Origin of the sequence: Pseudomonas sp. NPDC098740, assembly GCF_044760065.1 — a bacterium.
Taxonomy (GTDB): Bacteria; Pseudomonadota; Gammaproteobacteria; order Pseudomonadales; family Pseudomonadaceae; genus Aquipseudomonas; species Aquipseudomonas rossensis.
This window is the reverse complement of sequence record NZ_JBIWAM010000009.1, coordinates 45,688-102,663: the sequence shown is the minus strand read 5'-3', so window position 1 is coordinate 102,663 and position 56,976 is coordinate 45,688. Positions and strand designations below refer to the sequence as shown.

48 protein-coding genes and 3 pseudogenes are annotated in these 56,976 nt (G+C 59.7%); 29 read left to right on the top strand and 22 right to left on the bottom strand.

Annotation, left to right across the window (positions count from 1 at the left end; all coding sequences use genetic code 11):
- Positions 1–73: 73 nt before the first annotated feature.
- Both ACIQU2_RS13760 and ACIQU2_RS13755 read right to left on the bottom strand, forming a co-directional pair.
- On the bottom strand, positions 74–508 hold the full coding sequence (locus ACIQU2_RS13760; protein WP_095128917.1) for a DoxX family protein: 435 nt from the start codon (positions 506–508) through the stop codon (positions 74–76).
- A 103-nt stretch (positions 509–611) separates the two neighbouring features.
- Positions 612–2,033 (bottom strand): transglycosylase SLT domain-containing protein, encoded by a 1,422-nt coding sequence (locus ACIQU2_RS13755; protein ID WP_403141477.1) that lies wholly within the window; start codon positions 2,031–2,033, stop codon positions 612–614.
- A gap of 236 nt (positions 2,034–2,269) precedes the next feature.
- Between ACIQU2_RS13755 and ACIQU2_RS13750 the strand changes: the two genes are divergently transcribed.
- On the top strand, positions 2,270–3,076 hold the full coding sequence (locus ACIQU2_RS13750; RefSeq protein ID WP_347803610.1) for a TatD family hydrolase: 807 nt from the start codon (positions 2,270–2,272) through the stop codon (positions 3,074–3,076).
- A 42-nt stretch (positions 3,077–3,118) separates the two neighbouring features.
- On the opposite strand, the gene ACIQU2_RS13745 is transcribed toward ACIQU2_RS13750, so the two are convergent.
- A complete protein-coding gene (locus ACIQU2_RS13745) occupies positions 3,119–4,348 on the bottom strand; it encodes an acyl-CoA dehydrogenase (protein ID WP_033057213.1) in 1,230 nt (409 codons plus the stop codon).
- 165 nt (positions 4,349–4,513) lie between these two features.
- Between ACIQU2_RS13745 and ACIQU2_RS13740 the strand changes: the two genes are divergently transcribed.
- From ACIQU2_RS13740 to ACIQU2_RS13730, 3 genes are all read left to right on the top strand, one after another.
- A complete protein-coding gene (locus ACIQU2_RS13740) occupies positions 4,514–5,443 on the top strand; it encodes a LysR family transcriptional regulator (RefSeq protein ID WP_046047541.1) in 930 nt (309 codons plus the stop codon).
- Positions 5,444–5,537: 94 nt separating this feature from the next.
- Positions 5,538–5,939, top strand: a complete 402-nt coding sequence (locus ACIQU2_RS13735) for a MerR family DNA-binding transcriptional regulator (protein WP_046047542.1) — start codon at positions 5,538–5,540, stop codon at positions 5,937–5,939.
- A gap of 147 nt (positions 5,940–6,086) precedes the next feature.
- The gene (locus tag ACIQU2_RS13730) at positions 6,087–6,986 is read left to right on the top strand and encodes a hydroxymethylglutaryl-CoA lyase (protein WP_347803608.1); all 900 of its coding nucleotides are present in this window, start codon (positions 6,087–6,089) and stop codon (positions 6,984–6,986) included.
- Positions 6,987–7,604: 618 nt separating this feature from the next.
- On the opposite strand, the gene ACIQU2_RS13725 is transcribed toward ACIQU2_RS13730, so the two are convergent.
- A complete protein-coding gene (locus ACIQU2_RS13725; protein WP_403141461.1) occupies positions 7,605–9,302 on the bottom strand; it encodes an AMP-binding protein in 1,698 nt (565 codons plus the stop codon).
- A gap of 204 nt (positions 9,303–9,506) precedes the next feature.
- Between ACIQU2_RS13725 and ACIQU2_RS13720 the strand changes: the two genes are divergently transcribed.
- Genes ACIQU2_RS13720 through ACIQU2_RS13705 form a run of 4 tightly spaced genes read left to right on the top strand, consistent with a single transcriptional unit; the run spans position 9,507 to position 15,074 of the window.
- A complete protein-coding gene (locus ACIQU2_RS13720) occupies positions 9,507–10,670 on the top strand; it encodes an isovaleryl-CoA dehydrogenase (RefSeq protein WP_403141459.1) in 1,164 nt (387 codons plus the stop codon).
- 12 nt (positions 10,671–10,682) lie between these two features.
- Positions 10,683–12,290 carry a carboxyl transferase domain-containing protein gene (locus tag ACIQU2_RS13715; RefSeq protein WP_347803606.1) on the top strand — a complete coding sequence of 536 codons (1,608 nt, stop codon included), beginning with the start codon at positions 10,683–10,685 and terminating at the stop codon, positions 12,288–12,290.
- Between the two features lie 13 nt (positions 12,291–12,303).
- Positions 12,304–13,119, top strand: coding sequence for a gamma-carboxygeranoyl-CoA hydratase (locus ACIQU2_RS13710; RefSeq protein WP_403141456.1), 816 nt, complete (start codon positions 12,304–12,306; stop codon positions 13,117–13,119).
- The gene (locus ACIQU2_RS13705) at positions 13,119–15,074 is read left to right on the top strand and encodes an acetyl/propionyl/methylcrotonyl-CoA carboxylase subunit alpha (RefSeq protein ID WP_403141453.1); all 1,956 of its coding nucleotides are present in this window, start codon (positions 13,119–13,121) and stop codon (positions 15,072–15,074) included. The genes ACIQU2_RS13710 and ACIQU2_RS13705 overlap by 1 nt, the downstream gene beginning before the upstream one ends.
- Positions 15,075–15,113: 39 nt before the next feature.
- Here ACIQU2_RS13705 and ACIQU2_RS13700 read toward each other — a convergent pair whose 3' ends face one another.
- Complete coding sequence (locus ACIQU2_RS13700) at positions 15,114–15,764, bottom strand: LexA family transcriptional regulator (RefSeq protein WP_149629367.1); 651 nt, start codon at positions 15,762–15,764, stop codon at positions 15,114–15,116.
- A gap of 129 nt (positions 15,765–15,893) precedes the next feature.
- On the opposite strand from ACIQU2_RS13700, the gene ACIQU2_RS13695 reads away from it, so the two are divergent.
- Both ACIQU2_RS13695 and ACIQU2_RS13690 read left to right on the top strand, forming a co-directional pair.
- Positions 15,894–16,235, top strand: a complete 342-nt coding sequence (locus ACIQU2_RS13695; protein ID WP_347803603.1) for a DUF6124 family protein — start codon at positions 15,894–15,896, stop codon at positions 16,233–16,235.
- 483 nt (positions 16,236–16,718) lie between these two features.
- A complete protein-coding gene (locus ACIQU2_RS13690) occupies positions 16,719–17,870 on the top strand; it encodes a M14-type cytosolic carboxypeptidase (RefSeq protein WP_403141447.1) in 1,152 nt (383 codons plus the stop codon).
- A 41-nt stretch (positions 17,871–17,911) separates the two neighbouring features.
- Here the strand turns inward: ACIQU2_RS13690 and ACIQU2_RS13685 are convergent, their stop codons facing one another.
- Positions 17,912–18,358 (bottom strand): winged helix-turn-helix transcriptional regulator, encoded by a 447-nt coding sequence (locus tag ACIQU2_RS13685; protein WP_403141444.1) that lies wholly within the window; start codon positions 18,356–18,358, stop codon positions 17,912–17,914.
- A 96-nt stretch (positions 18,359–18,454) separates the two neighbouring features.
- Between ACIQU2_RS13685 and ACIQU2_RS13680 the strand changes: the two genes are divergently transcribed.
- The gene (locus ACIQU2_RS13680) at positions 18,455–19,657 is read left to right on the top strand and encodes an MFS transporter (RefSeq protein WP_403141442.1); all 1,203 of its coding nucleotides are present in this window, start codon (positions 18,455–18,457) and stop codon (positions 19,655–19,657) included.
- 1 nt (position 19,658) lies between these two features.
- On the opposite strand, the gene ACIQU2_RS13675 is transcribed toward ACIQU2_RS13680, so the two are convergent.
- Both ACIQU2_RS13675 and ACIQU2_RS13670 read right to left on the bottom strand, forming a co-directional pair.
- Entirely contained in the window at positions 19,659–20,204 is a 546-nt protein-coding gene (locus ACIQU2_RS13675; protein WP_403141439.1) for a cytochrome b, read from the bottom strand.
- Positions 20,201–21,289 carry a catalase family peroxidase gene (locus ACIQU2_RS13670; RefSeq protein ID WP_347803598.1) on the bottom strand — a complete coding sequence of 363 codons (1,089 nt, stop codon included), beginning with the start codon at positions 21,287–21,289 and terminating at the stop codon, positions 20,201–20,203. The genes ACIQU2_RS13675 and ACIQU2_RS13670 overlap by 4 nt, the downstream gene beginning before the upstream one ends.
- A 158-nt stretch (positions 21,290–21,447) precedes the next feature.
- On the opposite strand from ACIQU2_RS13670, the gene ACIQU2_RS13665 reads away from it, so the two are divergent.
- Both ACIQU2_RS13665 and ACIQU2_RS13660 read left to right on the top strand, forming a co-directional pair.
- Positions 21,448–21,954: a sigma-70 family RNA polymerase sigma factor gene (locus tag ACIQU2_RS13665; RefSeq protein ID WP_347803597.1), complete on the top strand. Its 507-nt coding sequence runs from the start codon at positions 21,448–21,450 to the stop codon at positions 21,952–21,954.
- Positions 21,951–22,703: an anti-sigma factor family protein gene (locus tag ACIQU2_RS13660; RefSeq protein ID WP_403141431.1), complete on the top strand. Its 753-nt coding sequence runs from the start codon at positions 21,951–21,953 to the stop codon at positions 22,701–22,703. The genes ACIQU2_RS13665 and ACIQU2_RS13660 overlap by 4 nt, the downstream gene beginning before the upstream one ends.
- Before the next feature lie 79 nt (positions 22,704–22,782).
- Here the strand turns inward: ACIQU2_RS13660 and ACIQU2_RS13655 are convergent, their stop codons facing one another.
- Positions 22,783–23,619 (bottom strand): IclR family transcriptional regulator, encoded by an 837-nt coding sequence (locus ACIQU2_RS13655; RefSeq protein ID WP_008148459.1) that lies wholly within the window; start codon positions 23,617–23,619, stop codon positions 22,783–22,785.
- A 244-nt stretch (positions 23,620–23,863) separates the two neighbouring features.
- Here ACIQU2_RS13655 and ACIQU2_RS13650 point away from each other — a divergent pair, with 244 nt between their 5' ends.
- The 9 genes and pseudogenes from ACIQU2_RS13650 to ACIQU2_RS13610 all read left to right on the top strand — a co-directional run bounded on the left by ACIQU2_RS13650 (position 23,864) and on the right by ACIQU2_RS13610 (position 32,350).
- A complete protein-coding gene (locus ACIQU2_RS13650) occupies positions 23,864–24,889 on the top strand; it encodes an ABC transporter ATP-binding protein (protein ID WP_403141423.1) in 1,026 nt (341 codons plus the stop codon).
- Positions 24,886–25,755, top strand: a complete 870-nt coding sequence (locus ACIQU2_RS13645; protein WP_403141421.1) for an ABC transporter permease — start codon at positions 24,886–24,888, stop codon at positions 25,753–25,755. The genes ACIQU2_RS13650 and ACIQU2_RS13645 overlap by 4 nt, the downstream gene beginning before the upstream one ends.
- A gap of 6 nt (positions 25,756–25,761) precedes the next feature.
- Positions 25,762–26,556, top strand: coding sequence for an ABC transporter permease (locus tag ACIQU2_RS13640; RefSeq protein ID WP_033057243.1), 795 nt, complete (start codon positions 25,762–25,764; stop codon positions 26,554–26,556).
- Between the two features lie 7 nt (positions 26,557–26,563).
- The gene (locus ACIQU2_RS13635; protein ID WP_403141416.1) at positions 26,564–26,854 is read left to right on the top strand and encodes a (2Fe-2S)-binding protein; all 291 of its coding nucleotides are present in this window, start codon (positions 26,564–26,566) and stop codon (positions 26,852–26,854) included.
- 121 nt (positions 26,855–26,975) lie between these two features.
- Entirely contained in the window at positions 26,976–28,331 is a 1,356-nt protein-coding gene (locus ACIQU2_RS13630; protein WP_403141414.1) for an FAD-dependent oxidoreductase, read from the top strand.
- Positions 28,328–29,443, top strand: coding sequence for an NAD(P)/FAD-dependent oxidoreductase (locus ACIQU2_RS13625; protein ID WP_403141411.1), 1,116 nt, complete (start codon positions 28,328–28,330; stop codon positions 29,441–29,443). Before ACIQU2_RS13630 ends, ACIQU2_RS13625 begins: the two co-directional genes overlap by 4 nt.
- Before the next feature lie 18 nt (positions 29,444–29,461).
- A complete protein-coding gene (locus tag ACIQU2_RS13620) occupies positions 29,462–30,508 on the top strand; it encodes an ABC transporter substrate-binding protein (protein ID WP_403141409.1) in 1,047 nt (348 codons plus the stop codon).
- Between the two features lie 222 nt (positions 30,509–30,730).
- Positions 30,731–30,811: pseudogene (zapE, locus tag ACIQU2_RS13615) on the top strand (AFG1/ZapE family ATPase); the annotation flags it as partial.
- Between the two features lie 150 nt (positions 30,812–30,961).
- The gene (locus ACIQU2_RS13610; RefSeq protein WP_403141726.1) at positions 30,962–32,350 is read left to right on the top strand and encodes a protein kinase; all 1,389 of its coding nucleotides are present in this window, start codon (positions 30,962–30,964) and stop codon (positions 32,348–32,350) included.
- On the opposite strand, the gene ACIQU2_RS13605 is transcribed toward ACIQU2_RS13610, so the two are convergent.
- Positions 32,347–33,054 carry a YebC/PmpR family DNA-binding transcriptional regulator gene (locus tag ACIQU2_RS13605; protein WP_347804387.1) on the bottom strand — a complete coding sequence of 236 codons (708 nt, stop codon included), beginning with the start codon at positions 33,052–33,054 and terminating at the stop codon, positions 32,347–32,349. The two genes, ACIQU2_RS13610 and ACIQU2_RS13605, sit on opposite strands and share 4 nt — an antisense overlap.
- 232 nt (positions 33,055–33,286) lie before the next feature.
- Between ACIQU2_RS13605 and ACIQU2_RS13600 the strand changes: the two genes are divergently transcribed.
- Positions 33,287–34,711, top strand: a complete 1,425-nt coding sequence (locus ACIQU2_RS13600; protein ID WP_403141406.1) for a type VI secretion system Vgr family protein — start codon at positions 33,287–33,289, stop codon at positions 34,709–34,711.
- A 3-nt stretch (positions 34,712–34,714) separates the two neighbouring features.
- On the opposite strand, the gene ACIQU2_RS13595 is transcribed toward ACIQU2_RS13600, so the two are convergent.
- Complete coding sequence (locus ACIQU2_RS13595) at positions 34,715–36,106, bottom strand: FAD-dependent oxidoreductase (RefSeq protein WP_403141402.1); 1,392 nt, start codon at positions 36,104–36,106, stop codon at positions 34,715–34,717.
- A 10-nt stretch (positions 36,107–36,116) separates the two neighbouring features.
- Entirely contained in the window at positions 36,117–37,442 is a 1,326-nt protein-coding gene (locus ACIQU2_RS13590) for an MFS transporter (RefSeq protein WP_347804384.1), read from the bottom strand.
- A gap of 268 nt (positions 37,443–37,710) precedes the next feature.
- Between ACIQU2_RS13590 and ACIQU2_RS13585 the strand changes: the two genes are divergently transcribed.
- Positions 37,711–38,583: a LysR family transcriptional regulator gene (locus tag ACIQU2_RS13585; protein WP_149629348.1), complete on the top strand. Its 873-nt coding sequence runs from the start codon at positions 37,711–37,713 to the stop codon at positions 38,581–38,583.
- Between the two features lie 102 nt (positions 38,584–38,685).
- Here ACIQU2_RS13585 and ACIQU2_RS13580 read toward each other — a convergent pair whose 3' ends face one another.
- Positions 38,686–39,549 carry a LysR substrate-binding domain-containing protein gene (locus tag ACIQU2_RS13580; protein WP_347804383.1) on the bottom strand — a complete coding sequence of 288 codons (864 nt, stop codon included), beginning with the start codon at positions 39,547–39,549 and terminating at the stop codon, positions 38,686–38,688.
- A 109-nt stretch (positions 39,550–39,658) separates the two neighbouring features.
- Here ACIQU2_RS13580 and ACIQU2_RS13575 point away from each other — a divergent pair, with 109 nt between their 5' ends.
- The 3 genes from ACIQU2_RS13575 to ACIQU2_RS13565 all read left to right on the top strand — a co-directional run bounded on the left by ACIQU2_RS13575 (position 39,659) and on the right by ACIQU2_RS13565 (position 42,524).
- Complete coding sequence (locus tag ACIQU2_RS13575; protein ID WP_403141395.1) at positions 39,659–40,768, top strand: 2-aminoethylphosphonate--pyruvate transaminase; 1,110 nt, start codon at positions 39,659–39,661, stop codon at positions 40,766–40,768.
- A 194-nt stretch (positions 40,769–40,962) separates the two neighbouring features.
- Positions 40,963–41,790 carry a phosphonoacetaldehyde hydrolase gene (gene phnX / locus ACIQU2_RS13570; protein WP_403141393.1) on the top strand — a complete coding sequence of 276 codons (828 nt, stop codon included), beginning with the start codon at positions 40,963–40,965 and terminating at the stop codon, positions 41,788–41,790.
- A gap of 185 nt (positions 41,791–41,975) precedes the next feature.
- A complete protein-coding gene (locus tag ACIQU2_RS13565; RefSeq protein WP_403141390.1) occupies positions 41,976–42,524 on the top strand; it encodes a cytochrome b in 549 nt (182 codons plus the stop codon).
- A 50-nt stretch (positions 42,525–42,574) separates the two neighbouring features.
- Here ACIQU2_RS13565 and ACIQU2_RS13560 read toward each other — a convergent pair whose 3' ends face one another.
- Positions 42,575–43,492, bottom strand: coding sequence for a 1-aminocyclopropane-1-carboxylate deaminase/D-cysteine desulfhydrase (locus ACIQU2_RS13560; RefSeq protein ID WP_403141386.1), 918 nt, complete (start codon positions 43,490–43,492; stop codon positions 42,575–42,577).
- Between the two features lie 196 nt (positions 43,493–43,688).
- Positions 43,689–45,728, bottom strand: coding sequence for an FAD-dependent oxidoreductase (locus tag ACIQU2_RS13555; protein ID WP_403141384.1), 2,040 nt, complete (start codon positions 45,726–45,728; stop codon positions 43,689–43,691).
- Between the two features lie 209 nt (positions 45,729–45,937).
- On the opposite strand from ACIQU2_RS13555, the gene ACIQU2_RS13550 reads away from it, so the two are divergent.
- Together ACIQU2_RS13550 and ACIQU2_RS13545 are read left to right on the top strand one after the other, a co-directional pair.
- Positions 45,938–47,068, top strand: a complete 1,131-nt coding sequence (locus tag ACIQU2_RS13550) for a nitrilase-related carbon-nitrogen hydrolase (protein ID WP_403141380.1) — start codon at positions 45,938–45,940, stop codon at positions 47,066–47,068.
- Between the two features lie 3 nt (positions 47,069–47,071).
- Positions 47,072–48,112, top strand: coding sequence for an AraC family transcriptional regulator (locus ACIQU2_RS13545; protein WP_347804376.1), 1,041 nt, complete (start codon positions 47,072–47,074; stop codon positions 48,110–48,112).
- Positions 48,113–48,464: 352 nt separating this feature from the next.
- On the opposite strand, the gene ACIQU2_RS13540 is transcribed toward ACIQU2_RS13545, so the two are convergent.
- The 7 genes and pseudogenes from ACIQU2_RS13540 to ACIQU2_RS13510 all read right to left on the bottom strand — a co-directional run.
- The gene (locus tag ACIQU2_RS13540; protein ID WP_403141377.1) at positions 48,465–49,292 is read right to left on the bottom strand and encodes a DUF2242 domain-containing protein; all 828 of its coding nucleotides are present in this window, start codon (positions 49,290–49,292) and stop codon (positions 48,465–48,467) included.
- Between the two features lie 229 nt (positions 49,293–49,521).
- The gene (locus ACIQU2_RS13535) at positions 49,522–51,393 is read right to left on the bottom strand and encodes a SurA N-terminal domain-containing protein (protein ID WP_403141374.1); all 1,872 of its coding nucleotides are present in this window, start codon (positions 51,391–51,393) and stop codon (positions 49,522–49,524) included.
- A 233-nt stretch (positions 51,394–51,626) separates the two neighbouring features.
- A pseudogene (locus tag ACIQU2_RS13530) lies at positions 51,627–51,903 on the bottom strand (HU family DNA-binding protein).
- A gap of 147 nt (positions 51,904–52,050) precedes the next feature.
- Positions 52,051–54,447, bottom strand: a complete 2,397-nt coding sequence (lon, locus tag ACIQU2_RS13525) for an endopeptidase La (RefSeq protein ID WP_347804371.1) — start codon at positions 54,445–54,447, stop codon at positions 52,051–52,053.
- A gap of 161 nt (positions 54,448–54,608) precedes the next feature.
- On the bottom strand, positions 54,609–55,841 hold the full coding sequence (gene clpX, locus ACIQU2_RS13520; protein ID WP_403141371.1) for an ATP-dependent Clp protease ATP-binding subunit ClpX: 1,233 nt from the start codon (positions 55,839–55,841) through the stop codon (positions 54,609–54,611).
- A gap of 112 nt (positions 55,842–55,953) precedes the next feature.
- Positions 55,954–56,589 carry an ATP-dependent Clp endopeptidase proteolytic subunit ClpP gene (clpP, locus tag ACIQU2_RS13515; RefSeq protein ID WP_046047575.1) on the bottom strand — a complete coding sequence of 212 codons (636 nt, stop codon included), beginning with the start codon at positions 56,587–56,589 and terminating at the stop codon, positions 55,954–55,956.
- Between the two features lie 93 nt (positions 56,590–56,682).
- A pseudogene (locus tag ACIQU2_RS13510) lies at positions 56,683–56,976 on the bottom strand (trigger factor); the annotation flags it as partial.

Sequence of the window (56,976 nt, the reverse complement as noted above, 5' to 3'; positions counted from 1 at the left end):
ACCGGACAGTGTCAAGAATGACGAGCAACAAAAAGGCCCGTGCAATGCGGGCCTTTTCATTGAGCCAGAGCGGTCAGCCAGCGATAGCGCGGTCAGCCGAGAGCTTGCCGGCGCCTTCGATCAGCACCGCGATGCTGCCGCCGAGCAGGGCCAGGGCGAATTCATAACCGTTGTTGGCCATGAACAGACCGTTAGGAAGATGCACCGAAAAGATTGCCACCAGCGAAAGGAAGGTCAGGCCGAGGGCTGCCGGGCGAACCAGCAAGCCAATGATCAATGCCAGACCGGCGAAGAACTCAGTACCACCGGCCAGCGTCGCCATCAGATAGCCCGGTGCCAGGCCGATGCTTTCCATGTACTGCGCAGTGCCCGCCAGACCGTAACCACCGAACGCCCCGAAAAGTTTTTGCGAGCCGTGGGCAGCGAAGATGATGCCGACGAAAATCCGCAAGACAGTCAGGCCGTAGCCGGCGCGGGTAAACAGTACCTTGTTGATCAGTGTGCTCATGCTGTGTCATCCGTTGTCAGTGTGTGTTGGTTGGCCGCTATATTAATCAGTAAATCTCATGTTAAAAGCGCAATAAATTCGCCATAACAATCAGTTTATTCGATTATTTACGTGAGGCAACTTTTTGCCCCTGGGGCTCCAACGACTCCCGCTCCCGATCGAACGCCAGGTAATACTTGTTCACGCTATTAACATAGCTGACGGCGCCCATTCCCACCTGCTCCATGGCGATGCGTTCGACCTGGAAAAACCACTGATTGGGATTCAAACCGCGCCGACGAGCCTCGGCACGCATGCCCTGAACCCGCTCCGGCCCCATGTTGTAGGCCGCCAGCACGAACGCCATGCGCTCGCGCTCGTTGAGTTTGGGGCTGGCAAAGAACTTGCGGCGGATCATCGCCAGGTACTTGGCCCCAGCCTGCACATTGGCGTCGAGATTCTGAATGTTGTTGACCCCCACTCGCTGGGCGGCGGACGGGGTGATCTGCATCAGGCCGGTAGGGCCGCTGCCACTGCGGGCATTGGGTTGCAGGGCCGATTCCTTGAACGCCAGGGCCGCCAGATTCAACCAGTCCATGCCTTGGGCTTCAGCGTGCTTCTGCAGCACAGGCCGAAGTTTCTCGAGGCGCTGCCGATCAGCCTTGGCCAATGGATAGTGCACTTGATACAGGCGTCGATAGATCCGCAGGAACGCGGCATCCTGATCCGATGGTTTTTTGTAACCGGTCAGGAAGCGATCAATGCTCGCGCGCAACATTGAGGCGTCGCGGCGCACGAACCAGAATTCTTCGCCCGGTTCACTGATGAGCACCTGCCGATCGAAACGCAATTTGGGCAGAATCTTTCCCCAGCGCTCGGCAATGGGTTGTTCGACGATCGTCAGGTGAAAGATTCCGCCCTGGACCATCTCCAGCACATCCTCGACCGCCAGACTGGGATCGACCCACTCGATTGTCACCGGTGGCAGTTTAAGCAGCGCGAGCTTTTGATTGATCTGACTGACCGCGTCCCCGGCGGCACTGCCGGTGGGCAACGCCAAGGTTTTGCCAGAGAGTTGTTCGAGACGGGTGTAACGTCGCTCGCCTTTGATCCCGACCAATATCAACGGGATGTTGCTGGCAATCGGTTCACTGGTGCTGACCGCGTGGCCCGGTTGCAGGTCCAGCAATTCCCCCGGTGCAACCAGATCACCCTCGCCGCGCTGCAAAGCGCCGATCAGTTGATCCTTGCCCTTGGGAATGATCTTGAGGGTAATTTCCTGACCTTCACGGGCGTGACCGTTGAGGTACTGCTCGAAGGCACGCAAGCGGTGGTATTCAACCCCGATGGCCTGGCCCTGGACTTCGCCGGAGCTGTTGCGGCTTTGGTTGACCAGCACCCGCAGCACACGACTACTGCGGATTTCCGCCAAGTCGCGCACTTTGGTCGAAGGCACGGCTTGCAGCGGCCCGGCCAGACGCGCAACCGCCGGCATCGGCAGCAGCAACGAACAACACAGCAGTAGCAAAACCGAGGGACGTGTCATCCACTCTCCAGAAAGAATACTGGGCCGATCTCAAGAATTTTCATGAAATCGAACGACAGAAACAGAGCGCCTTGAGCGCTGGCAAAGTGCGAAAGACTGGCACAGTGATGGCACCTTTAGCCACCCTGACCTGTCTCGCGGCATCAAGAGACAGCTATAACTCATTGTAGTTCTTGGCTTTTCTTATAAATCTACAGCTCTGATATGCTTTCCGGCCTTTGGTCCGAGGTAGCACCATGCAACTCATCGATATCGGCGTCAACCTGACCAACCCCAGTTTTGCCGACAAACACCAGGCTGTACTCGACCGCGCCTACGCTGCCGGGGTCTGCCAATTGGTGCTCACCGGCACCAGTGTCGAGGGCAGCGAGCAGGCGCTGGAACTGTGCCGGCAACTGGACGAAACGGCTCAACGGCTGTTCGCCACCGCCGGCATTCATCCCCACTGCGCCAGCGACTGGAACGCCGACAGCGCCCAGCGTCTGCGCAGTTTGCTCAAGGAGCCAAACGTCGTGGCGGTGGGTGAATGCGGGCTGGATTTCAATCGTGATTTCTCGCCGCGCCCGCAGCAGGAAAAAGTCCTCGAAGAGCATCTGGCGATGGCGGTCGAGTTGCAATTACCGGTGTTCCTCCACGAGCGCGATGCCAGCCAGCGCTTGCTGGAGATCCTTCGCGATTACCGTGATCAATTGCCGGCCGCCGTGGTGCATTGCTTCACGGGCGAAAAGAAGGCGCTGTTCAGCTACCTCGATCTGGATTTGCACATCGGCATCACCGGCTGGATCTGCGATGAGCGCCGGGGCACGCACCTGCATCCGCTGGTGAAAGAGATCAAGCGGGGACGGTTAATGCTGGAGAGCGATGCGCCGTATCTGTTGCCGCGCAGTCTGCGACCCAAGCCGAAGAATGGTCGCAACGAACCGGCGTATCTGACCGAAGTGTTGCGGGAAGTGGCGTTGCATCGCGGGGAGAGCGAGGAAGATCTGGCCGCTCACAGCACGGCGTGTGCGCGAGCATTCTACGGGTTGCCAATGGTCGACTGACGAACCGAACCTGTGGGAGCGAGCTTGCTCGCTCCCACATTATCAGTGACTGCTGCGCATCATCTCTTTAGGCACGTACTTGCCGATCTCGAACTTGCCGATCGCCGCGCGGTGCACTTCGTCCGGGCCGTCGGCCAGGCGCAGGGTGCGTTGCATCGCATACATGTAGGCCAGTGGGAAATCGTTGGACACCCCTGCCCCGCCATGGATCTGGATCGCCCGGTCGATCACCCGCAAGGCCACGTTCGGTGCGACAACCTTGATCTGAGCGATTTCGCTTTTCGCAATCTTGTTGCCGACGGTGTCCATCATGTACGCCGCTTTCAACGTCAGCAGGCGTGCCATGTCGATTTCCATGCGCGAGTCGGCGATCTTGTCGATGTTGCCGCCCAGACGCGCCAAAGGTTTACCGAACGCAGTACGGGTTACCGCCCGCTTGCACATCAGTTCCAATGCACGTTCGGCCATGCCGATTGAACGCATGCAGTGGTGAATCCGACCCGGGCCAAGGCGACCCTGAGCGATTTCAAAGCCGCGTCCTTCGCCCAACAGGACGTTTTCGTACGGCACACGGACGTTTTCGAACAGCACTTCGGCATGGCCATGAGGTGCATCGTCGTAGCCGAACACTGGCAGCGGACGAACGATCTTCACACCCGGGGCATCCACCGGCACCAGAATCATCGAGTGCTGCGCATGACGCGGCGCGTCAGGATCGCTCAGGCCCATGAAGATCAGAATCTTGCAGCGTGGATCGCAGGCGCCTGAAGTCCACCATTTTTTGCCGTTGATCACCCACTCGTCACCATCACGCACCGCGCGGGCGGCCATGTTGGTGGCGTCGGACGAGGCCACGTCCGGTTCAGTCATGGCGAACGCCGAGCGGATCTCGCCGCGCAGCAACGGTTCGAGCCAGCGTTGCTTCTGCTCTTCGTTGGCGTAACGCACCAGCACTTCCATGTTCCCGGTGTCTGGCGCGGAGCAGTTGAACGGCTCGGGGCCCAGCAGCGAACGGCCCATGATTTCTGCCAACGGCGCGTATTCGAGGTTGGTCAGGCCGGCGCCGAGTTCGGACTCAGGCAGAAACAAATTCCACAAACCTTCAGCCTTGGCCTTGAGTTTGAGCTCCTCCATGATTGCGGTCGGCTGCCAGCGATCGCCCTCGGCGACCTGGCGCTCGAACACCGCTTCGGCGGGATAAACGTAGGTGTCCATGAACGCGGTCACGCGCTCACGCAGTTCTTGCACCTTGGGCGAATAAGCGAAATCCATGGGCAGCTCTACCTTTTAACTGAGGGTTTTGATGAGTTGTTCAGGTCATGCAATCGATGCTAGAACAGCTACGAAAATTTACCTAGCCTATTCTCGGCGTGTATTAACATTCATCACCGATATATGATCGGCTGATCGAGAGCCCAACAATAAGAGTGCAGCGCAATGAATCTGAGCAAGGTCGACCTCAACCTTTTCATCGTCTTCGACGCGATCTACACCGAAGCCAACCTGACCCGCGCCGGGCAGATTGTCGGCATTACTCAACCGGCGGTCTCGAACGCTCTGGCCCGTCTGCGCGAGACCTTCAATGACCCGTTGTTCGTGCGTACCGCTCAGGGCATGGTCCCGACGCCCATGGCGCAGAACATTATCGGGCCGGTGCGTAACGCCCTCTCCTTGCTGCGGGTTTCGGTCCAGGAAAGCCGTATTTTCAACCCGTTGCAGGCGGTCAAGACCTACCGCATCAGCATGACCGACCTCACCGAAGCGGTGATCCTGCCGGCACTGTTTCAGCGCCTGCGGCGCCTGGCGCCGACGGTGATCATCGAAAGCTTTCTGTCCAAGCGCCGCGAAACCACCAAGGAGCTGGCGGCCGGGCGTCTCGATTTCGCTGTCGACGCGCCACTTAACACTGACCCGCAAGTGCGCCATGTCAAGTTGATGGAAGACCGTTACGTGTGCGCCATGCGCAAGGGCCATCCGCTGGCGGGCAAAGAGAAATTCACCCTTGATGATTATCTGTCGCTGACCCATATCCATATTTCCAGCCGTCGTAGTGGTCTGGGCCATGTCGACCTGGCCTTGGGCAAAATGGGCATCCAGCGCAAGATCGCCCTGCGATCCCAGCATTACTTGATGGCATCCCAGGTGTTGCAGCAGACCGACATGGTGATGACCGTGCCGGAACGCTTTGCCCGTCGCCATGACCTGTACTCGGTGAACCTGCCGGTCAACGATGTGCCGCCGGTGGAAACCCACCTCTACTGGCACGAAAGCACCGACCAGGACCCGGCCAACCGCTGGATGCGCGAGCAGATGATCGAGTTGTGCCAGCAGGTGACGGCACATGAGAAGAAGCTCGATAAGGTGTAGGAAACACCTGATAGACGAAGGATCAGGGCGCGATGCTTGACGTAAACGTCAACCTGCCATTAGCTTAGCGCCATGACCTTTTTCGAGCGCTTCCATGAGCAGCCAGACCTATAGCATTTCCGACCTCGCCCGCGAGCTCGACATCACCACCCGGGCCATTCGCTTTTATGAAGAGCAAGGCCTGCTCAGCCCCGAGCGACGCGGTCAGGAACGCATCTACTCGCCCCGTGACAAAGTCAGCCTGAAGCTGATCCTGCGGGGCAAGCGCATTGGTTTCTCCCTGGCCGAATGCCGCGAGCTGATCGAACTCTACGATCCCACCGGCGGCAATCAGAAACAGCTGCAAACCATGCTGACCAAAATCGCCGAACGCCGCGAACAGCTGGAGCAGCAAATGCTCGACATCGAACAGATGAAGCTGGAACTGGACACCGCGCAGGAGCGTTGCACCCAGGCGCTGGAACAGACCATCAAGAGCCAGCAGACCGTTCAGTAGGTCAACACAATCCCCTGTGGGAGCGAGCTTGCTCGCGATAGCGTCAGGTCAGTCGACATCCGTGTTGAATGTGCTACCACCATCGCGAGCAAGCTCGCTCCCACAGGGTTCTCCGAATATTCAGACAATCAGCCCAGGTCGAATCCCATGTCCCTACCCACTCACGTACGCCTGGTCGAAGTCGGTCCACGCGACGGTCTGCAAAACGAAGCCCAACCCATCAGCGTTGCGGACAAGGTGCAACTGGTCGACGCGCTGACCGCCGCCGGTCTCGGGTATATAGAAGTCGGCAGTTTTGTGTCGCCCAAATGGGTACCGCAAATGGCCGGTTCCGCCGACGTCTTCGCGCAAATCCAGCGCAAGCCTGGCGTGACTTATGGTGCACTCGCCCCCAACCTGCGCGGGTTTGAAGACGCCATTGCGGCCGGGGTCAAGGAAGTCGCGGTCTTCGCCGCCGCGTCGGAATCGTTTTCCCAGCGCAACATCAATTGCTCGATCAGCGAAAGCCTGGAGCGTTTCGTGCCGATCATGGACGCCGCCAGGCAACACGGGGTCAGCGTGCGCGGTTACGTGTCCTGCGTGCTGGGCTGCCCTTACGAAGGTAATGTTGCGCCGGAACAAGTCGCTCGGGTCGCTCGCGAGCTCTACGCGATGGGCTGCTATGAAGTTTCCCTCGGCGACACCATCGGCACCGGCACCGCTGGCGCGACCCGCCAGATGTTCGACGTGGTGTCGGCCGACGTACCCCGTGAAAAACTGGCCGGGCACTTCCACGACACTTATGGCCAGGCCATGGCCAACATCTACGCCAGTCTGCTGGAAGGCATCTCGGTGTTTGACAGCTCCATCGCCGGCCTCGGTGGCTGCCCGTACGCCAAGGGCGCCAGCGGTAACGTCGCCACCGAAGACGTGGTTTACCTGCTCAACGGCCTGGGTATCGAAACCGGTATCGACCTGGACGCCTTGATTCTGGCCGGTCAGCAGATTTGCGCGGTGCTGGGGCGAGCGACCGGTTCGCGCGTCGCCAAGGCTCGTAGCGCACAGTGAGTGCGCGGATGTGTCCGGGTGTTACCGCTGCGCCTGAAACGTGGGGCGCAAGCGAGTAACACGGAAACAGATTGTCGGGTTTTGACTGACGGAAAAATCCGATAAAAATACAAACCATTGATTTTAAAGGCTTTTAAAAAGTTGGCACGGCTTCTGCTATCTCTACTGCATAACAAGAACAAAAAAAGCGGCAAACCTAATAAAAATAAGACGTAACGACTCTGACATAACAAAAACAACACGGCAGAGACGCAGCTAACAGATTTTTTTGGAGAGGATGTGCTTTTCAGGGTGCTTTTCGGAGTAACCCGCAACCGGGCAGAGAACAATAAAACTACCTTCAGGTAGCTCCCGAACTGGTTGGATCGCTTAGCGAAAAAGTAGATCAGCGCTCAAAAAAATACGTTTGCTCTTGATCCCGGATGGGGATCGACAAAAACAGCGGTAAAGGGTCACGGTTTCCAAAAACAACAACAGACCGCCCCTCAATAATAAAAAAAGAGCACGCGCAACGACAAAATTAAAGGGGAGCTTCGGCTCCCCTTTGTGCTTTCTGGCGTTTGTAATTTGCAGCGCCATCCCATGTGGGAGCGAATTCGCTCCCACATGGGATTTTCGTCAGATGTTATTGGTCTTCAACTCCTCGATACTGATCTCGCGCATCCGAAACTTCTGAATCTTCCCCGTCACCGTCATCGGAAACTCATCGACGAACTTAAAGTAACGCGGTGTCTTGAAGTGCGCGATGCGTTCCTTGCACCAGGCTTGCAGCTCCTGCTCGGTAGCGCTGTGGCCCGGATGGAATTTGATCCAGGCGACAATCTCTTCGCCATAACGCGAACACGGAATCCCGATCACCTGCACATCCGCCACCGCCGGATGGGTAAAGAAGAACTCTTCCAACTCCCGTGGGTAAATATTCTCACCGCCGCGGATGATCATGTCTTTGTTACGCCCGGCAATGCATACGTAGCCTTCGTCGTTCATGCTCGCCAGATCACCGGTGTGCATCCAGCCCGCCTGGTCGATGGCTTCCGCGGTGCCTTGCGGGTTGTTCCAGTAACCAAGCATCACGCTGTAGCCGCGGGTGCACAGCTCACCGATAGTGCCGCGCGGCACCAGGTTGCCCGCCTCGTCGATGATCTTGCTTTCCAGTTGCGGCTGAGTGCGGCCGACGGTGGTGACGCGCAACTCCAGTTCGTCTGACGGACCGGTCTGCAACGACACCGGACTTGTTTCCGTCATGCCATAGGCAATCTGCACTTCGCTCATGTGCATGTCACTGATGACCCGACGCATCACTTCGATCGGACAGGTCGCCCCGGCCATGATCCCGGTGCGCAGGCTCGACAGATCGAATTCAGCGCGTTTGGGCTGATCGAGCATGGCGATGAACATGGTTGGCACGCCGTAGAGAGCGGTGGCCTTTTCTTCGGCGACGGTGGTCAGGGTCAGCAGTGGATCGAACGCATCGCTGGGGTAAATCATGGTGCTGCCGTGGGTCATGCAACCGAGGTTGCCCATGACCATGCCGAAGCAGTGGTACAGCGGCACCGGGATGACCAGACGATCACTCGCGGTCAGGCCGAGGCTTTCGCCGACCATGTAACCGTTGTTCAGAATGTTGTAGTGACTAAGGGTCGCACCCTTCGGAAAACCGGTGGTGCCGGAGGTGTACTGGATGTTCACCGCCTGGTCGAAATGCAGGCTGTCCTGACGTTCGCTCAACTGCTTTGCCGACACGCTCCCCGCGAGATCGGCCAATTGCGACCACGGCAGGAAACCCGATGGCGGCGAAGCATCAAGGCTGATGACACCGCGCAGCTCCGGCAGTCGTTCGCTCTGCATCTTTCCGATGGAGTGCTCAGCCAGCTCGGGAACGAGGCCTTGCAGCATCCCGTGATAGTCGGAGGTCTTGAAGGCGCCGGCGCAGACCAGCCATTGGCAACCGGATTGCTTCAACACGTATTCGAGTTCGGAGCTGCGGTAGGCCGGGTTGATGTTGACCAGAATCACGCCGATTTTCGCGCTGGCGAACTGGCTGATACACCATTGGGCGCAGTTCGGTGCCCAGATACCCAAACGATCACCGGTCTGCAAACCCAACGCCAACAGCGCTTTGGCATGTAGATCCACGGCTTCGGCCAGTTGCTGCCAGGTGTAGCGCAACTGTTGATGGCGCACGACCAGCGCCTCCCCGGTCGGATACTTCGCGACGGTGTTATCGAACGCCTGGCCGATGGTCATCGCCAGCAAGGCTTTGTCCTGTGAACCACGGGTATAACTGCGCTGCGAGCTTGCACTGGGTTGATCCATGACGACCCCTATTGTCTTTATTAGTGGGTTGTTGGAACGAGGCATATGGCTAGCCCCGATCATTCAGAACTGGCTCTACTCTCGCTCAAGTTGACGTTAACGTAAAGGGTGATTGACAGCCATTCGTCACAGGCTTACGTTAACGTAAAGGTGAGAACCAAATCACGGCCCTCCCTACCCTACAAAAAAGCCAAAAGGTGACCCATGAGCTACCCATCCCTGAACTTTGCCCTCGGTGAAACCATCGACTTGCTGCGCGATCAGGTTCAGTCCTTCGTCGCCAAAGAGATCGCACCACGCGCCGCTCAGATCGACATCGACAACCTGTTCCCCGCCGACCTGTGGCGTAAATTCGGTGACATGGGCCTGCTGGGCGTGACCGTCCCGGAAGAGTACGGCGGCGCTGGCCTGGGTTACCTGGCGCACGTGGTTATCATGGAAGAAATCAGCCGCGGTTCGGCCTCGGTCGCCCTCTCCTACGGCGCGCACTCCAACCTTTGCGTCAACCAGATCAACCGCAACGGCAATCACGAACAGAAAACCAAGTACCTGCCGAAACTGATCAGCGGCGAGCACATCGGCGCCCTGGCCATGAGCGAACCGAATGCCGGTTCTGACGTGGTGTCGATGAAACTGCGCGCCGACAAACGCGGCGATCACTACGTCCTCAACGGCAGCAAGACCTGGATCACCAACGGCCCGGACGCCAATACCTACGTGATCTACGCCAAGACTGACCTGGAAAAAGGCCCCCACGGCATCACCGCGTTCATCGTAGAACGTGATTCCAAAGGCTTCAGCCGCAGCAACAAATTCGACAAGCTCGGCATGCGCGGTTCCAACACCTGCGAGCTGTTCTTCGACGACGTCGAAGTACCGGAAGAAAACATCCTCGGCGTGCTCAACGGCGGCGTGAAAGTGCTGATGAGCGGCCTCGATTACGAGCGCGTTGTGCTGTCCGGCGGCCCTACCGGGATTATGCAGGCCTGCATGGACCTCATCGTTCCGTACATCCACGACCGCAAGCAGTTCGGCCAAAGCATCGGCGAATTCCAGCTGATCCAGGGCAAGGTTGCTGACATGTACACCCAACTCAACGCCAGCCGCGCCTACCTCTATGCGGTAGCGCAAGCGTGCGAGCGCGGCGAAACCGCCCGCAAGGATGCCGCCGGGGTGATCCTTTACAGCGCCGAATGCGCGACCCGAATGGCTCTCGACGCGATACAGATTCTGGGTGGCAACGGCTACATCAACGAATTCCCGGCCGGTCGTCTGCTGCGTGACGCCAAGCTGTACGAAATCGGCGCCGGCACCAGTGAGATCCGTCGCATGCTGATCGGTCGCGAACTGTTCAACGAAACCCGCTAAACGGAGCTGTCCATGGCTATCCTGCATACCCAGCTCAACCCCCGTTCGGCGGAGTTCGCGGCCAACAGCGCGGCGATGCTCAAACAGGTCGACGACCTGCACACCCTGCTCGCTAAAGTGCAGCAAGGTGGCGGCCCGAAGGCGCAAGAGCGCCACACCTCGCGGGGCAAACTGCTGCCTCGTGAACGCATCAATCGCCTGCTCGATCCGGGTTCGCCGTTTCTCGAGATCAGCCAATTGGCGGCCTACGAGGTTTATGGCGAAGACGTTCCGGCCGCTGGCGTAATTGCCGGGATCGGCCGTGTGGAAGGCGTCGAATGCATGATCGTCGCCAACGACGCCACCGTAAAAGGTGGCTCGTATTACCCGCTGACCGTGAAAAAACACCTGCGCGCGCAGACCATCGCTCAGCAGAACCGATTGCCGTGCATCTACCTGGTGGACTCCGGCGGCGCCAACCTGCCACGTCAGGATGAAGTGTTCCCGGATCGTGAGCACTTCGGGAGGATCTTCTTCAACCAGGCGAACATGAGCGCCATGGGCATCCCGCAAATCGCGGTGGTCATGGGTTCCTGCACCGCCGGTGGCGCGTACGTGCCGGCCATGGCTGACGAAGCGATCATGGTGCGTGAACAAGCGACGATTTTCCTCGCCGGCCCGCCACTGGTGAAAGCCGCCACGGGTGAAGTGGTCAGCGCCGAAGACCTCGGTGGGGCCGATGTGCACTGCAAGATTTCCGGGGTGGCCGACCACTACGCCGAGAGCGACGAACACGCCTTGGCCATTGCGCGACGCAGCATCGCCAACCTCAACTGGCGCAAACTCGGCGAACTGCAGCAGCGCACGCCAATCGCCCCGCTCTACAACAGCGACGAGTTGTACGGCGTGGTGTCGGCGGATGCCAAGCAGCCGTTCGACGTGCGCGAAGTGATCGCGCGGTTGGTGGACGGTTCGGTGTTCGACGAATTCAAAGCACTGTTCGGGACGACTCTGGTGTGCGGCTTTGCCCACTTGCACGGTTACCCGATCGCGATCCTCGCCAACAACGGCATTCTGTTCGCCGAAGCCGCGCAGAAAGGCGCGCACTTTATCGAACTGGCCTGTCAGCGCGGCATTCCGCTGCTGTTCCTGCAAAACATCACCGGTTTCATGGTCGGCCAGAAATACGAGGCCGGCGGCATCGCCAAGCATGGCGCGAAACTGGTGACCGCCGTGGCGTGCGCCAAGGTACCGAAATTTACCGTTATCATCGGCGGCAGTTTCGGTGCCGGTAACTACGGCATGTGCGGCCGGGCTTACGATCCACGCTTCCTGTGGATGTGGCCGAACGCACGCATCGGTGTGATGGGCGCCGAGCAGGCTGCGGGTGTTTTGGTGCAGGTGAAACGCGAGCAGGCCGAACGCAGTGGTCACGGTTTCAGCGCCGAGCAGGAAGCCGAGATCAAGCAACCGATCCTCGACCAGTATGAAGAACAGGGGCATCCCTACTACTCCAGCGCCCGGTTGTGGGACGACGGCGTCATCGACCCGGCGCAAACCCGCGATGTATTGGCCCTGGCCTTGTCGGCATCGCTGAATGCGCCTGTCGAACAGAGCCGCTTCGGCGTGTTCCGGATGTGATCGGGAGAAAATCATGAGCGACTTCAATACCCTCGAACTGCTGAGCGACCCCCGTGGTTTTGCGACCCTGTGGCTCAGCCGTGAAGAAAAGAACAACGCCTTCAACGCCGAAATGATCCGCGAACTGATCCTCGCGCTGGACAAAGTGTCGAGCGATGCCAGTCTGCGTTTCCTGTTAGTGCGTGGACGCGGCAAGCATTTCAGCGCTGGCGCAGACCTTGCCTGGATGCAGCAATCGGCCGAACTCGATTACCACACCAACCTCGACGATGCCCGGGAACTGGCGGAGTTGATGTACAACCTCGCCAAGCTGAAAGTCCCGACGCTGGCGGTGGTGCAAGGCGCGGCCTATGGCGGCGCGCTGGGCCTGATCAGTTGCTGCGACATGGCGATTGGCGCCGACGACGCGCAGTTCTGCCTGTCGGAAGTGCGTATCGGCCTGGCCCCGGCGGTGATCAGTCCGTTCGTGGTGCAAGCCATCGGCGAACGCGCGGCACGTCGCTACGCGCTGACTGCCGAGCGTTTCGGCGGACAACGAGCGCGGGAAATCGGCTTGTTGTCGGAGAGTTATCCGATCGTTGAACTGGAACAGAAAGTCGAACAGTGGATCGACAACCTGTTGCTCAACAGCCCGGCCGCCATGCGTGCCAGCAAGGACTTGCTGCGCGAAGTCGGCCACGGCGCGCTGACCCCGGCACTACGCCGCTACACCGAAAACGCCATCGCCCGCATCCGCGTCAGCCCCGAAGGTCAGGAAGGCCTGCGGGCCTTTCTGCAAAAGCGTCCGCCGAGCTGGCAAGCCGAAACCACCACCAAGGAGCCGCGTTGATGAGCGCACCTGTTCTCACCACCCTGCTGGTGGCCAACCGCGGCGAAATCGCTTGCCGGGTGATGCGCACCGCCAAAGCCCTGGGCCTGACTACCGTGGCCGTTCATAGCGCCACTGACCGTGAAGCCCGACACAGCCGCGAAGCGGATATCCGCGTCGACCTCGGTGGCAGCAAAGCCGCTGACAGTTACCTGCAAATCGACAAACTGATCGCCGCCGCCAAGGCCAGCGGCGCTCAGGCGATTCATCCGGGTTATGGCTTTCTTTCCGAGAACGCCGGGTTCGCCCGCGCGATCGAAGAAGCCGGCCTGATTTTCCTCGGCCCGCCCGCCTCGGCCATCGATGCGATGGGCAGCAAATCCGCGGCCAAAGCCTTGATGGAAACCGCCGGCGTGCCGCTGGTGCCTGGCTATCACGGCGAAGCTCAGGACCTCGACACTTTCCGCGACGCCTGCGAACGCATTGGTTATCCGGTGCTGCTCAAGGCTACCGCTGGGGGCGGCGGCAAAGGCATGAAAGTGGTCGAGGACGTCAGTCAATTGGCCGAAGCCCTGGCCTCAGCCCAACGTGAAGCGAAATCCTCGTTCGGCGATTCGCGGATGCTGGTGGAGAAGTACCTGCTCAAACCGCGCCATGTGGAAATCCAGGTCTTCGCCGACCAGCATGGCAACTGCCTGTACCTCAACGAACGTGATTGCTCGATCCAGCGTCGGCACCAAAAAGTCGTTGAAGAAGCACCCGCTCCAGGCTTGAGCCCGGAACTGCGTCGCGCCATGGGTGAGGCCGCCGTGCGATCGGCACAGGCCATCGGTTATGTCGGCGCCGGCACCGTGGAGTTTCTGTTGGATTCGCGGGGTGAGTTCTTCTTCATGGAGATGAACACACGCCTGCAAGTCGAACACCCGGTCACCGAAGCCATCACCGGCCTCGATCTGGTGGCCTGGCAGATTCGTGTGGCCCGCGGCGAAGCTCTGCCGATGACTCAAGCCGAGGTTCCGCTGATCGGCCATGCCATCGAAGTGCGGTTGTATGCCGAAGACCCGGGCAATGAGTTCCTGCCGGCTACCGGTCGACTGGAGCTGTATCGTGAATCCGCGCAAGGTCCGGGACGGCGGGTGGACAGTGGCGTCGAAGAAGGCGATGAGATCTCGCCATTCTACGACCCGATGCTCGGCAAACTGATTGCCTGGGGCGAAGATCGTGAACAGGCGCGACTGCGGCTGCTGAGCATGCTCGATGAGTTCGCCATTGGCGGGCTCAAGACCAACATCAACTTCCTGCGCCGGATCGTCGGCCATCCGGCGTTTGCTGCGGCCGAACTGGATACCGGATTCATTCCGCGTTATCAGGAAGAACTGCTGCCAGTCACCTCGGACCTCAGTGACGAGTTCTGGCAAGCCGCTGCCCAGGCGTTTGCCCAAAGTCAGCCGAGTACGACCCGTGCCGATGATCCGGTTTCGCCTTGGGCCAACAGCAACGGTTTCCGTGCCGGACTGCCGACAGAAATCACCTTGCATTTGAGTTGTGAAGGCCAGGATCGCGCGCTGACGTTGGGCGACGCTGAGGCCCACACCGCTCAACTCAAGGGCGAGCAACTGCTGACCGAGCATAACGGCCTGCGCCGCCAGCATCGGGCAATTCGCCATGGCGACGTTGTGTATCTGCAATGGGAAGGTGAATTGCGCCGCATCGAGTCCTACGACCCGATCAGTGCCGTCGAAGCCAGTCATAGCCATCACGGCGGGCTGACCGCCCCCATGAATGGCAGCATCGTGCGGGTACTGGTGGAAGCCGGGCAAACGGTCGAAGCCGGGGCGCAACTGGTGGTGCTGGAAGCGATGAAGATGGAGCACAGCATTCGTGCGCCACACGCCGGGGTGATCAAGGCGCTGTATTGCCAGGAAGGCGAAATGGTCAGTGAAGGCAGTGCGTTGGTCGAGTTTGAAGAAGCATGAAATGAAGATCGGTCCTACGCCTTGCGAGGACCGATCTGATTAGAATTTGGCGGTTGCCTGAACCACTACGCCGATAATTCGGCACTCGTCGGTGAAGATAGCCTTCGGATAGGTCGGATTGAGCGGGACCAGATAACGCTGCCCGCCCTCTTCGATCAACTTGCGAAAGGTCGCCTCGGCGCTGTCCGGCCACTGGGCGATCACCAGTTTTCCGGGTTCCGGCACGATGGCCGGGTCCACCAGGATCATCATGCCCTCGGCAATGCTGATACCCGTGGGCGCGGTCATCGCATCGCCCACCACACTCAGCCAGAAGGCCGGGCCCTGGGCGTGGTAGTCGGTCAGCTCGAAGCGTTCCTCCTTGCGATACACCGTCAGCTCACCATCGCGCAGCTGCGCCGGCTCCTTCCAGTCACTGACCGGGTAGCGGAAGTACGGGTTGTACTTCAGCGCCAGAGGCATCTCCTCCTCTTCCAAGATGAGTGGTTCGCGGATCACCAGCGCCACTTCGAGAAAATCCATGCCCAGCGCCTTCAACACACGGTTCATGTTGACGACGCCGGGGTCGCGGCGTTTGTTCAGCCAGTGGCCGACGCCGCCCTGGGACATCCCGAGGCGATCTGCGAGTTCTTCTTGAGTGACTTTGAGTTCACTCATCTTGGCCTTGACCAATTCAATCCATTTATCCATGTGCGGCACGATACGTGGGCGCCTCCGGCCATCAAAACACAAATTGTAGTATTTAATCTCTCGTCATAAATACAGTACGTACTAGGATTGGTTCACGGATCTGAATCTATCACGGAGTTTGCCATCGCCATGTCCATCCCCTGCAACGACCTGCCTGACATGCAAATCGACACTTCCCTCACCTCGCCCAAAGGCTCTGCCGCCGCGCAACGAGCGCTGGACTATTACTTGAAACCAGCTGTTTCAGAGGAAGTGGTCGAAGAACGTTTCTTTGACGTAAACCGCAACATCAGCTGCGAAGAGGCGCTGGTCCATGCCACGGATTTGCTACGTTGTGCCGCCGCCATCGCGTACGAGTCAGCCAGCAATTTGCAGGGCGCAAGTCGGGACCTGGCGTTTTCGGCGGTGCACATGATCGACATGGCCAAGGCGATGGTGGATCGATCCCTGGAGGACGATCAGAACGGGTGAGACACGGGTGCTGACTAGGAGGACGGGAAAGAATTTTCCAATCGCGCAGATAAAAACATTTGACTTGCAAACGAGAATGATTATTATTGCATGCAGCTGGTCGCGAGATCAGTCGATTGTCCAAGTGACCTTAGGTCGGTCTCCTGGACTATCTCCTCATCAGGCTAATCACGGTTTTTGACCCGGCTTATTGCCGGGTCTTTTTTTTGCCAGTTATTCTGGCTTTACCTTCAGGCTAATGAAGTCTTTAGGTGCTGCAAATTCGAATGGCGCGGATGATATCAAAAGAATGTCCGTTGGCAAGAGAAGCCCGGCTTCATTGGCCCAAACTAATCAAAAATAGCGCTTGAGAATCAATCGCACAGTCTCTAAGCTGCGTCGGCGTCAAGGAGGACGCCCCCGCTTAACCCCAGAATTTCCCCCGGTTTTTCCCTTCCCAGCGTGTAAAGTAACAGCCATAAAAATCATATTCAGGAATCGACTATGACCGTGGCTAAATCCTCTTTCGACATCAGTGCCAACTTCGACAGTGGCAACATTGAAGTGCTGGACATCAGCAATCCGTTGCAAGCCCTGCTGGCTATCAAGCCAGACACCCGCAGCCAGCACTTTCAGTGGTTCCACTTCAAGGCCAGCGGTCTGCACGTCGGTCAGGAACACTGGTTTCGTCTGAACAATGCCAGCAAGTCCTCCTACAACAAAGCCTGGGATGGTTATCAGGCGGTGGCGTCCTACGACCACGTCAACTGGTTCCGGGTGCCGACCATTTTCGAAGGTGACTGCCTGCGCTTCAGCCTTGAAGCCACCGCCACCCACGCCTGGTTTGCTTACTTCGAACCCTACAGCCGCGGTCGCCATGACTGGTTGATCGAGCAGGCGTTGTCCAAGGCCGGCACCGAACTGCTGGCCACCGGCAAAAGCGTCGAAGGTCGAGACATCCAACTGCTGCGTAAAGGCACGGGCGCCGAAGGTCAACGCAAGGTCTGGATCATCGCCCAGCAACACCCCGGCGAACACATGGCCGAATGGTTCATGGAAGGCGTGATCGAACGTCTCGAAAAACACGACGATCCGATATTGAACAAACTGCTGACTAGCGCCGATCTATATTTGGTTCCGAACATGAACCCGGACGGCGCTTTCCACGGTCACCTGCGCACCAACGCCATGGGCCAGGACCTGAACCGCGCCTGGCAGAGCGCCAGCCAGGAAATTAGCCCGGAAGTGCTGTTCGTTCAGCAGCAGATGGAAAAGTACGGTGTGGACCTGTTCCTCGACATCCATGGCGACGAAGAAATCCCCTACGTGTTCACCGCCGGCTGCGAAGGCAACCCGGGCTACACGCCACGAATCGAAAAACTCGAAGAGCATTTCCGCAGCCATCTGAAGCACCTGACCAAGGACTTCCAGACCAAGCACGGCTATACACGCGACGAGCCGGGCAAAGCCAACATGACCCTGGCGTGCAACAGCGTCGGCGAGAAATTCGACTGCCTGTCGCTGACCCTCGAAATGCCCTTCAAGGACAACAACGATGCGCCGAATGCGCTGACCGGCTGGTCTGGCAAACGCTCGAAGCAATTGGGCAAGGATGTGATGACGACCGTGGCTGACATGGTCGATACCTTGCGCTGATCACGCTCGATGGCTGCATGCCCGGCATGCAGCCATGCCTCTCACTCGGCAGCAATCCGCACGCAATCCTCAGGGCCCAGCAAGCGCCCATCCTCGGCACGTAATTCCAGCGTCTGCACCGGTCGGCCGTTCTCTCGGTCAACAACCCGCGAATGCGCCTCCCCTGCCTCATAGAAAAACGCCTCGCCCCATTGGCGCAATCCGATGATCAACGGGAACAGGCCTTTGCCCTTTTCGGTCAACACATACTCCTGATACGCACTGCCGTCCGATGCCGGCACCAGGTCGAAAATGCCGTGGGCCACCAGGGTGCGCAGCCGCGCAGACAAAATATTCTTGGCCATGCCCAAATTGCGCTGAAGCTCCCCGAACCGGCGTATGCCGTCAAATGCATCGCGCACGATCAGCAACGACCACCCATCACCAATGGCATCCAGGGAACGGGCAACCGGGCATTCGGCGTTTTCCATGCTTGTACGTTTAGCCATGAGCGCGCTCACCTCCATCAAATGTAGTTGCAATATAAAACCAGCTTCCTTACCGTACAACTGGTTTCACTTTGAAACCACACAAGGAAGCCCGTCATGAAACCTGAACATCCATTGAGCGGCGCCGTGGTGCTGCTGTTTGCCATCGCCTGCGGCCTGGCCGTCGGCAATGTTTACTACGCACAACCGCTGCTCGATGCCATGGCCGAGGCCTTCGCCATGGACCCCGCAACCGTCGGCATCGTCGTCACGCTGACTCAAGTCGGTTACGGCGCAGGCTTGGTGTTGCTGGTGCCGCTGGGTGACCTGCTCAATCGCCGGCGCCTGATCGTTACGCAAACTGTGCTGTCGGCGCTGGCCTTGCTCATGATCGCACTGGCGCCTGACAACATCTGGCTGCTGATCGGCATGACATTGACCGGGTTATTGGCTGTCGTGACCCAAGTGTTGGTGGCCTACGCCGCGACATTGGCCATCCCGGAACAGCGAGGGCGTGTGGTCGGTGTGGTCACCAGCGGCATCGTCGTCGGTATTCTGCTCGCCCGGACAGTGGCCGGCGGCATGGCTGACCTCGCCGGTTGGCGTTCGATTTATCTGTTGTCAGCGGGTTTGACGCTGGTGATGGCGTTGCTGCTGTTTCGTGTGTTGCCCAAGCATGAAGATGCGCAACCCGCCAGTTCCTACGGCGCCTTACTGGGCTCGGTATTCACGCTGTTCAAGGAAGAACCGGTGCTGCGCCAGCGGGCGGTGCTTGCGCTACTGACCTTCGCCAGCGCCATGGTGTTGTGGACGCCCATGGTGCTACCGCTGAGCGCTCCGCCGATGTCGTTGTCCCACACACAAATCGGATTATTCGGACTGGCAGGTGTCGCCGGTGCACTGGCCGCCGCTCGCGCCGGGCATCTGGCTGATCGTGGCCTGGGACAATGGACCAGCGGTTTGTCACTCCTGTTGATGCTGGTTTCCTGGCTGCCGATCGCCTTCACCCAGTCCTCATTGTGGGCATTGCTGCTTGGCGTGATTACCTTGGATCTGGGTTTGCAGGCCGTGCACGTCACCAGCCAGAGCATGATCTACAGCGTGCGCCCCGAAGCCCAAAGCCGACTCACCGCCGGCTACATGCTGTTCTATTCAGTTGGCAGCGCCTTGGGGTCGATCGGTTCGACGGCGATGTACGCATGGGCCGGGTGGCTCGGCGTATGCCTGCTGGGCGCAGGCATCAATGCTGTGGCGTTGCTCTATTGGTGGCGAACGCTGTCCATGAAAGCCCCCTCGCCACAGTGCCTCGCCAGCCTTTAGGTCATCCGCGATCCTTCCCCCGCAACATGCTGTCCAGCACCTCATCGCGACGCACCCAGCCGTGAAACAACGCCGCCGCCAAATGCAGCAGCACCGTCAAGAACAGCAGATACGCCAAATACCCGTGAGCCTTGCGCAGGAACGCAAACACCTGCGCATTCGCGGGCAGGATCGATGGCAACTGCAATGAACTGCTGAGCATCACCGGATCCCCCGCCGCCGAAATCATCGCCCAACCCAGCAGTGGCAGAATCAGCATCAAGGCGTACAGCAAAACATGTGAAGCCCTGGCCACTAGCGCTTGCCAACCCGGCAGATCCGCTGGCAGCGGTGGCTGTTGAGTGGAAAAGCGCACGGCCAGGCGCACGATCACCAGCAGCAGAATCGCGACGCCCAAGGGTTTGTGCAGATGAATCAGCCACTCATAACGCTCGGACACCGAAGCGGCCATGCCCGCGCCGATAAACAGCATGGCAATGATCATCAGCGCCATCAGCCAGTGCAGCAATCGCGCTAAAGGCGCGAAGTGGTTCGGTTGAGCGCTCATTGACGAGACTCCTGTTTATTAGCAGCGGGCAACTGGCTGACTTCGCTGGTACGACGCAAGTAGGAAGTGGCGTACCCCGCTGAACGAGCGGCGAGCAATGGGTCGTCGGAACTTTCTATACCGGCGGGCAGTACCAGCGGGTCGTAGTTGATGTCACGGCATTCGCCATTGAGTTGCGGCTGGGTGCTTTCGAGCACCAGGGTGCCGGCGTTCAACACTTTGCGACCCTCGGGCCAGGCCTTGCTGGCGTCGTTGACCGGATCGCCAGGGTTGGCCAGCGTGATGTTCAGTTGCCAACGCAGCGGCCCTGCGGAGATCCGCTGAACCAGGTCCTTTTCCAGGAATTCACCCCCTTCAGGCGCCGTAGCACCCGCTGCATCCTGAGCGACGGGCACCATGCTCCAGCGCACCGCCTGCCGCTGACCGGCCGCGTTCACCAGGTAAAACGCATTGACGCTGTTGTAGGTTTCCGTCACGTAACTGGCCGACGGCTTGGCCGTTTTGATCCAGGCCAGGAACGGTGCCGCTTCCGGATGCGAACCGAAGAACGCTGGCACGGCAGCAGGATTCGGTTTGCCCGTGGCCGGGTCCGGTGACTGGGCTTGTTGCAATTGGTAGAACGCTTCGGGCGTGCCCACCGGGAACACCGGCATGCTGTTCATCCCGGTGCGCCACTGCTGGCCGTTGGCCTGGGTGAATCGCAAGGCCAGGCTGCGGATCGGCACGCTGTTGTCTGGCGCATAAGGATTACCGGCCGGTAATGCGAAACGCCCGACCACCGGGGTCCTCGCTTCATTGAACACCTGAGCACTGGAATAACTGCGCGCCTCGCCGCTGCTCTCGAAATGTCCGATCACGCACACGCCTTTGGAATGATTACGCCGGAAGCCCGGGTGCACCCCGTTGTTGGTTTCCAGCACATTGATCAGCTTTTTCGGCGTCAGACGCTGTGGGTCAAAGGTGCCGTTGACGTAGGCAAAAGCCCCGGCCAGGACGGCAACCACCACAGCGATACCGGCCAGACGTAATGTCAGGCTCGCGGCACTCAAGGGTGGCCGGGTTGGCGGTGATGAGCGATCTACCATGAAAGACTCCAGGGCCATCGGCCACAAGTGAGAAGGATCAAGCAGACGAACCCCACGGCGGTTTATTCCATCGCGCGGTATTTATTTTTTCAGGCGTGGAATAACCTCGCATGCCGGGCGTCTCTCTAGTCCACAGCGTAGTGACTAGTCAGAACTTCATGAACGATATCGACGAACGACTGAGAGAAATCCTTCCCAGATTGCGCCGGTTTGCCGTGTCGTTGACGCGCAATCCCAGCGGCGCCGACGACCTGGTGCAGTCTTGCCTTGAGCGCGCGCTGTCGAGTTGGGGCGACAAACGCCCCGAGGGCGACTTGCGCGCCTGGTTGTTTTCGATTCTGTATCGACAGTTTCTCGATGCTCACCGGCGCTCCCGGCGTTATGCACGGATGCTCGAATTCTTCACCGGGCGTGACGATACACAACCGTCGGTGGAGCGCACCGTGATCGCCCAATCGACCCTGAAAGCCTTTGACCAGCTCACCACCGAACAACGCGCCCTGCTGCTCTGGGTCTCGGTCGAAGGCTTGAGTTATAAAGAGGTCGCCGAGATTCTCGACGTCCCCACCGGCACCGTGATGTCCCGCCTGTCCCGCGCCCGCCAGGCCCTGCGCCAACTCAGCGACGGCGAAATCACCCGCCCTTCTCTGCGGAGACTCAAATGATCAGCCTGCCCCCAAGCGAGCGTGACCTGCACGCCTATGTCGACCAGCAACTCAGCGATGCCGACCGACGTCTGGTGGAAACTTTTCTGGCCAGCAACGCTGAAATGGCTGCCAAAGTGCGTGCCTGGCAGCAGGACGCCCAGCAATTGCGCGCGGCATTGAGCGGCGCCCTGCAGCAACCGGCCAACCCGGACCTCGACCCGACGCTGATTCGCCAACGCCTCAAACGACAATCTCGCCGTCACCTGGCCAGCGCCGCCGTGTTGCTGATCGCGGTCAGCGTCGGCGGATTCAGCGGTTGGCAAGCCCGGGAGATGACGCTCGTCAGTGCCCAACTGCCGATGACCGATGCCCTGCAGGCCTATCGCCTGATTGCCCAGCAAGGCATCCTGCCGGCCGACTACAAAGTCAGCGATGACGGTGACATGCAGGGTTGGCTCGACCGCTATTTCACTCAGGCCAATCGCTTGCCTGACCTTTCGGGAGCAGGCTTCAAACCGGTCAGCGGACGCTTGCTGAGCACCGAGCAAGGGCCGGCGGCGATGGTGGTTTACGAGGATCAGGGCGGACACAAAATCAGCTTCTACGTCCGCCCACCGGGACCAAAAAACTACCTGTTGCCGAGGGGCAGTCGTAGCGATGGCGAGTTGCAGGCCGAGTACTGGTCAGGGGGCGGGTACAACTACGCGATGGTCAGCCCGACGGATACGCCGGCGGCGCAGATGCTCAAGCAGACGGTACGGTTTTAAAAGATCAAAAGATCGCAGCCTTCGGCAGCTACAGGGGAACTCAAAATCTGTGTAGGAGCTGCCGCAGGCTGCGATCTTTTCAACCCTGCCCGAACACTTGCGAAGGCCTACGCAGCAACGGGTCGAACGGATTGATCCGCGGTCCGATCAGTGCCGCTTCGCGCTTGAGCATTTCCACCACCGTCGGCAAGCGATCCGGCCCCAGCCGATCACTGACGGTGGCCACACTCAATGCCGCGACCGCCCGCCCTTCACGATCCAGAATCGGCACTGCCACCCCGGCCATGCCCTGCAACACGCCGGTGTTGCGCCCGGCATAACCCAGTTTGCGCACATTCTCGACTTCCGAGCGCAGGAACACCTCGTCGTACAGGTGGAAATCCTTGAGCCTCGGCAAGTTGTAGTGAATCACCGTGTCGCGCTCTTCTTCCGGCAGGAACGCCAGAATCGCCAGGCTGCCCTGCCCCACCCCCAGTGCTACGCGCCCGCCGATGTCACCGGTAAAGGTGCGGATCGGAAACGGCCCTTCGCTGCGGTCCAGGCAGATCGCATCAAAACCACTGCGCGCCAGCAAGAACAACGAATCCCCCAACGATGCCGACAGCCGCAGCAACGCCGGCCGCACCAGTTCGCGCAGGTTTCCGGTGTTCCCGGCGCGGGCCGCCAGCGCAAAGAACTCCAGGCTCAGGCGATAGCGTTTGCTGCGCGCATCCTGCTCGACCATCCCCTCATCCATCAAACTGCGCAGCAATCGGTGCGTGGTCGGTTGCGACAAACCGATGCGCTGGGCCAGTTGCGTCACCCGCTCCCCGCCCTCGACGGTGTCACCCAGGCTGCGCAGCACGGCAAACAGTCTGGAGACCGCACCAACACCGACATCACTTTTACTTTCATTCCGCTCAATGGAATCTGTCATGGGTTTTCTCGAGTATTAATTTACTCACCGAATGAACCTGAAAATAATCATCGCTTCAGTGAAATAGGCCATTGAGCCCATCCTATTCTTCGTCCTACTCTGCGTCCAGACAGGGGCGATTCGAACAACAGCGGCAGCCGACTGAAATCGAGCGCCAACGCACCCAGCAAGACCTTTTCGTATCTGCCCATACAAAAAAGCGCGCCTTCGGGCGACGCATAACAATCTCAGGTGGAGCGCAGTTATGGCTTTTGTGCAACTTGAAGGACTCGGCAAACGTTACGGCGAGATCGACGCCGTCGTTGCGACCAACCTCTCGGTCGAGAAAGGCGAGTTCGTCTCGCTGCTCGGCCCCTCCGGATGCGGCAAAACCACCACCTTGCAAATGATCGCCGGCTTCGTCGAAGTCAGCAGCGGACGCATTGTGCTGGACGGTCGCGACATCACCCACGCCAAACCCGCCAGCCGTGGTCTGGGCGTGGTGTTCCAGAGCTACGCGCTGTTCCCGCACATGACCGTGAAGGACAACGTCGCCTTCGGCCTGCGCATGCGCAAAGTGGCCAACGGCGAGTTGCAGCAGCGGGTGGACCGGGTGCTGAAACTGGTGCGCCTGAACCAGCATGCCGAGCGTTACCCCCGGGAACTCTCCGGTGGCCAGCGTCAACGCGTTGCCCTCGCTCGGGCCCTGGTGATCGAGCCGCCGGTGCTGCTGCTGGATGAGCCGCTGTCCAACCTCGACGCCAACCTGCGCGAAGAGATGCAATTCGAGATCCGCCGCATCCAGCGCGAAGTCGGGATCACCACGCTGATGGTCACCCATGATCAGTCCGAAGCGCTGTCCATCAGCGACCGGGTGGTGGTGATGCAGGCCGGGCGCATCACCCAGATCGACGCGCCTTACACCCTCTACGAACACCCGCGCACCGAGTTCATTTCCGGTTTCGTCGGCAAGGCCAACCTGCTGCCGGGCGAGCGTGATAGCGCCGGTGTCGTCCAGGTGTGCAGCCATGGCGACGGCGAACTGACCTTGAGCCTGCGTCCGGAAAAAATCGATCTGCGGGACAAAGGTCAGGGTCGTCTGCAGGGCAACATCGTCAGCCGCTTCTTTCTCGGCAGCCAATGGCTGTACGGCGTATCGACGACCCTGGGCGAACTCAGCGTGGTGCGCCGCAACGACGGTTCGGCACCGCTGACCGAAGGCACGGCGGTCGGCCTTGATTGGGATGCAACGTTGCTGCGGGTACTGAGTGTCGACGAGGTGCCGGCATGAGTACGCTTGTCGCCATTCGCCAGGGACGCCAGGGTTACTGGCTGTCGGCACCGGCCCTGGCCTTATACCTCAGCCTGCTGGTTATCCCGCTGCTGCTGACCTTGGTGCTGTCATTCAACGTCTTCGACTACAGCTCGGGGATCAACGGCGATGCCTACACCCTCGACCACTACAGCAGCCTGCTGGGCGACCCGTACTTCTACGAGATCTTTTTGCGCACGATGTGGATCAGCGCCCTGACCACCCTGATCTGCGTGGTGATCGGCGTGCCCGAGGCCTACATCCTCAGCCGCATGGGCACGCCGTGGCGCTCGATTTTCCTGATTCTGATCCTCACCCCGTTGCTGATTTCGGTGGTGGTGCGCGCCTTCGGCTGGAGCCTGTTGCTGGGTGCCGACGGCCTGGTCAACCAGACCCTGCAAGCCTTCGGCGGCTCGCCGATGAAGCTGCTCTACACGCCGTTCGCGGTGGTGATTGCGCTGGTCCACGTGATGCTACCGTTCATGATCATCCCGGTCTGGACCTCGCTGCAAAAACTCGACCCGGCCGCCGAGCAGGCCGCGATGTCCCTCGGTGCCAGCCACTTCACCGTGATGCGCCAAGTGGTGTTGCCGCAGATCATGCCGGGCGTGCTCTCCGGCACCTTGATCGTGTTCGGCCTGGCCGCCAGTTCGTTCGCCATCCCCGGTCTGCTCGGCGGACGCCGGATAAAAATGGTCGCCACGCTGATCTATGACCAATACCTGTCGGAGCTCAACTGGCCGATGGGCGCGGCCATCGCTGTGGCCCTGCTGTTGCTCAACCTGCTGATCATGCTGTCGTGGAACCGGATGATCGAAGGCCGCTACAAGAAGTCATTGGGATAACTCGTCATGTCCAAGAACGGTCCTTTCGCCCTGCTGTTCCATACCCTGGTGGTGCTGTTCATGCTGGCGCCACTGGTGGTGGTTTGCCTCGTGGCCTTCACCCCGGAAAACACCCTGAGCCTGCCGACCACAGAGTTTTCCCTGCGCTGGTTTCGTGCGGTGTTCGAGCGTGCTGACTTTGTCGATGCGTTCTACAACAGCCTGATCCTGGCCTTTTGCGCTGCCAGTCTGGCGACGCTGATAGCGGTGCCGGCGGCGCTGGCGATTACGCGCTTCGAGTTCCCCGGACGCGACTTTTTCAACGGTCTGTTCCTGTCGCCGATCATCATTCCGCACTTGGTGCTGGGTGTGGCGTTGCTGCGTTTGTTTGCGCTGATGGGCGTGAATGGCAGCTTCGCCTGGCTGATTTTCGCCCACGTGCTGGTGATCACGCCGTATGTGCTGCGACTGGTGCTGGCGTCGGCCATCGGCCTGGACCGCAGCGCCGAACACGCCGCGCAATCGCTCGGTGCCGGGCGCTTCACGCTGTTCAGGGAAATCACCTTGCCAATGATTCTGCCAGGGGTGGCCGGTGGCTGGCTGCTGGCGTTCATCAACAGTTTCGATGAGGTCACTTTGTCGATTTTCGTCACCTCACCGGCCACGCAAACCCTGCCGGTGCGGATGTACGTGTACGCCACCGAATCCATCGATCCGATGATGGCGGCGGTGTCGGCACTGGTGATTGGGTTGACCGCGCTGACGATGATTTTGCTCGACCGGGTCTACGGCCTCGATCGGGTTCTGGTGGGTAAACAATGAGGGTGCCATGGCTCTGCTGAAACGACTGGCCGAAGGCGACCGCCCGGCCCTGGACTTTACCCTCGACGGCACACCTGCCACTGGCCTGCTCGGCGACACCTTGCTGACGGCGGTGCTGACCTGCAGCGAACACTTGCGCGGCAGCGACTTTAGCGCCGAACCCCGTGCCGGGTTTTGCATGATGGGTGCGTGTCAGGACTGCTGGGTTCGACTGGGCGATGGTCGACGCGTGCGTGCCTGCTCGACGTTGCTCGAAGCCGGGCAGCAGATCAACCGCGAACCGGGACGCAGCGTATGACAGTCATTTATCCGGTGCGCCCAAAAGATCGCAGCCTTCGCCAGCTCCTACGCCGAACGCGGTCTCCTGTAGGAGCTGGCGAAGCCTGCGATCTTTTGATCTTGAACCTCATGGGGTCTATATGAATTCCGTGATCATCATCGGCGCCGGCCCGGCCGGCATTCGTGCAGCACAAACCCTGGTCGCCCACGGCGTTCGCCCGGTGCTGCTGGACGAAGCAGCACGCGGTGGCGGGCAGATTTATCGTCGCCAACCGGCAAACTTCAAGCGCTCGCCGGTCAAGTTATATGGCTTCGAAGCCGGTAAGGCCAACGCGCTGCATCAGACGATTGACGCGCTGCGCGAGCAACTCGATTACCGTCCCGAGACGTTGGTATGGAACGCCGAGGACGGCGCGCTCGACACCTTGCATGAAGGCCGCGCCGCGCGGCTGGCGTTCTCCCGCGTGATCGTCGCCACGGGCGCCACCGACCGGATTTTGCCGGTACCGGGCTGGACCCTTCCGGGGGTTTACAGCCTCGGCGCGGCGCAGATCGCCCTCAAGTTTCAAGGCTGCGCCATCGGTGAACGCGTGGTGTTCGCCGGCAGCGGGCCGTTGCTGTATCTGGTGGCGTATCAATACGCCAAGGCCGGTGCCAAGGTGGTCGCGGTGCTCGACAGTTCGCCTTTTAGCGCTCAGGCCCGCGCCCTGCCCGGTCTGCTCTCGCAACCGGCCACCCTCGCCAAAGGCATCTATTACCGCAGTTGGTTGACCGCCCACGGCATCCCGGTATATCAGGGCGCAATCCTGAAACGCATCAATGGCGAACAACGTGTGCAGTCGTTGAACTGGTCCAACTCAAAAGGTGAACAGCAACTCGATTGCGACGCCGTCGCCTTCGCCCACGGCCTGCGCAGTGAAACCCAACTCGCCGATTTGCTCGGCTGTGAGTTCACCTGGAACCCGATCAACCGCGCCTGGCTGCCGCAACGTGACAGCGCCGGGCGCAGCAGTGTCGCCGAGGTTTACCTGGCCGGTGACGGTGCCGGCATCATGGGCGCCGACGCGGCGGAAATGGCCGGCGAACGCGCAGCTCTGGCGTTGCTCGAAGACACCGGTTGCCTGATCCCGCCGCAGCGTGGTGCGCAATTGGAGCAGGCGCTGGGACGGATCGATACCTTCCGCCAAGGCCTGGAACGGGCCTTCGTCTTTCCCGAGAACTGGGCCGCCGATGCCCCGAATGATTTGATGATCTGCCGCTGCGAAGAAGTGCTGGCCGGTGACATCCGCCAAGTCGTGCGCGAGGGCCATTGGGAGATCAACCGGGTCAAGGCCCATTGCCGGGTCGGCATGGGCCGCTGTCAGGGCCGGATGTGTGGCGCCGCCGCCGCGGAAATCATTGCCTGCGAAAGTCAGCGCTGCGTGTCCGACATCGGCAGGCTTCGGGCTCAGGCCCCCATCAAACCCCTGCCGTTTGGTCTTGAGGTCGAGTCATGATCGAAGTCGATGCCGTCATCATTGGCGGCGGAATTGTTGGCGCCTCCGCCGCGCTGTTTCTGAGCAAGGCCGGGCGTCGCGTGGCGCTACTGGAGCGGGACTTCTGTGGCTCGCATTCCAGCGGCGTGAACTACGGCGGCGTGCGGCGTCAGGGGCGACCGTTGTCGCAACTGCCGTTGTCGCAGCGAGCCCACGACATCTGGGGGCAACTGCCGCAGCTGATTGGCATTGACGGTGAGTATCAGCGCAGCGGCCATCTGAAACTGGCCCGCAGCCTCAACGATCTGCACGCCTTGCAAGACTATGCCGCCAACAGTCGGGGCTTTGGCCTCGATTTGCAGGTGCTTGAGCGCAGTGAATTACGCGCACGTTTTCCGTGGGTCGGCGAGGTGGCGGTCGGTGCCTCGTTTTGCCCCGATGACGGTCACGCCAACCCGCGACTGGTCTCCCCGGCGTTTGCCCGGGCGGCGCGGCGGCATGGCGCGCAGGTCCATGAACAATGCCCGGTGACGGCGGTGGAACACGACGGTCAACGCTTTCGCGTCAGCACGCCAACCAGTCTGGAGCTGCAGGCGCCCTGGCTGCTGAATTGCGCCGGAGCCTGGGCCGGCACCCTGGCAGATCACTTCGGTGAGGCGGTGCCAATGCACGCCGGGCATCCGGCGATGCTGGTCACCGAGCCGTTGCCGCTGGTGATGAATGCCAGCACCGGGGTCGAGGGCGGCGGTATCTATGCCCGTCAGGTCGCTCGCGGCAATTGTGTGTTGGGTGGCGGCCAGGGTTTTGCCCTCGACGACGCTCGCGCCCGGCCCGGTCAACACGCTGTGATCGAGATCCTGCGTCAGGCCGTCGAGCTTTATCCGTTTCTTGAAGGCGCCCAGGCGATTCGCACCTGGAGCGGCACCGAAGGTTACCTGCCCGATCGCCAACCGGTGATCGGCCACAGTGGCACTCAACCCGGTCTGCTGCACGCGTTCGGCTTTGCCGGTGCGGGCTTTCAGATCGGCCCCGCGGTGGGCCAGGCGCTCACCGAAATCATCTGCAGCGGCGCTTCAAAAACGTCGCTGGATGCGTTTTCCATCACCCGGTTTCACTCCATCTCCGTTGCTTGATAGAGGAAGGTCGCGCCAATGAATAACGTCAAACGCACTGCACTGCTCGGTTTCTCCTGCTTGGGCGCCCTGCTCACGGTCAGCCAGGCCCAGGCCGAACCGACGCTTTACCTGGGCATGAACGGTGGGACTATGGAGCGGCTCTACGCCGACAAGGTGCTGCCGGTTTTCGAGAAGGCCAACAACGTCAAAGTGGTGATTGTGCCCGGCACCTCCGCCGATATTCTGGCCAAGGTCCAGGCCAGCAAAGGCAACCCGCAGATGCACGTGATGTTCCTCGACGACGGCATCATGTACCGCGCCATCGCCATGGGGCTGTGCGACAAACTCGAAGACAGCGCACCGCTGGCGCAGATTCCGGCCAAGGGCCGCATCAAGGATCAAGCGGTGGCGGTCAGCCTCGGCGTGACCGGACTGGCGTACAACACGCGGTTGTTCAAGGAGAAAGGCTGGACCGCGCCGACCTCGTGGATGGACATGGCCGACCCGCGTTTCAAGGACAAACTGGTGTTCCAGTCGATGGCCTCCTCGACCTTCGGCCTGCACGGTTTCCTCATGTTCAACCGGATTCAGGGCGGCAGCGAAACCGACGTCGAGCCGGGGTTCAAAGCCTGGCCGAATACTGTCGGGCGCAACGTGCTGGAGTACATCCCGAGCTCGGCGAAGATTTCCGAAATGCTTCAGACCGACGAAGCGGCGCTGTTCCCGCTCACGCCGACCCAGGTCACCGCCCTGAAACTCAAGGGCATGCCGGTGGAGTATGCGCAACCGAAGGAAGGCGCCGTGGTGCTCAACGTGGCCGAATGTGCCATCGCCAACAACACTCAGCCGGAACTGGCGCAGAAACTCGCCGCTTTCTTGCTGACGCAGGAAGCTCAGGCTGCCGCGCTTGAAGATGGCGACCAGATCCCGTCCAACCCTAATACCCCGACCACCGACAAAACCCGCGGTCAGGTCGAGGCGATGAAACAGTACCTGACCACGGCCATTGCAATCGATTGGGATCAGGTCAACGAACAGCGCCCGGCGTGGAATGCACGCTGGAATCGCAGTATCGAGCGGTAACTGACAAACACCCCATAACTTCCAGCAGGAACGCAATCGATGTAGCAGCTGCCGAGCCTGCGAGGTTGCGTTCGGCTGCGAAGCAGTCGCCCATCCATTCCCTGTGGTTTACCTGAATGACCGCGGTGTTTGGTTTTACGACTGCTTCGTCCGAACGCGGCCCGAACCGAACGCAGCCTCGCTGGCTCGGCAGCTGCTACAGGTTGGGGGGCTGGCGAGTTTGTGCATGGCGCCGTGGGTCGCGGCAAGAGCTGGCTGCTCGACGGGTTTTTCCAGGCCATTCCTATCGCGGAAAAACAGCGCCTGCATTTTCATGAGTTGTTTGCGCAACTGCACCAAGGGATGTTCAGTCATCGCGATCAGCCCTGCCTGACAGACACCACACGTTTCCCGCTATCATGTCGCCCTTTCTCTGGCCTCCGCGCCCTCCTCCCGATCAAAGTGAATCTGTTCATGGATACCCTTGCCCAACTACGCGCCGGCCAACTGTCGGGCATTACCCGCCTTGACCTCACCGGCGGCCTGACGGAGTTTCCGCGAGAAATCTTCGACCTGGCGGACTCGCTGGAAGTCCTCGACCTCAGCGGCAATGCCTTGAGCAGTCTGCCGAACGACTTGCACCGCCTGACCCGTTTGCGCGTGTTGTTCTGCTCGGACAATCTGTTCACCGAACTGCCCGACTGCCTGGGCCAATGCGCCGCACTGACGATGGTCGGCTTCAAGGCCAACCGCATCGAACGCGTGCCAGGCACGGCCCTGCCACCGTTGCTGCGCTGGCTGATCCTGACCGATAACTGCATCACTGAACTGCCGGCCGAGCTGGGTGAACGCCCGCACCTGCAAAAACTCATGCTTGCTGGCAACCGCTTGCAACGTTTGCCGGAGAGCTTGCGTCATTGCCATCGACTCGAACTGATCCGCATCGCCGCCAACCGGTTGACCGAGTTGCCCGAGTGGCTGCTGTCCCTGCCGAGCCTGACCTGGCTGGCGTACGCCGGTAACCCGCTGGAGACCGAAGCCGATGCGGCCGCTCTCGAAGCCACGCCCCGCATTCCCTGGTCCGAGCTGCGTCTGGAGCAGCAACTGGGCGAAGGTGCGTCGGGAGTGATTCATCGAGCAATGTGGGATCGACCGGGCCAACCGGCCACACAGGTCGCCGTCAAACTCTACAAAGGCGAAATGACCAGCGATGGCTCGCCGTTGCACGAAATGAACGCCTGCATCACCGCCGGCTGTCACCCCAACCTGATCCGGGTTGAAGGGCGCGTCGTCGGGCATCCAGAAGCCCAAGTCGGGCTGGTGATGCAATTGATCGATCCGAGCTATCGCAATCTGTCCGGGCTGCCGAGCCTGGTGTCATGTACCCGCGACGTTTACGCCAACGACACCCGGTTCAGCGCTGGCGTGGCATTGCGCATCGCCTGTGGCATCGCCTCGGCAGCCGAACATTTGCACCGACATGGCATCACCCACGGCGACCTCTACGGCCACAACATTCTGTGGAATGAGCACGGTGATTGCCTGCTGGGGGATTTTGGCGCGGCGTCGTTCCATGCCACCTCGGACAGCCTTGAAAGCCGTGCGCTGCAACGGATCGAGGTACGGGCGTTTGGTGTTTTGCTGGGGGAACTGTTGGAGCGAATCGACTCGGGGTTGAGCGATGAAGGTCGTGCGCAGTTGGAGCAATTGCAGCAGCGCTGCTGTCAGCCGCAGGTGCTGACGCGACCGGGGTTCAGCGAGCTTGTTCAGGCGCTGACGGTATTGGCCTCAACCACTGGAAGCCAACACAAACCTGTGGCGAGGGACCTCGCCACACGTCATCACACGCTCGAAGCGGTTTAACCCGCCAACCCGACAAACATGTCCTGCACGTCATCGTGGTTATCGAGGCCTTCGAGGAAGGCTTCGACTTCAGCCATCTGCTCATCGCTCAGACCGCTGACCGGGTTTTTCGGCTGATAGCCCAGCTTGGCCGACAACACGGTGAACCCTTGCTCGGGCAGGGCTTTCTGCACGGCATCCAGGTCCGCAGGCTCGGTCAGGAACAGGGTCGCGCCCTCTTCTTCACCCGGCTCGAAATCCTGGGCGCCGGCTTCGATGGCGGCCATTTCCGGATCGGCGTCTGGGCTGTCCGGGGACGCCTCGATCATGCCGACATGGTTGAAGTCCCACGCTACCGAACCGGAAGCGCCCAATTGGCCCTTGCGGAACGCGACGCGGATTTCAGCAACGGTGCGGTTGATGTTGTCGGTCACGCATTCAACGATCAGCGGTACCTGATGCGGTGCGAAGCCTTCATAGGTTACGCGATGGTATTGCACGGTTTCGCCCAACAGGCCCGCGCCTTTCTTGATCGCGCGATCCAGGGTTTCCTTGGGCATCGAGGCTTTCTTGGCCTGCTCGACCACCAGACGCAGGTGTGCGTTGGTGGCAGTATCGGCACCGTTACGGGCAGCGATGGTGATTTCTTTTACCAGTTTGCCGAAGATCTTGCCCTTGGCGTTAGATGCCGCTTCTTTGTGTTTAACCTTCCACTGTGCGCCCATTACTCACTCTCTTGATCTGTGGCGCCGAGACATCTATTGGCCGACGCATGGCGCAAGTTTATACGCCCTAAAGTTGGCAATCGACCAAAAAATCCACCCTGTTCACCCGCATGACCAATCGACATCTTCACCGGCAGTTGTAGGGCGATTCTGAAACTTCGATTTGCGGTGACCATAAAGGGCTGTGGTTTCGTACCCTCTGCGCCCGAATTCCATGGCAGAAGCGCGTTCGATGCACAACGACAAGGAAAGTCCCTTCACCCTGACACTTCTCGACGGCGATTTGAGTTTGCAGGTGTTGCAGTTCAGTGGCCGAGAAGCCCTCAACCAGCCCTATCGATTCGACATCGAAGTCATCGGCCTCGCACCGGCCATGAACCTCGACCGATTGCTGCAACAGCCGGTGTTCCTCAGCTTGATGGAGGGCCAGGGTATTCACGGCGTCCTTCACAGTGCTAGTCGCGAGCATCGCGGCCCCCACCGGATCGGCTACAAACTGGTGCTGGTGCCCTACCTTCAATGGCTCGACCGGCAGCGTTCACGCCGCGTCTTTCATCACCTCAGCGTACCGATGATCCTGCGCCAACTCCTGGAGGAACATGATGTGCCCGAGGGGAGCTATCGCTTCGAATTGTCGAACGGGCACTATCCGCTCCGACCTTTTTGCATTCAGTACGAGGAGAGCGATCTGGCATTGCTGCAACGGCTGTGTGAAGAAGAAGGCATTCACTATCACTTCGAACATCAGCGCGACGGGCATGTGCTGGTCCTGGCGGATGACAGCCTGAGTTTCCCCCAGGAACCGTTACTTACGCCTTTCCAGGGCAACACACTCGACGAAAGTGACGTGCCGGTGATAAGTGAGCTGTTCCAGCGCCATGACTCGCCGCCCTTTCCCTCACGACTGCCGGCCAGAAACCGTGGCTCGCAAAACCCCGACGAGGGCGCGGCCAACCACGCTTTCAGCACACCATTGCCCGTGATGGCCCGCCCCGCGGCCGAGCACATCCATCACGATCAGTTGAGCCGACGACAACTGGAACGTCTGCGTTGCCAGAACCTGCAGATCCACGGTCGAAGCAACCAGAGCGCACTGCGCAGCGCACGGATAGTGCAAGTGTCAGAACATCCACTGCCGAATTTCAACGATCAGTGGCTGCTCACCGAAACCCGACATCAGGGGCACCAACCTTCGATTCTTGCCGCCGACAAACCCGTCACTGTCCGCCATTACTGCAATCAATTCACCGCCATTCCCTGGTCAACGGTCTTCAGGCCGGCGCTCAGAAAGACCAGGCCGAGCATCCCGGGTTATCAACCTGCCCGGGTGCTTGGCCCTGCCGGGCAACCGGCAGCGCTGGATGATCGAGGTCGAATACAGGTCAGGCTGTGGCCAACAGCGCAAGCGAATCCGCTTGAATCTGCCGGCATCTGGTTACCGGTGGCCCTTGCAGCGCCGGACGCTCGGATTGACCCGTCCAGCCTGCCAAAGGCCGGCAGCGACGTACTCATCAGTTTTCTCGACAGTGACCCGGACCGGCCGGTGCTGTGCGTCGGCATGGGCCATCACCCGCGCACTCGGCCAGTTCCCGAGCCACGCCGCGATAGCCACTTGCTGCTCGATTGGCTGGTCAATCGCTCGGACCTCACGCCCTGACACTCAGCCCTTGTCGGCCTTGCCTGCCGCCGCCGCGAACTTCGCCAGACGCACATCCAGATGCCGTGGCCGGCGCCCGTGATCCTCGGCGCGCTCCTTGCGGCGAATGGCGTTGCGCACCATCAATGAGCCGAGGTAACGAATCGGTTCCGGCGGAAACAAGCCCAAGGGGCCGTTGACCAGAGGCGAGCGGGTCCAGGCGTTGTCCAGTCCCTGGACCATCGAGGCGAGAATCTGCCCGCCCATATGACACGGGCCAACCCCGCTGCCGGAATATCCGAAACCATAAAACACGTTGCCACTGGCGCTCATCTGGCCGAAGAACGGCAAACCGGTGACGGAGCGATCAGACGGACCGTTCCAGGTCGCCTCGACCTTGACCTGGGCGAACGCCGGAAAGAACTCGCTCAGGCTGTGCTGCAACAAACCGGCATAGGGCGATGGCTGATCGAACACCGGCAACATTCGCCCGCCGTAAGCAAAGGTGTTGCCGCCCTTGCCGAGCATGATTCGGCCGTCCGGGGTGTTGTGGTAGTAGTGCACGAAAATCCGCGAATCGAGCACGGTGACGCCGCTGGTCAAACCGATCTCGTTAAGCAGATCGGGTCGCGGTTCGGTGATCAGCATGTCGCTGGAAACGATCGCCACACTGCGCTCGAACTGTGGAAACGCCCGGGCCATCCACGCGTTCATCGCCAGCACCACCCGATCCGCACGGACGGTGCCATTCGGGGTTTGTATCCCCGCAGGCTTGCCCTCCTGCAACCCGGTCATGGTGGTGTGCTCATGAATCCTCACCCCGAGTTGCAAGGCGACCCGGCGCAAGCCGCGCACCAGTTTTCCCGGTTGCACGCTTGCCGCCGCCGGGGAAAACCAGCCTTCCAGATGTTTGCTGGAACCGGCCATGCGTTGCACATCGGCCACCGGCCGTTGAGTGAAAGAGTTGATGCCATTGCGCTCCAGCGCCGCGATCACGGCATCGGTCGAGCCGCATTGGGCACGGTTGGTGGCGGTGTAGAGCGTCCCGTCGAGGCGGTAATCGGCGTCCACCGCGTACTGCTCGCAAAAGGCGCCGATGGCATGGATGCTGCGCTCCGATTCCTTGACCAATCGCACAGCTTCTTCGACGCCGAACAGCCGTTCAAGGGTGAAGTACTTGGCCGACCACGACAGTGCACAACCACCGTTGCGGCCACTGGCGCCGGCGCCGCAGATATCGGCCTCGATCAGCAGCACATCCAGTTCGGGGTTCTGTTCCTTGAGCATGATCCCGGTCCACAACCCGGTGTAGCCGCCGCCGACGATGCAGACGTCGGCGCGGGTGTCGCCCGCCAAGGGTTCGCATGGCGCGCAGGACTCGGCCGCCAGCGCCTGTTCCAGCCAGAAAGGTCTCATGGGTCAATCCTTAAGTACGCAGAGGTTTTACGGTGATCGGTTGGTTGGGCACGAAAACGCTTTCGGCACGCAGGCCAGCCGGGCGGCTGTTCCAGTGCGGGATCAGCACCAGGGCCGAAAACAATGCGCAGCCAGCGAAGACGATGAACACGGTGACCGAGTCGAAGTAGCCCGGCAGCAAGCCGCCGAGAATCGCCCCGACCGAGCCGCAACCGTTGACGAAACCGGCGGCTGTGGCGCCCGCCTTGGCGGTGCCGAAATCGATCGCGGCCGCGCCGCTGATCATCGAGTCCGGTCCGTACAGGGTCAGGCCCATGACAAACAGCAGCGCCACCACCAGCATCACGCTGCCGGTTTGCAGGGCGCCCATGAACAAGGCCAGGGTCACGGTCAACGCCAACAGGCTGAGCACACACGCCGGCATGCGTCGGGCGCCGAACAGTTTGTCCGAGGCCAAACCCAGCATAATTGGCCCGAGCAACCCGGCCAGTTCAAACGCGGTCGGAATGATTGCCGCGCCGACCTTGCCCACCGAGGGCATCTGCTCGAAGACGATCACCGGTCCCCAGAGCAGAATCGCGTAGCGCGCCGGCTTCAGCAGAAAGTACGCGAGGCCCAGAACCAGCACGGTGCGGTTGCGCAGAATTTCTTTTAACGGTTCCAGCACGCTGATCTTGCTTTGCGCGTCGGCCTCTTGCGCCGTCAGTTGTGGTTCCGGTTCCACCGCCGGCAAGCCAACGTCTTCGGGTTTGTTGCGCTGAAAAATAAAAAACAGCACGGCGACCAGCCCAACCACCGCCGCACTGGAAAAGAACGCCGCATGCCAGGTGCCGATCAGCGTATACGCCCACCAGCCTGCGAACGGCGAAGCCACCAACCCACCGAAGGCGTAGCAGGAACTCCACAACCCCAGCACCCGCCCGCGCTGTTCAGAGGGAAAGAAGCTACCGAGGTTCTTGCACAGCCCGGACCAGCCGGTGGACTGAGCAAACCCTTGAATCAACATGCAGGTGGCGAAGATTGGCAACGTCGCAAAACTGCCCATCACCAAGGCTGCTGCCGCTGAAATCAGCAACCCGCCAAACACTACGACCCTTGGGCCAAAACGGTCGGCCAGAATGCCCCAGGTGAATTGCCCGATGGCGTAAGCCGTGAGGTAGATGGCGTCGAGGTTGGCCATGGCCATTTTGTCGAGCATGAAGGTGGGGTCTTCGGCGATCCCCAGTTTTGCCACGGAAAAAGCTTTGCGGGTGAAGTAGAACGCGGCGTAAGCGAGCCAGGTGATCGCGAAGATCTGCACGCGCCAACGCTTGATAGTGCCGATGTGCTTGTTCATTGTGGTTCTGACCTCAGGGTGTGAGTGTGCCGGCAGAAATTGAGAAATAACGCCTGTTTTTTTATTGTTGAGCACTTCGATATCGCCGCTTCCCTGAGGCGATATCGGTCAGGTGAGTCCTGCTGTTGCACGCACAGGCTCATGGCCGCCGACGCTGTTTGACTGACCAGTCACCGGGGCTGAGGTCGATAAAAACAATTACTGATTAATAAGTGAAATCGATTTATCGTATTTCCAATATAAGCTCAGCTTGTTACTGGAGGTTTCGGTGTCGGTTTCCCACGCCCAGCTCAAAGCCTTCCACGCCGTGGCCGTGCACGGAAGCTTCACCAAAGCCGCCGAGCGGCTATTCCTCACGCAACCGGCGATTTCCGACCAAGTGCGCAAGCTCGAAGAGCGTTTCGGTGTGCTGCTATTCCACCGCAACAAACGTTCTGTCCGGCTGACCGATCTGGGCGAGCGGTTGCTGAGCATTACTCAGCGGCTGTTCGTCATCGAGGCCGAGGCGCAGGAGCTCTTGCATGACTCCAGGGCCTTGCAGACCGGCAGCCTGATTCTCGCGGTGGATGCGCCAGTGCATGTGTTGCCGCAGATTGCTCGCTTTTGTGAGCGCTACCCCGGCATCAGCGTGAAGATCGAAACCGGCAACACCGATGAATCGCTGTTTCGGCTGTTCAACTATCAGGCCGACCTGGCGTTGCTGGGCCGGGAGGTGAGTGACGAACGTCTGATCTCGTTGCCGCTGCGCAACGACCCGATGGTGGCGTTCGTTTCCCGCCATCATCCGTGGGCCGACCGTGAATCGATTTGCCTCGCGGACCTCGATGACACGCCTTTGGTGCTGCGGGAAATCGGTTCGGTGACTCGGCAAACGCTGGAAGAAGAAATGGCTCAGGCAGGCTTTCGCATCCGCCCGGCGATTCAGGTTGAAGGTCGGGAAGCGGCGCGTGAGGCGGTGGTCGTGGGGATTGGCGTTGGTGTTGTATCGGCCGCCGAGTTCGGTGCAGATTCGAGGGTTTGCGCGTTGCCGATTACCGACTGCAAACGACGATTGACCGAGACGCTGGTGTGCTTGCGCGAGCAGAGTTCGCGGCGGGTGGTGGCGACGTTTCTGGAGATGGTTCGCGAGAGTTTGGTGTAAACAGGTCCGGCCCCTTCGCGAGCAAGCCCGCTCCCACAGGGATTTTGTGAACGCTGGAGATCCAATGTGGGAGCGAGCTTGCTCGCGATGGGCGCACCTCGGTTACAAGGCGGGCGCCAACTCGAAAAACGCCTGTATCAAGCGCAAATCCCGCCGCCGCTCCATGCAGCCAATCATGTGCCGATTAACCAACCCTTCACCAAGAATCGGCACCGCCGCCACCCTCGGGTCGTGGCTAACCTCCACCGATGACACCACGCCAACCCCCAACTCTGCGGCGACGGCTTCGGTCACCGCCTCGCGACTGTCCAGCTCCAATAACACCCGTGGATTGACCAACGCCGTCGCGCAGGCCTCGTCGAAGGTGCGCCGGGTGATCGAGCTTGGCTCGCGCAACACCATGATCACTTGATCCAGCGCCTTGAGCGGCACGCCCTTCGACATCTGCGCCCATGGATGCCCCTCAGGCACCAAGGCACAAATTCGTGACTCGCTTAAACCTTGCAGATGCAAGCCTTTGCGCGGTTCGACCTCAGTCAGTACCGCGACGTCGGCATGCTCCGACAACAACGCCGCCAGGGTTTCCTGAGCATTGCCCAACCGCAGGTTCACGGTAATGCCGGGATAGCGCGCGCGCAGGCTGGCGAGCATAGGCATGACCATGTGCGGCCCATCCGCCGCAACCTCCAGACGCCCCGTCAGCAACTGCCGGTTGGCCTCGAGCATCACCTGCGCCTCTTCGGCCAGACCGAACATTGCCCGGGTGATCGCGGCCAGTTTGGTGCCCTCTTCCGTCAGCTCCACTCGTCGCGCGGTGCGCCGCAACAAGGTGATCTGGTAGTGCTCCTCCAGCGCCTTGATGTGGCCGGTGACCGCCGGTTGGCTGATGAACAGTCGCGCGGCGGCCCGGGTGAAGCTGCCCTCGCGGGCCACCGCATCGAATGCGCGGAGCTGGAACAGGTTCATGAATAACCCTCACTGATGGCTGGCATAACAACAAACAATTTGATTGATAGCACGGCAAATTGCAATTTAAGCCCCGTAGCTTCATCCCATCGATTGCGAGGACACGAGAATGAGTACTGCCGAACCTACCCTGCTCACCCCCGGCCCACTGACCACATCGACCCGCACCCGTCAGGCGATGATGGTCGACTGGGGTTCATGGGATGACCGCTTCAATCAACTGACCGCCAGCCTGTGCGAACAACTGCTGGCGATCATCAACGGCGGCGACAGTCACCACTGCGTGCCCCTGCAAGGCAGCGGCACGTTCGCGGTCGAAGCGGCGATCGGCACGCTGGTGCCTCGCGACGGCAAAGTCATGGTGCTGATCAACGGCGCCTACGGCAAACGCCTGGCGAAAATCTGCGAAGTGCTCGGCCGCTCCTTCAGCACCTTTGAAACCGCCGAAGACGAACCGACCACTGCTGCCGACGTCGACCGCCTGCTGCGCGCCGACGCCAGCATCACCCACGTCGCGCTGATTCACTGCGAAACCAGCACCGGGATCCTCAACCCGCTGCCGGAAATCGCCCACGTCATCGCGCAACACGGCAAACGCCTGCTCATCGACGCCATGAGCTCCTTTGGCGCCTTGCCGATCGATGCGCAACAGGTGCCGTTCGACGCGCTGATCGCCGCCTCGGGCAAATGCCTGGAAGGTGTACCGGGAATGGGCTTTGTCTTCGCTCGCAAAGAAGCACTGGCCAATGCCGCCGGTAACTCGCACTCGCTGGCGATGGATCTTTTCGATCAGCACACCTACATGGCCAAGACCGGCCAATGGCGCTTCACCCCGCCGACCCACGTGGTCGCCGCGCTGCACGAAGCCCTGCTGCAATACAACGAAGAAGGTGGTTTGCCCGCCCGGCATCAGCGCTACGCCAACAACTGCCAGGTGCTGCTCGATGACATGGCCAAATTGGGGCTGCGCAGTTTCCTGCCCGCCGCTATTCAAGCGCCGATCATTGTCACTTTCCACGCGCCGAAAGACCCGCGTTACCAGTTCAAGGAGTTCTACGAACGTGTCAAGACCAAGGGTTTCATCCTTTACCCCGGCAAATTGACCCAGGTCGAAACCTTCCGCGTCGGCTGCATCGGCCACGTCAACCAGGACGAGATGCACGCAGCCGTGGCAGCGGTCGCCGAAGTGCTGCGCGAGATGGAAGTGCTGGAAATCTGATTCACCACGATCTGTAGCAGCTGCCGAGCGTGCGAGGCTGCGTTCGGCTGCGAAGCAGTCGTAAAACCATCCACCTCGGTGTTTCAGGTGGACCGCATCGCCAGGATTCACGACTGCTTCGCAGCCGAACGCAGCGTCGCTGGGGCTCGACAGCTGCTACAGGGCTCATCATTCTTCAATACAGGATTTGAGACATGAACTACGCAAACCCAACCAAGCTGCAAGCCGCCATCCTCGACTGGGCCGGCACCGTGGTCGATTTCGGCTCCTTCGCGCCGACACAGATTTTTGTCGAAGCCTTCGCCGAGTTCGACGTCCAGGTTTCCATCGAAGAAGCCCGCGGCCCGATGGGCATGGGCAAGTGGGACCACATCCGCACCCTGTGCGATCAGCCGGAAGTGGCCGAACGTTATCGCGCCGTGTTCGGCCGTACGCCGACCGACGACGACGTCACCGCCATCTACAAACGCTTCATGCCACTGCAAATCGAGAAAATCGCCGAGCATTCGGCGCTGATTCCGGGCGCATTGGACACCATCGCCAATCTGCGCCAGCAAGGGATCAAGATTGGTTCCTGCTCCGGCTATCCAAAACAGGTCATGGACAAAGTTGTCGAGCTGGCCGCCACCAACGGTTACGTCGCCGACCACGTGGTCGCCACCGACGAAGTGCCCAACGGCCGTCCATGGCCGGCCCAGGCGCTGGCCAACGTGATCGCCCTCGGGATCGATGATGTCGCAGCCTGCGTGAAGATCGACGACACCGTGCCGGGCATTCTTGAAGGTCGTCGCGCCGGCATGTGGACCGTGGCGCTGATTTGCTCGGGGAACGCGCTGGGCCTGGACTACGAAGGTTACCGCGCCCTCGGCAGCGACCAACTGGCCAGCGAACGCAAGCGCATCCACGGGATGTTCGAAGGCTCGCGGCCGCACTACATGATCGACACCATCACCGATTTGCCGGAAGTGATCGCTGATATCAATAAGCGCCTGGCCAATGGTGAGATGCCGCAAACCCACTGATTGCACCTATCACCTCAAAAAAAAGCGCCAGTCCTTAACCGAACTGGCGCTTTTTTGTGGCCAACCTCCTGATCTAGAGCATTGAACGCCCAAATAGCCACAGGCAAATCCACCAAAGCGGATTACAGTTAAAGCACACCGTCGAACAAGAACGGTGGCTCGACCTGACCTGTGAGGAACACCGTATGCCCTGGAAGAATTCCGACTCACGCTACAGCACCGTATCGATCGCCCTGCATTGGTTGATGTTGGTCCTGCTGGCGCTGGTTTACGCCTGTATCGAATTTCGCGGGATCTTTCCCAAAGGCAGTGGCGGCCGGACGTTGATCGTCGAAACGCACTTCATGCTCGGCTTGACGGTGTTCGTATTGGTTTGGCTGCGGTTGTTCGCTCGCAGCTTGGGACCCGCACCGCAAATCTTCCCGGCCTCCCCGCACTGGCAGACCGTGCTGGCCAAACTGATGCACTGGGCGCTGTACATTTTCATGATCGCCATGCCGATTCTGGGCTGGCTGGTCACAAGCGCCAAGGGTCACCAAGTGATGTTCTACGGCTTCGACCTGCCGTTGCTGGTCGCGGAGGACAAGGCGTTGGCCAAGCAGCTTGAGGGTTGGCATGAACTCGGCGGCACCATTGGATACTGGCTGATCGGCCTGCACGCCGTGGCGGGGATTTATCACCACTATGTAGTGGGCGATAACACCTTGCTGCGGATGATGCCCAAGCGTGGTTGAACACAGCCCTGTAGCAGCAGGCTTCGCCGACTGCTACAGGGATGGCGTACTTATCGAAATCCTCGGCGGCCCTGCAAACCGCCGGTATGGACGAAGATCAGGCGCGTGCCCTTTTCGAATCTTCCCGCTTCTACTTGCTGCTTGAGCGCCAACAGGGCTTTGCCGGTGTACAGCGGTTCGAGGGGAATGCCGCTGGCCTGTTCGGTCTGCTCGATGAATTCGAGCAACAGCGGATCGACTTTGGCAAAGCCGCCACGGCTGGCGTCGAACAATTCATAAGCGCGATTGTGTAAACCCGCCTCTTGCACAATTGATTCGACTTGCTGCGCCACACCATGATCGTCCGGCACCGCCAGCGCGCCATACACCGGGTGTTCACCTGCTTCGGCCAGCACCAGGCCGGCCAGGGTCGTGCCCGTTCCACAGGCCAGCCACCAACCGTCGTAGTCACTCCAGCCCAGACCGTTCAACTGCTCGCTGACCATTGTCCTCAACTGCAGACATCCCTTGGCTCCCTGTAAACCGCCGCCACCTTCCGGCACCGGATGCAGATCGGGATACTGCGCCTGCCATGGCAACCAGAAACCCGGCTCGTGCCGCGCTCGATAACCGCCATAACCCAGCCAATGCAACTGCATGCCGAACGCCTGCAAGTCTTTTACCGTTGGCGTTTCTTGCGGATGACCGCGCAGCAGGCCAACAGTGCGAAAACCAAAACGTTTACCCGCCGCCGCCAGTGCATGCAGATGATTGGAGTGGGCACCGCCGAGACTGATGATGCCTTTGGCACTTATCTGGTCAGCGGATTTCAGATGCTCGATGAGTTTGAACCACTTGTTGCCACTGATCAGAGGGTCGATCTGGTCGAGGCGCAGGATCGCGACTTCGATGCCAGCGTTGGTCAGCCAGCCGAGATGAAGGGGTTCTGGCAGGGGAATAGGTAGCCAGTTGGCTGGAGGAGAAAGCATCGGCTCTGCGCAGACATAAAAGACGCCAGTCTATCAGCCAACGCAAACCTTGTAGCAGCTGGCGCAGCCTGCGTCCGGCTGCGCAGCAGTCGTCAATCCTCCCATCCCCGTTTACCTGAATCACCGCGGCGGCCGATTTTACGACTGCTGCGCAGCCGGACGCAGGCTGCGCCAGCTGCTACAGGACGTGTGAGTTTTAGAGTTCAGCCGCCAGTCGCGACCCTTGGTTGATCGCGCGCTTCGCATCCAATTCAGCCGCCACATCCGCGCCGCCAATCAAATGCACGTTCTGTCCGGCCGCCACCAGCCCCTCCTGCAATTCGCGCAGCGGGTCCTGCCCGGCGCAGATCACGATGTTGTCCACTGGCAGCACTTGTGGCTCGCCGGTTTCGCCGATGCGGATGTGCAAACCTTCGTCGTCGATCTTCAGGTACTCGACGCTGTTGAGCATCTGTACCTGCTTGTTTTTCAGACCGGTGCGGTGAATCCAGCCGGTGGTTTTACCAAGGCCATCGCCGACCTTGGATTTCTTGCGTTGCAGCAGGAACACTTCACGAGCCGGTGCGTGAGGTTCAGCCTTGATGCCGGCGACACCGCCGCGCGCTTGCAGATGCGTATCGATGCCCCACTCCTTCCAGAACGCCTCGCGATTCTGGCTGGTGGCCACGCCCTGGTGAACCAGGAACTCCGAGACATCGAATCCGATACCACCGGCACCGATCACCGCGACGCGCTTGCCCACCGGTTTGCGCTCAAGGATCACGTCCAGGTAGCTCAGCACCTTGGCGTTCTCGACGCCCGGAATCGCCGGGGTTCTTGGCGCGATGCCGGTGGCGAGAATGATCTCGTCGTAGCCGCCTTCTACCAGTTGTGCGACATCGACGCGGGTGTTCAGGCACACGTCGACGTTAGTGGTCTGCAGTTTGCGGTTGAAGTAGCGCAGGGTTTCGAAAAACTCTTCCTTGCCCGGCACACGCTTGGCGATGTTGAACTGGCCGCCAATTTCGCTGGCCGAATCAAACAGTGTCACCTGATGCCCGCGCTCGGCGGCCACGGTCGCCGCGGACAAACCCGCAGGACCGGCACCGACCACCGCGATTTTCTTGATCTGCTGCACCGGCAGGTAGTTGAGTTCGGTTTCATGACAGGCGCGCGGGTTCACCAGGCAACTGGTCAACTTGCCGCCGAAGGTATGATCCAGGCAGGCCTGGTTGCAACCGATGCAGGTGTTGATTTCATCGGCACGGCCGGCCGCGGCCTTGTTGACGAAGTCCGGGTCGGCGAGGAACGGCCGCGCCATGGAGACCATGTCGGCATCGCCTTCGGCCAGAATCTGCTCGGCCACTTCCGGGGTGTTGATACGGTTGGTGGTGATCAGCGGAATGCTCACCGAGCCACGCAGCTTGGCCGTGACCTTGCTGAACGCGCCGCGCGGCACTTTGGTGGCGATGGTCGGAATCCGCGCTTCGTGCCAGCCGATGCCGGTGTTGATGATGGTCGCACCGGCCTGCTCGATGGCCTTGGCCAGCGTCACGATTTCTTCCCAGCTGCTGCCGCCCTCCACCAGATCGAGCATCGATAGGCGGAAGATAATAATGAAATTCGGGCCTACCGCTTCACGCACCCGGCGGACAATTTCCACCGGCAGGCGCATGCGGTTTTCGTAGCTGCCGCCCCAGCGGTCAGTACGGTGGTTGGTATGGGCGGCGAGAAACTGGTTAATGAAATAACCTTCGGAACCCATGATCTCGACGCCGTCGTACTCGGCCTGTTGCGCCAAGGTCGAACAGGTGACGAAATCGCTGATCTGCTTCTCGATGCCTTCCTCGTCCAGCTCTTTTGGCTTGAACGGGTTGATCGGCGCCTGAATGGCGCTCGGCGCGACCTGTTTCGGGCTGTAGGCATAACGCCCGGCGTGAAGGATCTGCATGCAGATCTTGCCGCCCGCCTCATGCACCGCGCGGGTGACGATCCGGTGCTTGAGCGCTTCTTCCTCGGTGGTCAGTTTGGCTGCGCCGGAGTACACCCCGCCCTCGTCGTTCGGGCCAATACCGCCAGTGACCATCAGGCCAACGCCGCCCAAGGCACGTTCGGCGAAGTACGCCGCCATGCGCTCGAAACCGCCGGGCTTTTCCTCAAGACCGGTGTGCATCGAACCCATCAGGGTACGATTGCGCAGCGTGGTAAAACCCAGGTCCAGCGGGGCCAACAGGTGCGGGTAATGAGCGGCGGCCATCGGTAACTCCACATCGAGCGATCACGGAAAAAGTGCAGGAGCTCTTCGGCCCCCGTCAGTCATGTTGGACAGACTAAGAGTCGCGCCGCCGCCACTCAATGACCGTAACTGACAACTTATTGATCCAAATGTGCAGCGCCCCTTGGCAAGTGCCGGCATGCGCCCTACCCTAGTCGCGAATCCTGCACACGGCCGTTGACTGTTTTCCCATGCGCAAACTTCTGTACCTGACCTTCTCCATGGCATTGATTGCCGCCCTTACGACCTACGCCATGTGGGCCGCGGACCGTCCGGTGGGTCATTACCTGTCGGACCTGCGTATCAACCTCGCGGTCGACCAAGGCATACCCGCTGATCGCGGCAATTTGCTGGGCATCCAGCCCGAGCTGTTTCCCACCGACTATCAAAGCTCCGAACGCCTGCACCGCAAGCTGGCGGCTTATTTGCAGAAGGCCCAGGACCAGGGCCTGCTGAATGAAAAAACCATCGTCGTCCTGCCCGAACATATCGGCACCTGGTTGATGGTCAGCGGCGAGAAAGATGAGCTGTACCAGGCGACCACGCTCAAGGAGGCCATGAACTGGCTGGCGGTCAGCAACCCACTGAAGTTCGTCCGCGCACTGATCAGCGCCAAGGGCGACAAACGTCTGGACGACGCGCACCTGCGCATGAAGGCCAAAGGCATGGCCAAGGACTACCAGGCGCTGTTTGGTGGTCTGGCGAAAGAGTTCCACGTGACGTTGGTGGCGGGCTCCATCGTGCTACCCGAGCCCAGCATCATCGACGGCACCCTGAAAATCGGCCGCGGCGCGTTGTACAACAGCAGCGTGGTGTTCGGTCGCGATGGCTTGCCGATCGGCCAACCCCAGCGCCAGATGCACCCGATTTTCGATGAACATGAAGTCATCGCCGCCAATGGTGAGCATACGCTCAACGTCGTCGACACCCCGGCCGGACGCCTGGGCGTGCTGATCGGCAGCGACAGCTGGTACCCGGACAATTACCGCAAGCTCGACGACCAGGGTGCGCAGTTCGTCGCGGTCCCGGCGTTTGTGGTCGGGCGCGGCACCTGGGACAAACCGTGGCGCGGTTACAAGGGGCTGTCTACGCCTGGCTCGGTCAGTCTCAAGGCCGGGGAACTCAGCGAAGGCCAGGCCTGGCATCGTCTGACACTCACCGCTCAACCGCCCAGCAGCCAGGCAATCGCCGGCATGAGCGTGTTCCTGCGCGGTCAGTTCTGGGATCAGGGCAGCGCCGGTCAAAGCTTTCTCAGCAGCAACGGGCAGCAGTTCGCCGACGGCAATGCCCGTGGTGCGCGTTTGCTGAACCTCTGGTTGTAACCGATGAAACCGTTGCCGATGCGCCTCGGCGATCTGTCGGTGGGCTTTGTTCATAGCCTGGCCGACGCCGTGCGCAGCCACGGTGTAGACCCTCAGCCGTTGCTCGAACAATACGGCCTCGACGCGGCTCGCCTTAGCGAAGCGGGCGCCCGGCTCTCGATCCCGCGTTACATGCGCCTGGGCCACAGCGCCATTCAACTGACCGACAACCCGGCACTTGGCTTGCGCATGGGTCAGCTCAGTCGCTTGAGCCAGGTCGGCCTTGCCGGGGTCACGGCCGCTCAGGCGCCAACGGTGCGAGAAGCCGCGCGGTGCCTGATTCGCTTCGAAGCCTTGTATGGCTCCAACTATCGCGGCCAATCGAGCTTTCACGAAGACGCCCAAGGCGCCTGGCTGCGGTTTTATTCCATCAGCCCTTACAACGCCTACAACCGCTTCGTGGTGGATTCGATCATCGCTGGCTGGTTGCAGCAATTGTCCAGCGTCAGCCCTGCCCCGTTGCAGGCCGAACGCGTCGATATCGAGTTTGATGAGCCGGATTACCGAACGGCTTATGACGTGCTGGGCGACTGCCCGATCCAGTTTGGCTGCGAGCACAATCAACTGCGCTTGAGCCTTGTCAGCCTCGCCCAGCGCAACCCGGAACACTGCCCGAGCACCTGGCGACACTTGCTGCAACTGTGTGAGCGGGAACTGGAGCAACTGACACGCACCCGCAGCCTGCGTGAACGCATCACTCAGTTACTGGGGCCATTGCTCAATGGTGGCCGGGAACCCGACCTGGAAGAAGTGGCGGCACGCCTGAAGCTGCCGACCTGGACCTTGCGCCGCAAACTCGCCGAGGAAGGCACGCAGTTTCGCGCGATCCTCAATGACACGCGTCGCGACCTGGCCATGACCTACATCCGCGATACCGAACTGGCGTTCGGAGAAATCGCCTACCTGCTGGGCTTTGCCTCAGCCGAAGCCTTTCAACGAGCCTTCAAACGCTGGAGCGGCCAGACTCCCGGCGAGTTTCGCCGCAGTCATCGCCAATCCGCTTGACGCTTACAGCTCGGTAGCGTCTTCGGCCGGTTCCAGCGGGTCCAGTTCAAACGCCTGATACTCGAGCAGCTCTTCTTGATAATCGTCCATTTTGAATCCCCCACAGCTCGTTGAAAAAAACGTCTGAATAAATGACCAGCGCCCCGAGCATAAAGTGCCCACGTGAAAGAAAAATGACGCGGGCACGCCGCTCAGCGGCTACTTAATAAAACGTAGCAGGCCGTCAGGAATTTATCACAGGATTTTTTCGATACAGGCCGTAGGACAACGGCCTGGGTTGACGCGGATCAATTTAAAAGCGCCGCTGCGGGATCGGTTTCGTCTGACCTGATCCCGCAGCGTCAGAGCACGATTACTGGCCTGATACAGGAATGGCCGAAATAGGCTCGGTGGGTGGAGGCAGGCTTGATTGGGGCGGCGGAGTGACCGTTTCCGTGGTCGATGCCGGCTGGGCGTTCTCGGCCGGAGCAATCGGAGCGGCTTCAGGCGGCGGTGCAACCGGCTCAGAGGCAGCTGGAGCAGCTTCGGCAGGCGCCGGCGCAGGTTCTGCCGCAGGTGCCGGGGTCGGCGCCAACGGAGCCGGTGCGGCCTTGGCTTCAGGCACGCCGAGCTCGGGTTTCGGCTTCTCCTTGATGTGCGCGGCCTTTTTCGCTTCCGGCGGCAGGAACAACTCGACCAGGGTGAAAAAACGCTCGTAGAACTTGGGCGACGATACGGTTTCGCTGGCAACCTTGACCATCGAGTCGTCGGACGAGCCGATCGGCATCGACACAGAACCCAGCACGCCTACGCCAACGCTGGCGGAGTTGTTGGTCTTCTTCAGCGCATAACGGTCCTGCAGGGCGTTGGCGAACATGGTCGCGTGGAGCCCCTCACTGCCGTCATCGGCACAGACCACACTGAAGCTGATCTCCAAGTGGCTCTCGCCGGTCTGCTGGAAGCTTTTGTGTCCGCTGACCAGTTTCGGGTCGGAGCTGGTGATGATGTAGCCCTGGCTGAGCAACGCCCGACGGGCGGCTTCGCACGTCTGCGCATCCGTCACCGGGTAGCTGCGCGAAAACGTTCCGGAGTCATCGAAATTCTCATGCTCATAGATAGGGGCTTTCTTCGACGAGCAGCCGGCCGCGGCGGCCAGCACCAACGCCAGCCCTGCAACACGCATGGGAAATGATTTAAACATTGAACATCCTGAGGAAAACGGTCCGGGGCGTATTGTGCAACAGATCGATGCTTAGCGGAGTATCGATTAGTGTCTTAAAACAGTTACAAGTCTACTGACTGTCATTTACAGGAAAAAGTCGCACGGTAAATACTCAGGCGACAGGTAACCCGCACTGCTTTCGTTTCACCCATAAAAAACCCCAGCCTTTCGGCCGGGGTCTTTGTGTAGCGCAAAACTCAGTCAGGCATCAGAAGCGTTTGATCTCAGCCTGGCTTTCCAGCAGTTTGCGGTAGGCCGCAAAGTCTTGCTGGCCAATGCGCGAAGCGAGGAAGCGACGGTATTGAGCCTTCTCTTCTTCGGTCGGCGCAGCAGCTTCGTTCACGCCGTTCAGACGCACAATCACCAGGCTACCATCGGCCAGGGTCACGCTGCTGAAGGTCGGCTTGTCCTTGGCGGCGGGCTTCGGCATGCGGAACAGCGCCTGCAGCACGGTTGGGTCAACCCCTTCCTGGCCACGAGTAGCTGCCTGGGTCACTTTCCAGCTCTGACCGTCGATCGCCTTGTCCAGCGGAGTCTTGCCATCGCGCAGGCTGACAATCAGCTCTTCAGCCTTGGTCTTGGCGGCAGCACTGGCGTGCTCCTTGGCCAATTGCACGCGAATACTTGCAGCTACGCTTTCCAGCGGCAGTTGCGCAGGCTTCAGGTGCTCCTTGGCGCGCAGCACGATCACGGTTTCCGGATCGAGCTCGATGGCGGTGCTGTTGGCACCCTCATCCAGCACTTCAGGGCTGAACGCAGCAGTGATCACGGCACGGTTGGCCGCAACACCTTCGCCACCTTCACGGCCGAACGGTTTGGACGTATGAACAGTGAGCTTCAGGTCCTGCGCCGGCTGAGCCAGATCGGAGGCTTCGAACGACGAGTCTTCCAGTTGCTTGGTCGCCTCGACGAAACGCTGCTCGACCTGCTGGGTTTTCAGTTCACGGGTCAGCTTGTCTTTCAGGCTGGCGAGCGTCGGCACTTCAGGAGCTTCGACACCCAACAGCTTGATCAGGTGAAAACCGAAGTCGGTGCGGACCGGTGCCGAGACCTGATCCTTGGCCAGCGCATACAGCGCTGTTTCGAAGGCTGGATCGTAGACACCAGGACCGGCATAGCCGAGGTCACCGCCGTTGTTCGCCGAACCAGGATCCTGGGAGAACTCCTTGGCCAGGGCTTCGAACTTCTCGCCTTTTGCCAGACGTGCCTGGATCTCCTCGATCTTGGCCTTGGCTTGCGCTTCAGTCACTTTGTCGTTCACTTCGATCAGAATGTGCGCGGCCCGGCGTTGTTCCGACAGGTTCGCGGTTTCTTTCTGATACGCCGCTTGCAGGTCTTCGTCCTTGACGCTGACCTGATCAAAGAAGGAAGCCTTCTTCAACTCGAGGTAATCAATGACCACCTGATCCGGCGTCATGAATTCCTTGGCGTGTTCGTCGTAGTAGGCTTTGACTTCATCGTCGGTCAGCTTCACAGCCGCCGGGTCAGCCTTGACGTTCAGCGACGCGAAATCGCGGGTCTGTTTTTCCAGACGGGCGAATGCCAGAACCTGTGCGTCGGTGACGAAACCACTACCTGCCATACCAGCGCGCAGCTGACCGATCAGCATTTCCTGAGCCAGCATCTGGCGGAATTGCATGCGGCTGTAGCCGAGTTGGCGAATAACCTGGTCGAATCGCTCGGCGCTGAACTTGCCATCAACCTGGAATTCAGGCGTTTGCAGGATCACCTGGTCCAAAGCAGCTTCGGAAAAGGCGAATTTCGAATCTTCTGCGCCTTGAAGCAGCAGCTTGCGATCGATCAAGCCTTTGAGGGCCGATTCGCGCAGCATTTTTTCGTCGAGCAAGGAAGCATCGAAATCCTTGCCCAGCTGTTGCATGAGCTGACGGCGTTGCATATCGACCGCCTGGCTCAGCTCGTTCTGGCTGATTTCTTCGCCATTGACCTTGGCCGCGTCCTGGCTGTTGGTCGTCGCTTGGAAAATGGCCTCGATACCGGTGAACGCCATCAGTACAACGATGATCCCGATAATAGTCTTGGCAATCCAGCCTTGTGAATTGTCCCTGATATTCTGCAGCATGCGTCCCCCAGAAACGGTTGAACTTCAAAATTAGGCAACCGTGGAGCGTGGGTAGAATCCGGATAGAAGAAAGGCGCATCCGAGGATGCGCCTTCTCGTAACTGGCGGAGCGGACCGATGACTCGAACTTGCGAGCCTCGGCGTCACGGATCGGCGACTCGCCGACTGGACTACCGCTCCGCTGCCAGGTCAGGCATGACCCCGACCCGGATAGGCAAAAACCTGAATCGAACTTAGTTGACAGCTTCTTTCAGTGCTTTACCGGCTTTGAAACCTGGTTTTTTAGCAGCTGCGATTTCCAGCGTCTTACCGGTCTGTGGGTTACGACCAATGCGAGCTGGACGATCAGTTACGGAGAAAGTACCGAAACCAACCAGAACAACAGAGTCGCCAGCCTTGAGAGCGCCAGTGACGGATTCGATTACAGCGTCCAGCGCACGGCCAGACAGCAGCAGCTTTCTGGTTATCAGCTGATGCAGAGATATCATCAATCAGTTCCGACTTGTTCACTCTAAGTCCCCTTATATCTATTTGAGTATGATTCTAAGTTTTTTGGTGAAAGCAAAAACGAGTGCTGAATGGCCTACAGACACTTAAGAGCCGCTTTATAACAAGGGCTCTAAAAAGCTGTCAACAAGCCACCCAGGCAAATGCGTACTAATGCGTGCTAATTCTTTCCTTAGAGTCAGACTCGCGTTTTTCATCCTTTGCAACTATCTCTGGAGCTACATCTGGCAAGGGCTCCGGCGCGTATTGCAGCGCAATTTGCAGGACCTCGTCAATCCATTTAACGGGTTTAATCTGCAGATCTTGCTTGATATTGTCAGGAATTTCCTTCAGATCGCGTACGTTCTCTTCAGGAATGATAACGGTCTTGATTCCGCCACGGTGAGCAGCGAGCAGTTTTTCTTTCAAACCGCCAATCGCCAGCACCTGACCACGCAGCGTAATTTCGCCAGTCATGGCGACGTCCGCGCGCACAGGGATCCCGGTCAATGCCGACACCAGAGCCGTGCACATGCCCACACCGGCGCTAGGGCCGTCCTTCGGGGTCGCCCCTTCCGGCATGTGGATATGCGTGTCGCGCTTCTCGTGGAAGTCCAGGGGAATTCCCAGGCTCTTCGCGCGACTGCGAACAACGGTCAGGGCCGCAGTGATCGATTCGACCATGACGTCACCCAAAGAACCTGTTTTGATCAACTGGCCTTTACCCGGTACGACTGCGGCTTCGATAGTCAGCAATTCGCCACCCACCTGAGTCCACGCCAGCCCGGTGACCTGACCGATCTGATCCTGCGATTCGGCCAGACCGTAGCGGAATTTGCGCACGCCCAGGAAGTGTTCCAGCATCTCGGCAGTGACCTTCACCGAGAAGCGTTTTTCCATTGCATGCTCTTTGACCGCCTTGCGGCAAACCTTGGCAATCTGGCGCTCCAGCCCACGTACGCCGGCTTCGCGGGTGTAGTAGCGGATGATGTCGCGGATCGCTTCGGCGTCGAATTCCAGCTCGCCTTTTTTCAAACCATTGGCAGTAATCTGCTTTGGCGAAAGGTATTTGACGGCGATGTTGATCTTTTCGTCTTCGGTGTAACCCGGCAGACGAATCACTTCCATCCGGTCCAGCAAGGCGGGTGGAATGTTCATGGAGTTCGAAGTGCAAAGGAACATCACATCGGACAGGTCGTAGTCGACTTCCAGATAGTGATCGTTGAAGTTGTGGTTCTGCTCAGGGTCGAGCACTTCCAGCAACGCCGACGCCGGATCGCCACGCATGTCGCTGCCCATTTTGTCGATTTCATCGAGCAGGAACAGCGGGTTGCGGACGCCCACTTTCGTCATCTTTTGAATCAATCTTCCTGGCATCGAACCGATATAAGTACGGCGATGACCACGAATTTCCGCTTCATCACGCACACCGCCGAGGGCCATGCGCACGAATTTCCGGTTGGTGGCGTGAGCAATCGACTCCGCCAGAGAGGTTTTACCCACCCCTGGAGGACCGACCAGGCACAACACCGGACCACGAATTTTCTTCACGCGTTTTTGCACGGCGAGGTATTCGAGGATCCGCTCTTTGACTTCTTCCAGACCATAGTGGTCTGCATCGAGAATGTCTTCTGCGCGCGCAAGATCCAGACGCACTTTGCTCTGTGCCTTCCACGGCACCTGAACCAGCCAGTCAATATACGAGCGCACCACGGTCGCTTCCGCAGACATTGGCGACATTTGTTTTAACTTGTTCAGTTCACCCTGGGCTTTGGCCAAGGCGTCTTTCGGCAGACCGGCGGCATCGATGCGCTTTTTCAGCTCTTCGATTTCGTTGTGACCTTCGTCGCTGTCGCCGAGCTCTTTCTGAATGGCCTTCATCTGCTCATTCAGGTAGTACTCGCGCTGGCTGCGCTCCATTTGTTTTTTGACGCGACCACGAATGCGTTTTTCGACTTGCAGCAGGTCGATCTCGGCATCCAGCAACGCCAGAACGTGCTCGACCCGGGCCGACAAATCGATGATTTCGAGGATTTCCTGCTTCTGCTCGATCTTCAGGGCCATGTGTGCGGCCATGGTGTCGACCAGGCGGCCTGGTTCGTCGATGCTGTTGAGCGACGACAGGACTTCAGCCGGGACTTTCTTGCCCAGCTGAACATATTGTTCGAACTGAGCCAGCAGGCTGCGTACGAAAACTTCCGACTCGCGCTCTGGCGCGTCGACTTCGTCGATCAATGAGACTTCGGCACGGCAGTGGCCGTCCACTTCGATGAAACGCTCAACGGCGCCCCGCTGCTCACCTTCAACCAAAACCTTGACCGTGCCGTCCGGCAGCTTGAGCAGCTGTAGAACGGTAGCAATGGTACCTACGCGATAAAGTGCATCTTCACCGGGATCGTCGTCAGCAGGGTTTCTCTGAGCCAGCAGAAGGATCTGCTTGTCGCCCGTCATCGCTGCCTCGAGGGCTTCGATGGATTTCTCGCGCCCCACGAACAGCGGGATAACCATGTGCGGATAAACCACAACATCACGCAATGGCAGGAGAGGCAATTCGATGGTTGTCTTCATGATTTCGCCTCTACGGCGGCCATAAGGCCGTAAACAGATGGAAGTGAGCTTGAAACCAAGATGGGGGCTACCTTCAAAAAAAACAAGCTTAAAGAAGGTGTTAAAACGCGCAAAAAGCAAAGGGGCCCGAAGGCCCCTTCTTTATTCCAGCAGCGTGACGCTTAGGCGTCTGGCGCTGCCTTGGCAGCCGGCTCACTGTTTTCGTAGATATACAGTGGCTTGGACTTGCCTTCTATAACGCTTTCGTCGATCACTACTTTACTCACCTCGGACTGCGAGGGAATTTCATACATAGTGTCGAGCAATACACCTTCGAGAATCGAACGCAGTCCACGGGCACCGGTTTTGCGTTCCAGGGCACGTTTGGCGACCGATTTCAGAGCGTCGGCCCGGAATTCCAGGTCCACACCTTCCATCTCGAACAGCTTGGCATACTGTTTGGTCAGAGCATTTTTCGGCTCGGTGAGAATCTGCATCAGCGCAGCCTCATCAAGCTCGTCCAGCGTGGCAAGTACCGGCAGACGACCGACGAATTCCGGGATCAGGCCGAACTTGACCAGATCGTCAGGCTCGACTTCACGCAGGGACTCACCGACTTTCTTGCCTTCTTCCTTGCTGCGCACTTCCGCGTTGAAACCGATGCCGCCCTTGGTGGAACGGTTTTGAATAACCTTTTCCAGACCGGAGAACGCACCACCACAGATGAACAGGATGTTACGGGTGTCGACCTGAAGGAATTCCTGCTGCGGATGCTTGCGTCCACCTTGAGGCGGAACGGAAGCGACCGTGCCTTCGATCAACTTGAGCAGGGCCTGCTGCACGCCTTCACCGGAAACGTCCCGGGTGATCGACGGGTTGTCAGACTTGCGCGAGATCTTGTCGATCTCATCGATGTAGACAATGCCCATTTGGGCCTTTTCTACGTCGTAATCGCACTTCTGCAGCAGCTTCTGAATGATGTTTTCGACATCTTCACCCACGTAACCTGCCTCGGTGAGGGTGGTTGCGTCGGCGATGGTGAACGGAACGTTCAGCAAGCGGGCCAGTGTTTCGGCAAGCAGGGTTTTACCCGAGCCTGTCGGGCCGATCAGCAAGATGTTGCTCTTGCCGAGTTCGACATCGTCATTCTTTTTGTCACGCTGGTTCAGGCGCTTGTAGTGGTTGTACACCGCTACGGCCAGAACCTTTTTCGCACGCTCCTGACCAATCACGTACTGATCAAGGATGCCGCTGATTTCTTTAGGCGAAGGCAATTTATGCGCGCTGCTTTCGGCCTGGGCTTCCTGCACCTCCTCACGGATGATGTCATTGCACAGGTCAACGCACTCGTCGCAGCTAAAGAAGGAGCAATAAAGCAGCTTGCCGTTGTCCTCGCCGTTGCGGGTGTCAGTCATTCGTTCGATCCAAATCCGATAGGCTTGCAACACAAGATGAAGGCTATTGCGGGCTTTTTCAAGCCCGCTGGTGATCGGACGCGCCGACCAACCCTATTTTGAGCTGCTTATTTTAAGCGGGGCGCTGGCTGATCACTTCATCGATCAACCCGTATTCACGCGCTGCTTCTGCACTCATGAAATTATCGCGGTTGGTATCGCGCTCGATTTCTTCAAGAGTGTGCCCGCTATGCTTGGCCATCAGCGTGTTGAGACGCTCACGAATGAAGAGGATTTCCTTGGCATGGATTTCGATATCCGAAGCCTGGCCCTGGAAACCGCCCAGTGGCTGGTGAATCATCACACGCGAGTTCGGCAGGCAGTAACGCTTGCCGGGGGCACCGGCCGTCAGTAGAAACGCACCCATGCTGCACGCTTGACCGATACAGGTGGTCGACACGTTTGGCTTGATGAACTGCATGGTGTCATAGATCGACATGCCAGCCGTCACCGAACCGCCCGGGGAGTTGATATAGAGATGGATGTCCTTGTCCGGGTTTTCCGCTTCAAGGAACAGCAGTTGCGCACAGATCAGGTTGGCCATGTAGTCCTCTACCGGACCAACCAGAAAGATCACTCGCTCCTTGAGAAGGCGCGAGTAGATGTCATAGGCGCGCTCGCCACGAGCAGACTGCTCGACAACCATCGGGACCAGGCCGCCTGCGGCCTGGATATCAGAGTTCTGCTGAATATACGAATTACGGAACATGCTCTGCAGTCACTCCCAAATAGTTATGTCTTGAATACGCATAAGCCAGCACGAAGGCTGGCTTATGGTGTGTACTTCTTACCGCAAAAACGATCAGTCGGCTTGTGGAGCTTCTACCGGCTTGACTGCTTCTTCGTAAGAGACCGATTTGTCGGTCACGTTAGCCTTCTGCAGAACAGTATCCACAACTTGTTCTTCCAGCACAACCGAACGGACTTCGTTCAGTTGCTGGTCGTTCTTGTAGTACCAGGACACAACCTGCTCAGGCTCTTGGTAAGCCGAAGCCATTTCCTGAATCATTTCACGAACGCGGGCTTCGTCAGGCTTGAGGTCGAATTGCTTGACCACTTCAGCCACGATCAGACCCAGGACAACGCGACGCTTGGC

Bases quoted from the DNA above. Each gene is read 5' to 3' on its own strand.
- ACIQU2_RS13760 (WP_095128917.1), bottom strand. From the start codon at position 508: ATGAGCACACTGATCAACAAGGTACTGTTTACCCGCGCCGGCTACGGC.
- ACIQU2_RS13755 (WP_403141477.1), bottom strand. From the start codon at position 2,033: ATGACACGTCCCTCGGTTTTGCTACTGCTGTGTTGTTCGTTGCTGCTG.
- ACIQU2_RS13750 (WP_347803610.1), top strand. From the start codon at position 2,270: ATGCAACTCATCGATATCGGCGTCAACCTGACCAACCCCAGTTTTGCC.
- ACIQU2_RS13745 (WP_033057213.1), bottom strand. From the start codon at position 4,348: ATGGATTTCGCTTATTCGCCCAAGGTGCAAGAACTGCGTGAGCGCGTG.
- ACIQU2_RS13740 (WP_046047541.1), top strand. From the start codon at position 4,514: ATGAATCTGAGCAAGGTCGACCTCAACCTTTTCATCGTCTTCGACGCG.
- ACIQU2_RS13735 (WP_046047542.1), top strand. From the start codon at position 5,538: ATGAGCAGCCAGACCTATAGCATTTCCGACCTCGCCCGCGAGCTCGAC.
- ACIQU2_RS13730 (WP_347803608.1), top strand. From the start codon at position 6,087: ATGTCCCTACCCACTCACGTACGCCTGGTCGAAGTCGGTCCACGCGAC.
- ACIQU2_RS13725 (WP_403141461.1), bottom strand. From the start codon at position 9,302: ATGGATCAACCCAGTGCAAGCTCGCAGCGCAGTTATACCCGTGGTTCA.
- ACIQU2_RS13720 (WP_403141459.1), top strand. From the start codon at position 9,507: ATGAGCTACCCATCCCTGAACTTTGCCCTCGGTGAAACCATCGACTTG.
- ACIQU2_RS13715 (WP_347803606.1), top strand. From the start codon at position 10,683: ATGGCTATCCTGCATACCCAGCTCAACCCCCGTTCGGCGGAGTTCGCG.
- ACIQU2_RS13710 (WP_403141456.1), top strand. From the start codon at position 12,304: ATGAGCGACTTCAATACCCTCGAACTGCTGAGCGACCCCCGTGGTTTT.
- ACIQU2_RS13705 (WP_403141453.1), top strand. From the start codon at position 13,119: ATGAGCGCACCTGTTCTCACCACCCTGCTGGTGGCCAACCGCGGCGAA.
- ACIQU2_RS13700 (WP_149629367.1), bottom strand. From the start codon at position 15,764: ATGGATAAATGGATTGAATTGGTCAAGGCCAAGATGAGTGAACTCAAA.
- ACIQU2_RS13695 (WP_347803603.1), top strand. From the start codon at position 15,894: ATGTCCATCCCCTGCAACGACCTGCCTGACATGCAAATCGACACTTCC.
- ACIQU2_RS13690 (WP_403141447.1), top strand. From the start codon at position 16,719: ATGACCGTGGCTAAATCCTCTTTCGACATCAGTGCCAACTTCGACAGT.
- ACIQU2_RS13685 (WP_403141444.1), bottom strand. From the start codon at position 18,358: ATGGCTAAACGTACAAGCATGGAAAACGCCGAATGCCCGGTTGCCCGT.
- ACIQU2_RS13680 (WP_403141442.1), top strand. From the start codon at position 18,455: ATGAAACCTGAACATCCATTGAGCGGCGCCGTGGTGCTGCTGTTTGCC.
- ACIQU2_RS13675 (WP_403141439.1), bottom strand. From the start codon at position 20,204: ATGAGCGCTCAACCGAACCACTTCGCGCCTTTAGCGCGATTGCTGCAC.
- ACIQU2_RS13670 (WP_347803598.1), bottom strand. From the start codon at position 21,289: ATGGTAGATCGCTCATCACCGCCAACCCGGCCACCCTTGAGTGCCGCG.
- ACIQU2_RS13665 (WP_347803597.1), top strand. From the start codon at position 21,448: ATGAACGATATCGACGAACGACTGAGAGAAATCCTTCCCAGATTGCGC.
- ACIQU2_RS13660 (WP_403141431.1), top strand. From the start codon at position 21,951: ATGATCAGCCTGCCCCCAAGCGAGCGTGACCTGCACGCCTATGTCGAC.
- ACIQU2_RS13655 (WP_008148459.1), bottom strand. From the start codon at position 23,619: ATGACAGATTCCATTGAGCGGAATGAAAGTAAAAGTGATGTCGGTGTT.
- ACIQU2_RS13650 (WP_403141423.1), top strand. From the start codon at position 23,864: ATGGCTTTTGTGCAACTTGAAGGACTCGGCAAACGTTACGGCGAGATC.
- ACIQU2_RS13645 (WP_403141421.1), top strand. From the start codon at position 24,886: ATGAGTACGCTTGTCGCCATTCGCCAGGGACGCCAGGGTTACTGGCTG.
- ACIQU2_RS13640 (WP_033057243.1), top strand. From the start codon at position 25,762: ATGTCCAAGAACGGTCCTTTCGCCCTGCTGTTCCATACCCTGGTGGTG.
- ACIQU2_RS13635 (WP_403141416.1), top strand. From the start codon at position 26,564: ATGGCTCTGCTGAAACGACTGGCCGAAGGCGACCGCCCGGCCCTGGAC.
- ACIQU2_RS13630 (WP_403141414.1), top strand. From the start codon at position 26,976: ATGAATTCCGTGATCATCATCGGCGCCGGCCCGGCCGGCATTCGTGCA.
- ACIQU2_RS13625 (WP_403141411.1), top strand. From the start codon at position 28,328: ATGATCGAAGTCGATGCCGTCATCATTGGCGGCGGAATTGTTGGCGCC.
- ACIQU2_RS13620 (WP_403141409.1), top strand. From the start codon at position 29,462: ATGAATAACGTCAAACGCACTGCACTGCTCGGTTTCTCCTGCTTGGGC.
- ACIQU2_RS13610 (WP_403141726.1), top strand. From the start codon at position 30,962: ATGGATACCCTTGCCCAACTACGCGCCGGCCAACTGTCGGGCATTACC.
- ACIQU2_RS13605 (WP_347804387.1), bottom strand. From the start codon at position 33,054: ATGGGCGCACAGTGGAAGGTTAAACACAAAGAAGCGGCATCTAACGCC.
- ACIQU2_RS13600 (WP_403141406.1), top strand. From the start codon at position 33,287: ATGCACAACGACAAGGAAAGTCCCTTCACCCTGACACTTCTCGACGGC.
- ACIQU2_RS13595 (WP_403141402.1), bottom strand. From the start codon at position 36,106: ATGAGACCTTTCTGGCTGGAACAGGCGCTGGCGGCCGAGTCCTGCGCG.
- ACIQU2_RS13590 (WP_347804384.1), bottom strand. From the start codon at position 37,442: ATGAACAAGCACATCGGCACTATCAAGCGTTGGCGCGTGCAGATCTTC.
- ACIQU2_RS13580 (WP_347804383.1), bottom strand. From the start codon at position 39,549: ATGAACCTGTTCCAGCTCCGCGCATTCGATGCGGTGGCCCGCGAGGGC.
- ACIQU2_RS13575 (WP_403141395.1), top strand. From the start codon at position 39,659: ATGAGTACTGCCGAACCTACCCTGCTCACCCCCGGCCCACTGACCACA.
- phnX (WP_403141393.1), top strand. From the start codon at position 40,963: ATGAACTACGCAAACCCAACCAAGCTGCAAGCCGCCATCCTCGACTGG.
- ACIQU2_RS13565 (WP_403141390.1), top strand. From the start codon at position 41,976: ATGCCCTGGAAGAATTCCGACTCACGCTACAGCACCGTATCGATCGCC.
- ACIQU2_RS13560 (WP_403141386.1), bottom strand. From the start codon at position 43,492: ATGCTTTCTCCTCCAGCCAACTGGCTACCTATTCCCCTGCCAGAACCC.
- ACIQU2_RS13555 (WP_403141384.1), bottom strand. From the start codon at position 45,728: ATGGCCGCCGCTCATTACCCGCACCTGTTGGCCCCGCTGGACCTGGGT.
- ACIQU2_RS13550 (WP_403141380.1), top strand. From the start codon at position 45,938: ATGCGCAAACTTCTGTACCTGACCTTCTCCATGGCATTGATTGCCGCC.
- ACIQU2_RS13545 (WP_347804376.1), top strand. From the start codon at position 47,072: ATGAAACCGTTGCCGATGCGCCTCGGCGATCTGTCGGTGGGCTTTGTT.
- ACIQU2_RS13540 (WP_403141377.1), bottom strand. From the start codon at position 49,292: ATGTTTAAATCATTTCCCATGCGTGTTGCAGGGCTGGCGTTGGTGCTG.
- ACIQU2_RS13535 (WP_403141374.1), bottom strand. From the start codon at position 51,393: ATGCTGCAGAATATCAGGGACAATTCACAAGGCTGGATTGCCAAGACT.
- lon (WP_347804371.1), bottom strand. From the start codon at position 54,447: ATGAAGACAACCATCGAATTGCCTCTCCTGCCATTGCGTGATGTTGTG.
- clpX (WP_403141371.1), bottom strand. From the start codon at position 55,841: ATGACTGACACCCGCAACGGCGAGGACAACGGCAAGCTGCTTTATTGC.
- clpP (WP_046047575.1), bottom strand. From the start codon at position 56,589: ATGTTCCGTAATTCGTATATTCAGCAGAACTCTGATATCCAGGCCGCA.